Origin of the sequence: Halococcus saccharolyticus DSM 5350 (assembly GCF_000336915.1) — an archaeon.
Taxonomy (GTDB): domain Archaea; phylum Halobacteriota; class Halobacteria; order Halobacteriales; family Halococcaceae; genus Halococcus; species Halococcus saccharolyticus.
The window spans coordinates 286,436-342,778 of record NZ_AOMD01000021.1; the positions used below are offsets into that span (position 1 = coordinate 286,436).

At 65.1% G+C, this 56,343-nt stretch carries 60 protein-coding genes (2 of these 60 only partly in view); 31 read left to right on the forward strand and 29 right to left on the reverse strand.

What is annotated here, in order from left to right; translation table 11 throughout:
- Positions 1–109: the end of an Hsp20/alpha crystallin family protein gene (locus tag C449_RS09630; RefSeq protein ID WP_006077810.1), read on the forward strand. 380 nt of this gene lie to the left of the window's left edge; 109 of the gene's 489 nt are visible here — the last part of the coding sequence; its start codon lies beyond the left edge, outside the window; it ends in the stop codon at positions 107–109.
- 4 nt (positions 110–113) lie between these two features.
- On the opposite strand, the gene C449_RS09635 is transcribed toward C449_RS09630, so the two are convergent.
- A complete protein-coding gene (locus C449_RS09635; protein WP_006077811.1) occupies positions 114–776 on the reverse strand; it encodes an HAD family hydrolase in 663 nt (220 codons plus the stop codon).
- A 204-nt stretch (positions 777–980) separates the two neighbouring features.
- Positions 981–1,265 carry a translation initiation factor eIF-1A gene (eif1A, locus tag C449_RS09640; protein WP_080504918.1) on the reverse strand — a complete coding sequence of 95 codons (285 nt, stop codon included), beginning with the start codon at positions 1,263–1,265 and terminating at the stop codon, positions 981–983.
- A 106-nt stretch (positions 1,266–1,371) separates the two neighbouring features.
- On the opposite strand from eif1A, the gene C449_RS09645 reads away from it, so the two are divergent.
- Positions 1,372–1,992, forward strand: a complete 621-nt coding sequence (locus C449_RS09645) for a class I SAM-dependent methyltransferase (RefSeq protein WP_006077813.1) — start codon at positions 1,372–1,374, stop codon at positions 1,990–1,992.
- A gap of 18 nt (positions 1,993–2,010) precedes the next feature.
- Here the strand turns inward: C449_RS09645 and C449_RS09650 are convergent, their stop codons facing one another.
- The 4 genes from C449_RS09650 to C449_RS09665 form a co-directional block, all read right to left on the reverse strand.
- Entirely contained in the window at positions 2,011–2,433 is a 423-nt protein-coding gene (locus C449_RS09650; protein ID WP_006077814.1) for a hotdog fold thioesterase, read from the reverse strand.
- A 48-nt stretch (positions 2,434–2,481) separates the two neighbouring features.
- Positions 2,482–2,832, reverse strand: coding sequence for a DsrE family protein (locus C449_RS09655; protein WP_006077815.1), 351 nt, complete (start codon positions 2,830–2,832; stop codon positions 2,482–2,484).
- Positions 2,833–2,895: 63 nt separating this feature from the next.
- Positions 2,896–4,278, reverse strand: coding sequence for a dihydrolipoyl dehydrogenase family protein (locus C449_RS09660; RefSeq protein WP_006077816.1), 1,383 nt, complete (start codon positions 4,276–4,278; stop codon positions 2,896–2,898).
- 100 nt (positions 4,279–4,378) lie between these two features.
- The gene (locus C449_RS09665; protein WP_006077817.1) at positions 4,379–4,864 is read right to left on the reverse strand and encodes a GNAT family N-acetyltransferase; all 486 of its coding nucleotides are present in this window, start codon (positions 4,862–4,864) and stop codon (positions 4,379–4,381) included.
- Between the two features lie 182 nt (positions 4,865–5,046).
- Between C449_RS09665 and C449_RS09670 the strand changes: the two genes are divergently transcribed.
- From C449_RS09670 to C449_RS09690, 5 genes are all read left to right on the forward strand, one after another.
- Positions 5,047–5,832 carry a helix-turn-helix transcriptional regulator gene (locus tag C449_RS09670; RefSeq protein WP_049914049.1) on the forward strand — a complete coding sequence of 262 codons (786 nt, stop codon included), beginning with the start codon at positions 5,047–5,049 and terminating at the stop codon, positions 5,830–5,832.
- Positions 5,833–6,091: 259 nt separating this feature from the next.
- On the forward strand, positions 6,092–7,489 hold the full coding sequence (locus tag C449_RS09675) for an FAD-binding oxidoreductase (protein ID WP_006077819.1): 1,398 nt from the start codon (positions 6,092–6,094) through the stop codon (positions 7,487–7,489).
- A gap of 137 nt (positions 7,490–7,626) precedes the next feature.
- A complete protein-coding gene (locus tag C449_RS09680; protein WP_006077820.1) occupies positions 7,627–8,022 on the forward strand; it encodes a hypothetical protein in 396 nt (131 codons plus the stop codon).
- Positions 8,023–8,375: 353 nt separating this feature from the next.
- Positions 8,376–8,570, forward strand: coding sequence for a DUF4177 domain-containing protein (locus C449_RS09685; protein WP_006077821.1), 195 nt, complete (start codon positions 8,376–8,378; stop codon positions 8,568–8,570).
- Complete coding sequence (locus C449_RS09690) at positions 8,560–9,639, forward strand: hypothetical protein (protein WP_006077822.1); 1,080 nt, start codon at positions 8,560–8,562, stop codon at positions 9,637–9,639. The genes C449_RS09685 and C449_RS09690 overlap by 11 nt, the downstream gene beginning before the upstream one ends.
- 2 nt (positions 9,640–9,641) lie before the next feature.
- Here the strand turns inward: C449_RS09690 and C449_RS09695 are convergent, their stop codons facing one another.
- Complete coding sequence (locus tag C449_RS09695) at positions 9,642–10,046, reverse strand: hypothetical protein (protein ID WP_006077823.1); 405 nt, start codon at positions 10,044–10,046, stop codon at positions 9,642–9,644.
- A gap of 109 nt (positions 10,047–10,155) precedes the next feature.
- Between C449_RS09695 and C449_RS09700 the strand changes: the two genes are divergently transcribed.
- Positions 10,156–10,365 carry a hypothetical protein gene (locus C449_RS09700; RefSeq protein ID WP_006077824.1) on the forward strand — a complete coding sequence of 70 codons (210 nt, stop codon included), beginning with the start codon at positions 10,156–10,158 and terminating at the stop codon, positions 10,363–10,365.
- A 51-nt stretch (positions 10,366–10,416) separates the two neighbouring features.
- On the opposite strand, the gene C449_RS09705 is transcribed toward C449_RS09700, so the two are convergent.
- On the reverse strand, positions 10,417–11,319 hold the full coding sequence (locus tag C449_RS09705; RefSeq protein WP_006077825.1) for an amidohydrolase family protein: 903 nt from the start codon (positions 11,317–11,319) through the stop codon (positions 10,417–10,419).
- 37 nt (positions 11,320–11,356) lie between these two features.
- Positions 11,357–11,812, reverse strand: coding sequence for a PUA domain-containing protein (locus tag C449_RS09710; protein ID WP_193790587.1), 456 nt, complete (start codon positions 11,810–11,812; stop codon positions 11,357–11,359).
- A gap of 108 nt (positions 11,813–11,920) precedes the next feature.
- Between C449_RS09710 and C449_RS09715 the strand changes: the two genes are divergently transcribed.
- Complete coding sequence (locus C449_RS09715; RefSeq protein ID WP_006077827.1) at positions 11,921–12,106, forward strand: hypothetical protein; 186 nt, start codon at positions 11,921–11,923, stop codon at positions 12,104–12,106.
- Positions 12,107–12,119: 13 nt separating this feature from the next.
- On the opposite strand, the gene C449_RS09720 is transcribed toward C449_RS09715, so the two are convergent.
- Positions 12,120–12,617: a LabA-like NYN domain-containing protein gene (locus C449_RS09720; protein WP_006077828.1), complete on the reverse strand. Its 498-nt coding sequence runs from the start codon at positions 12,615–12,617 to the stop codon at positions 12,120–12,122.
- A gap of 617 nt (positions 12,618–13,234) precedes the next feature.
- Between C449_RS09720 and dapA the strand changes: the two genes are divergently transcribed.
- The 10 genes from dapA to C449_RS09770 all read left to right on the forward strand — a co-directional run bounded on the left by dapA (position 13,235) and on the right by C449_RS09770 (position 22,268).
- Positions 13,235–14,164, forward strand: a complete 930-nt coding sequence (gene dapA, locus C449_RS09725; RefSeq protein ID WP_006077829.1) for a 4-hydroxy-tetrahydrodipicolinate synthase — start codon at positions 13,235–13,237, stop codon at positions 14,162–14,164.
- Positions 14,161–14,979 carry a 4-hydroxy-tetrahydrodipicolinate reductase gene (gene dapB, locus C449_RS09730; protein WP_006077830.1) on the forward strand — a complete coding sequence of 273 codons (819 nt, stop codon included), beginning with the start codon at positions 14,161–14,163 and terminating at the stop codon, positions 14,977–14,979. The genes dapA and dapB overlap by 4 nt, the downstream gene beginning before the upstream one ends.
- Complete coding sequence (locus C449_RS09735) at positions 14,976–15,803, forward strand: 2,3,4,5-tetrahydropyridine-2,6-dicarboxylate N-succinyltransferase (RefSeq protein WP_006077831.1); 828 nt, start codon at positions 14,976–14,978, stop codon at positions 15,801–15,803. Before dapB ends, C449_RS09735 begins: the two co-directional genes overlap by 4 nt.
- Positions 15,800–17,074 carry a diaminopimelate decarboxylase gene (gene lysA, locus C449_RS09740; RefSeq protein ID WP_006077832.1) on the forward strand — a complete coding sequence of 425 codons (1,275 nt, stop codon included), beginning with the start codon at positions 15,800–15,802 and terminating at the stop codon, positions 17,072–17,074. The genes C449_RS09735 and lysA overlap by 4 nt, the downstream gene beginning before the upstream one ends.
- A complete protein-coding gene (dapF, locus tag C449_RS09745) occupies positions 17,071–17,967 on the forward strand; it encodes a diaminopimelate epimerase (RefSeq protein ID WP_006077833.1) in 897 nt (298 codons plus the stop codon). The genes lysA and dapF overlap by 4 nt, the downstream gene beginning before the upstream one ends.
- Before the next feature lie 3 nt (positions 17,968–17,970).
- The gene (locus C449_RS09750; protein WP_006077834.1) at positions 17,971–19,086 is read left to right on the forward strand and encodes a M20 family metallopeptidase; all 1,116 of its coding nucleotides are present in this window, start codon (positions 17,971–17,973) and stop codon (positions 19,084–19,086) included.
- 25 nt (positions 19,087–19,111) lie between these two features.
- The gene (locus C449_RS09755; protein ID WP_006077835.1) at positions 19,112–19,573 is read left to right on the forward strand and encodes a ferritin-like domain-containing protein; all 462 of its coding nucleotides are present in this window, start codon (positions 19,112–19,114) and stop codon (positions 19,571–19,573) included.
- 138 nt (positions 19,574–19,711) lie between these two features.
- A complete protein-coding gene (locus C449_RS09760) occupies positions 19,712–21,016 on the forward strand; it encodes an inorganic phosphate transporter (RefSeq protein ID WP_006077836.1) in 1,305 nt (434 codons plus the stop codon).
- Between the two features lie 87 nt (positions 21,017–21,103).
- Positions 21,104–21,562, forward strand: coding sequence for a universal stress protein (locus C449_RS09765; RefSeq protein ID WP_006077837.1), 459 nt, complete (start codon positions 21,104–21,106; stop codon positions 21,560–21,562).
- A gap of 55 nt (positions 21,563–21,617) precedes the next feature.
- Positions 21,618–22,268, forward strand: coding sequence for a bifunctional 4-hydroxy-2-oxoglutarate aldolase/2-dehydro-3-deoxy-phosphogluconate aldolase (locus tag C449_RS09770; protein ID WP_006077838.1), 651 nt, complete (start codon positions 21,618–21,620; stop codon positions 22,266–22,268).
- Positions 22,269–22,308: 40 nt separating this feature from the next.
- Here C449_RS09770 and purB read toward each other — a convergent pair whose 3' ends face one another.
- On the reverse strand, positions 22,309–23,694 hold the full coding sequence (purB, locus tag C449_RS09775; RefSeq protein WP_006077839.1) for an adenylosuccinate lyase: 1,386 nt from the start codon (positions 23,692–23,694) through the stop codon (positions 22,309–22,311).
- A gap of 197 nt (positions 23,695–23,891) precedes the next feature.
- On the opposite strand from purB, the gene C449_RS09780 reads away from it, so the two are divergent.
- The 3 genes from C449_RS09780 to C449_RS09790 all read left to right on the forward strand — a co-directional run bounded on the left by C449_RS09780 (position 23,892) and on the right by C449_RS09790 (position 28,895).
- Positions 23,892–24,827: a phosphatase PAP2 family protein gene (locus C449_RS09780; RefSeq protein WP_006077840.1), complete on the forward strand. Its 936-nt coding sequence runs from the start codon at positions 23,892–23,894 to the stop codon at positions 24,825–24,827.
- A gap of 39 nt (positions 24,828–24,866) precedes the next feature.
- A complete protein-coding gene (gene purH, locus C449_RS09785) occupies positions 24,867–26,510 on the forward strand; it encodes a bifunctional phosphoribosylaminoimidazolecarboxamide formyltransferase/IMP cyclohydrolase (RefSeq protein WP_006077841.1) in 1,644 nt (547 codons plus the stop codon).
- Between the two features lie 186 nt (positions 26,511–26,696).
- Entirely contained in the window at positions 26,697–28,895 is a 2,199-nt protein-coding gene (locus C449_RS09790) for a PQQ-dependent sugar dehydrogenase (protein ID WP_006077842.1), read from the forward strand.
- A gap of 26 nt (positions 28,896–28,921) precedes the next feature.
- Here C449_RS09790 and C449_RS09795 read toward each other — a convergent pair whose 3' ends face one another.
- Positions 28,922–29,824 carry a dihydrodipicolinate synthase family protein gene (locus C449_RS09795; protein ID WP_006077843.1) on the reverse strand — a complete coding sequence of 301 codons (903 nt, stop codon included), beginning with the start codon at positions 29,822–29,824 and terminating at the stop codon, positions 28,922–28,924.
- Positions 29,825–30,016: 192 nt separating this feature from the next.
- Between C449_RS09795 and C449_RS09800 the strand changes: the two genes are divergently transcribed.
- Positions 30,017–30,973 (forward strand): sugar kinase, encoded by a 957-nt coding sequence (locus C449_RS09800; protein ID WP_006077844.1) that lies wholly within the window; start codon positions 30,017–30,019, stop codon positions 30,971–30,973.
- Positions 30,974–31,229: 256 nt separating this feature from the next.
- Here the strand turns inward: C449_RS09800 and C449_RS09805 are convergent, their stop codons facing one another.
- Positions 31,230–32,204 (reverse strand): aldo/keto reductase, encoded by a 975-nt coding sequence (locus C449_RS09805; RefSeq protein ID WP_049914051.1) that lies wholly within the window; start codon positions 32,202–32,204, stop codon positions 31,230–31,232.
- Between the two features lie 188 nt (positions 32,205–32,392).
- On the opposite strand from C449_RS09805, the gene C449_RS09810 reads away from it, so the two are divergent.
- A complete protein-coding gene (locus tag C449_RS09810; protein ID WP_006077847.1) occupies positions 32,393–32,728 on the forward strand; it encodes a UDP-3-O-(3-hydroxymyristoyl)glucosamine N-acyltransferase in 336 nt (111 codons plus the stop codon).
- 54 nt (positions 32,729–32,782) lie between these two features.
- Here C449_RS09810 and C449_RS09815 read toward each other — a convergent pair whose 3' ends face one another.
- From C449_RS09815 to C449_RS09880, 14 genes are all read right to left on the reverse strand, one after another.
- Positions 32,783–33,748: a carbohydrate kinase family protein gene (locus C449_RS09815; RefSeq protein ID WP_006077848.1), complete on the reverse strand. Its 966-nt coding sequence runs from the start codon at positions 33,746–33,748 to the stop codon at positions 32,783–32,785.
- 45 nt (positions 33,749–33,793) lie between these two features.
- Positions 33,794–34,795: a Gfo/Idh/MocA family protein gene (locus tag C449_RS09820; protein WP_006077849.1), complete on the reverse strand. Its 1,002-nt coding sequence runs from the start codon at positions 34,793–34,795 to the stop codon at positions 33,794–33,796.
- Positions 34,792–35,913 carry a Gfo/Idh/MocA family protein gene (locus tag C449_RS09825; RefSeq protein ID WP_006077850.1) on the reverse strand — a complete coding sequence of 374 codons (1,122 nt, stop codon included), beginning with the start codon at positions 35,911–35,913 and terminating at the stop codon, positions 34,792–34,794. Before C449_RS09825 ends, C449_RS09820 begins: the two co-directional genes overlap by 4 nt.
- Positions 35,914–36,001: 88 nt before the next feature.
- A complete protein-coding gene (locus tag C449_RS09830; RefSeq protein WP_006077851.1) occupies positions 36,002–36,964 on the reverse strand; it encodes a sugar phosphate isomerase/epimerase family protein in 963 nt (320 codons plus the stop codon).
- 90 nt (positions 36,965–37,054) lie between these two features.
- On the reverse strand, positions 37,055–38,149 hold the full coding sequence (locus C449_RS09835; RefSeq protein WP_006077852.1) for a CNNM domain-containing protein: 1,095 nt from the start codon (positions 38,147–38,149) through the stop codon (positions 37,055–37,057).
- A gap of 97 nt (positions 38,150–38,246) precedes the next feature.
- The gene (locus tag C449_RS09840) at positions 38,247–39,362 is read right to left on the reverse strand and encodes a CNNM domain-containing protein (protein WP_006077853.1); all 1,116 of its coding nucleotides are present in this window, start codon (positions 39,360–39,362) and stop codon (positions 38,247–38,249) included.
- Positions 39,363–39,440: 78 nt separating this feature from the next.
- Positions 39,441–40,538, reverse strand: coding sequence for a Gfo/Idh/MocA family protein (locus tag C449_RS09845; protein WP_006077854.1), 1,098 nt, complete (start codon positions 40,536–40,538; stop codon positions 39,441–39,443).
- Between the two features lie 63 nt (positions 40,539–40,601).
- Complete coding sequence (locus C449_RS09850) at positions 40,602–40,805, reverse strand: hypothetical protein (RefSeq protein WP_006077855.1); 204 nt, start codon at positions 40,803–40,805, stop codon at positions 40,602–40,604.
- Between the two features lie 2 nt (positions 40,806–40,807).
- The gene (locus C449_RS09855; protein WP_006077856.1) at positions 40,808–41,989 is read right to left on the reverse strand and encodes an ABC transporter ATP-binding protein; all 1,182 of its coding nucleotides are present in this window, start codon (positions 41,987–41,989) and stop codon (positions 40,808–40,810) included.
- Between the two features lie 6 nt (positions 41,990–41,995).
- A complete protein-coding gene (locus C449_RS09860; RefSeq protein WP_006077857.1) occupies positions 41,996–42,934 on the reverse strand; it encodes a carbohydrate ABC transporter permease in 939 nt (312 codons plus the stop codon).
- Between the two features lies 1 nt (position 42,935).
- On the reverse strand, positions 42,936–43,922 hold the full coding sequence (locus C449_RS09865) for a carbohydrate ABC transporter permease (protein WP_006077858.1): 987 nt from the start codon (positions 43,920–43,922) through the stop codon (positions 42,936–42,938).
- Positions 43,923–43,925: 3 nt separating this feature from the next.
- Positions 43,926–45,377, reverse strand: coding sequence for an extracellular solute-binding protein (locus tag C449_RS09870; RefSeq protein WP_049914007.1), 1,452 nt, complete (start codon positions 45,375–45,377; stop codon positions 43,926–43,928).
- 24 nt (positions 45,378–45,401) lie between these two features.
- Complete coding sequence (locus tag C449_RS09875; RefSeq protein WP_049914053.1) at positions 45,402–46,544, reverse strand: TrmB family transcriptional regulator; 1,143 nt, start codon at positions 46,542–46,544, stop codon at positions 45,402–45,404.
- A gap of 37 nt (positions 46,545–46,581) precedes the next feature.
- Entirely contained in the window at positions 46,582–47,040 is a 459-nt protein-coding gene (locus C449_RS09880; RefSeq protein WP_006077861.1) for a universal stress protein, read from the reverse strand.
- 195 nt (positions 47,041–47,235) lie between these two features.
- Here C449_RS09880 and C449_RS09885 point away from each other — a divergent pair, with 195 nt between their 5' ends.
- The 3 genes from C449_RS09885 to C449_RS09895 all read left to right on the forward strand — a co-directional run bounded on the left by C449_RS09885 (position 47,236) and on the right by C449_RS09895 (position 50,687).
- Entirely contained in the window at positions 47,236–47,934 is a 699-nt protein-coding gene (locus tag C449_RS09885; protein ID WP_006077862.1) for a helix-turn-helix domain-containing protein, read from the forward strand.
- An 88-nt stretch (positions 47,935–48,022) separates the two neighbouring features.
- A complete protein-coding gene (locus C449_RS09890) occupies positions 48,023–49,441 on the forward strand; it encodes an APC family permease (RefSeq protein WP_006077863.1) in 1,419 nt (472 codons plus the stop codon).
- Positions 49,434–50,687 (forward strand): M20 family metallopeptidase, encoded by a 1,254-nt coding sequence (locus tag C449_RS09895; RefSeq protein WP_006077864.1) that lies wholly within the window; start codon positions 49,434–49,436, stop codon positions 50,685–50,687. The genes C449_RS09890 and C449_RS09895 overlap by 8 nt, the downstream gene beginning before the upstream one ends.
- 9 nt (positions 50,688–50,696) lie before the next feature.
- On the opposite strand, the gene C449_RS09900 is transcribed toward C449_RS09895, so the two are convergent.
- Both C449_RS09900 and C449_RS09905 read right to left on the reverse strand, forming a co-directional pair.
- Positions 50,697–51,740, reverse strand: coding sequence for a dipeptide epimerase (locus C449_RS09900; RefSeq protein WP_006077865.1), 1,044 nt, complete (start codon positions 51,738–51,740; stop codon positions 50,697–50,699).
- The gene (locus C449_RS09905; RefSeq protein WP_006077866.1) at positions 51,737–52,750 is read right to left on the reverse strand and encodes a DUF1611 domain-containing protein; all 1,014 of its coding nucleotides are present in this window, start codon (positions 52,748–52,750) and stop codon (positions 51,737–51,739) included. The genes C449_RS09900 and C449_RS09905 overlap by 4 nt, the downstream gene beginning before the upstream one ends.
- 126 nt (positions 52,751–52,876) lie before the next feature.
- On the opposite strand from C449_RS09905, the gene C449_RS09910 reads away from it, so the two are divergent.
- The 4 genes from C449_RS09910 to C449_RS09925 form a co-directional block, all read left to right on the forward strand.
- A complete protein-coding gene (locus C449_RS09910; RefSeq protein ID WP_006077867.1) occupies positions 52,877–53,146 on the forward strand; it encodes a hypothetical protein in 270 nt (89 codons plus the stop codon).
- A gap of 61 nt (positions 53,147–53,207) precedes the next feature.
- Positions 53,208–54,398 carry an amidohydrolase family protein gene (locus C449_RS09915; protein WP_006077868.1) on the forward strand — a complete coding sequence of 397 codons (1,191 nt, stop codon included), beginning with the start codon at positions 53,208–53,210 and terminating at the stop codon, positions 54,396–54,398.
- A 143-nt stretch (positions 54,399–54,541) separates the two neighbouring features.
- A complete protein-coding gene (locus C449_RS09920; RefSeq protein ID WP_006077869.1) occupies positions 54,542–56,230 on the forward strand; it encodes an ABC transporter substrate-binding protein in 1,689 nt (562 codons plus the stop codon).
- 91 nt (positions 56,231–56,321) lie between these two features.
- Positions 56,322–56,343, forward strand: the 5' portion of a protein-coding gene (locus C449_RS09925) for an ABC transporter permease (protein WP_193790588.1). It continues 977 nt past the right edge of the window; only the first 22 of its 999 coding nucleotides appear in the window; its start codon is at positions 56,322–56,324; the stop codon falls past the right edge of the window.

Consider the following 56,343-nt stretch of genomic DNA (forward strand, 5'->3'; position numbering starts at 1 on the left):
GGACGACCCAGTCCGAATCTCGACGGCCGACGAGACCGACGCCGCTGAGAGCGCAATCGAGGAGATCGACGGCGGCGACGACGCGGGCTCCACGAGCGAGTCGAGCTGACGAATTACCCGTCGACGATCCCCACGATCTCGTGGAGGTCGTCCGCCTCGTAGGTCGGTGTCGCCGTGAGATCTACATCACGGCAGTGCGGTCGGCGGACGAACACCGAATCGATGCCCGCCCGACGGGCTGCGATCACATCGCTCTCGCTGTCGCCGACGTAGAGCGCCGATTCGGCGTCGAGATCGGCCAGCGCTCGGTTGAGGTACTGCGGGTCCGGCTTCTTGCGCCGGAGACTGTCGACGGTTTTCTCGCGGCCGTAGTGGGTGTCGAACAGCGGTCGCAGATCGAAGAAATCCAGCACGAACGTCACGGTGGAGTGGTGGTTGTTGCTCACGACACCGCGACTCTGTGGGAGGTCCGTGATGGCTGCAACGTCGTCGTATCGATCCCGTGTGCCCGCCCTGAACGCCTTGAACTGGGAGCGTTCGTCGTGGCGCTCGCGCGCTTCCCAGAACACGTCAGGGTCGAGATCGTGGGCGACGCAGATCTCCTGCAGGCGTTCGACGGTGACGCCATCGACGATATCCGCGATGTGCTGGCGGTCGGTCGTCTCGACGCCCACCTCGCGGAACGCGGCGCGCGTCGCTTCGCTTTGGGTGTCGTGTGCCGGCGGCTCGATCAGGATACCGTCGTTGTCGAACAGTACTGCATCGTACTCAGTCACTTCCAGGACGTACTCAGACCAGATAATTGTCTTTTTCGACACGAACGCGCGCTGGCAGTCTGTGACGAAATCGTATGGCGAACGGTATCAACAGACGAGGAATGCGAAAACTGTCCCCGATCAGAGACAGTGCGGCGAACTGCTGTAGCGGTCGTGGCCCAGCGCCCTCACCAGGAGCGCTCCAGCCATTCGAACGTGACGAGGTTATTCGATGTGGCCTTCGCGCCGGAGCTGATCGGCGTCCTGGCTCTTGTAGCGCCACTCGATGTTGGCTTTTTCGTCCTGCCAGTCCCACGGCTCGACGAGGACGACGTCGCCCTCTTCGATCCATGTCCGGTACTTCATCCGGCCGGGAATACGCCCCATCCGGTTCTCGCCGTCCTCACACCGGACACGAACGTGGTTGCCCCCGTTGTGTTCGGTCACGACCGCGAACAGCTCGTCGTCGTCGGGCATACGAAGGTTTCGACGCCCGTTTTGTTCACTCACATCGGTTTTACGGTGCGGACACGGTTAAGTCATGGGCATCATCCGGTAGCATGGCACATGGGCCGAGAGCCGGAGCGATTTTACGCACCGGCGTGCTCAGAGGGATGTGGATTCTACCGAGGTCAGACGACGGTGGGCCGAACGCTCGGGAGCGTACTCGCCGGAGTACTACGCTCACCACGGGCCGAACGCGACGAGCGAGGCGATTCGCGAACGGCTCGCGCCGGTCGGTCGTGACGCGACGATCCTCGAACTCGGCTGTAGTTCGGGTCGCCACCTCGCGCACCTCCATCATAACGGCTACGGAAACCTCAACGGGATCGAAATCAACCCCGAAGCGCTCGATGTGATGGCCGAGACCTATCCCGAACTCGCTGCCCAGGGAACCTTTCACGTCGACGCCATTCAGGACGCCGTCACGGAGTTCGACGACGGTCGGTTCGACGTCGTGTTCTCGGTCGAGACGCTTCAGCACGTTCACCCCGACGACGACTGGGTGTTCGACGAACTCTGCCGCATCACCGGCGATCGCCTCATCACGTCCGAAAACGAGGGCGAAGCGGCGGATCGTCGGGGCACGGCTACGGACGCGATGAACGAGGTTGATGGCGTCCCGCTGTACTACCGCAACTGGAAGGACGTGTTCACCGACCGTGGCTTCACCGAGATCGGATCGGAGCCGGTCAAACGAGGCACGCTTCGAGTGTTCCGGTCCACGCGGGACTGAGCCACCCCGGACCAGCCGTCAGGGTCGATAGACTCGGCCGCGAAACGTTGCGATCCGCGCCACATCGTTCCCGTCTCCTCTGTCGTCGGTGACGACGACCTCGTACTCGGCGGTTCGTCCGCTCACGTGTGTCTCCTCGGCGGTCGCGACGAGCGTCGTCCCTACGTCGACGCTATCGAGATACGAGATGTTGGTTTCGAGCGCCAGCGCGGTTTTTCCACGCGAGTTCGACGCCGCCGCGAACGCCGCGTCCGCGAGCGAGTACACCGCCCCGCCGTGGGGCGTCCCGTGGAAGTTCAGTAGTTCCTCTGTAACCGTGAGTGCGGTGCGTGCGGTGCCTGCTCCGAGATCGACGAGGTCGATTCCCAGCGTGTCGCAGTAGGGGTCGCTCGCGATCCGTTCGCGCACGTCCGTCTCGACGGCCGGTTCGTCGGTTGTCATGGGTCGTCCATCGAGTCGACGGCTCAAGTCGGTGCGGATCGTGTCCGGCTACGGTCGGATATATGCGTAGCCGTCGTTCTGGAGCCGCGTGAGTTCACCGACACCGGATGAAACGGTTTCGACGCCAGCGACGAGGTCCGCGTTGTCGATGTCGAACATGTCGAGCGTGTTGGAACACGCCTTGATCGAAATGCCGTCGTCGACGAGCGACTCTACGCGGTCACTGTGCTCCCCGTCGGTCGTCACCGGATCGATGCCCTCGGCCTGTGCGAGGACGGCGATCTCGTCCATGTCGATGGACTCGTCGTTTGCGAGGTTTTCCGCGAGCGTGAGCGCGAGATCCTGTTCGTCCGAGTCGCCCTCGATCAGGTGGAAGACGGTTTTGTTGTCGTCGAGCATACGCCCGAATACAGGCTCGTTGGACGGTAATGCTTACTGCCTGCGAACGCAGCGCTATCGGTTTCACTCGTCCCGTGGGACGTCCTTGCAGGCGTTCAGCACGACCTTGCTCATCGAGGGATGGGCGTGGATGAGGGTGTTCGCGAGGTCGTCGACCGTCGCGCCGTACCGGATCGTCGGCGTGACTTCGTGGATCAGCATCGAGGCCTCGTGGCCGATGATGTGACAGCCGAGGATTTCTCGACTACTGGGGTCGGCGAGCACCTTGGCGAACCCGTGATCGAGTTTCAACGCCCGGCTCATCGCGGTGTCGGTGAATGCGGCCCGGCCGATGACGTACTCCCGGTCCGCGTCTTCGAGCGTCGACTCGGTCTCCCCCACCGCGCCGATCTGGGGCTCGGTAAAGACCGCGTGCGGGAGCGCGGTGAAATTCGCTTCCCGTTCCTTCCCGCGCGCCACGTTGTCGATCATCACCTCGCCCTCGTAGTCGCCGGAGTGTTTGAACATTCCGTTGTCGGCGATGTCGCCCATCGCCCAGACGTTCTCGACGTTCGTTCGCAGCCGATCGTCGGTCGCGATGAATCCGGCGTCGGTGGTCTCGACGTTCGTCGCGTCGAGATCGATTCCGTCGGTGTTCGGCCGGCGACCCAGCGCAACGAGGAGTTCGTCGCCCGCTATCTCGACCTCACCGCCATCCTTGGATTCGGCAGTGACGGTGACCTCATCGTTCGACTCGGTGACCGACGACGCCCGGTAGCCGGTGTACACGTCGTGGCGGTCGCCCGCGATGTCGGTGAACGCCTCGGCCACTTCGGCGTCCTCGCGGGGAACCAGGCTCTCTTCCATCTCGATCAGCGCCACATCGGTGCCAAAGGACTCGAAGTAGTAGCCGAGCTCCGCCGCGATGTAGCCGCCGCCGAGGACGACGAGCCGCTCTGGGGGCGCTTCGAGCCGGATGGCGTCGTCGCTGGTGAGATAATCGGCATCCGCAAGGCCGTCGATCGCGTCCGGTACTACCGGCTGGCTCCCGGCGGCGACGACCACTTTTTCGGCGGTGTGAGTCTCGCCGCTCTCGACGATCTCGATCGTGCGGTCATCGACGAACCGTGCCTCCTGCTGGAGCAGCGTGAGGTTTTCCTCGTCTCGTTTGTTCGCCTCCTTGCTGCTGGCGGCGTTGTCGAGTTCGTCGTTCACCTCCCGAACGAACTCGCCGAAGCGGACGTCCTCGACGGTCGCGTCGATGCCGAACCGATCGGCGTTCCGGACCTGGTTGACGACGTTCGCGTGCTGAATCAGCATTTTCGAGGGGTTGCAGCCACGGTTGAGACACAGCCCGCCGAGCGGTCCCTTCTCGACGAGCGCGGTCTCCAGCCCCTCGGCGGCCGCTGCCGATGCGACCGTGTTGCCGGTGCCGCCGCCGAACACGATGAGATCGAACCCTGTCATTGCAATCTCCCTGACGGCAGGAACGAATAAAGTGGTTCGCCGTCCGCAGCGAGTCACGCACTACCGGTTGTAGCTGCTGGCTGCCGGCGGTGAGACGTGGTCACCGCTCGGACACGTAGACGTTCTCTCGGTAAGACGTGGCGGCGATGACGGTCTCGCTCTCTTCGACCAGTTCGAACCCGTGGCGGCGATAGAACTCGTTGCCGGGCTCGTTCTCCGCGAGCACCATCGCCCGGATCTGCTCTGCACCGCGCTCCGCGAGCACTTCGCGGGTGTGATCGAGCAGGTCGCCGCCGACGCCTTCGCGGCGGTGTTCGGGGGCGACGTAGAGTCGGAGAATCGTTCCGCCGGCCTCGTCCTCAACCGCGTGGACGAACCCGACGACCCCGTCCCCGCCGTCGGCGACCGGCACCAGCGCGTCGTCGCTCTCGATTTCGGCGGCGAGCCGATCGGCGTCGTACCACTCCTCGACGCCCTCGCGGGCGGTTTCACGACTGAGGATCGCCGGATAATCGGTCTCCCACGACGCTCGCGCCACCGCCTCGATAGCGTCGATGTCGTCGACCATCGCTTCACGAACGATCATGCAATTCGTACCGCAGCGGAGCGGATAGCCGTTTCGACGCAGGCGGCATTCGGCGGCGAACGTCGAGGTCGATCGAGTCGCGCCGGCCGTCGAGGAGGATAAATCTGCTGTCGTCGTGCCAGTAACATTTAGATACTGATACGACAATCGCCGAGCAATCTATGATCGTCGCGGTGAATCGCATGAATCAACCACTCGACGAGATCGAGTTCCTCGCGCGCTCTGAGCACCGCGTGGAAGTGCTCAGCGCGTTGGCCGAGGGGCCGCATAACCGGGCCGATCTCCGAGTGATGACCGGAGCATCGTCGTCCACCATCAGACGGACGCTGAACGAGTTCGAGGATCGGTGCTGGATCGAGCGGATCGAGCACCGGTATGAGGCGACGCCGCTGGGTATGTTCGTCGCGGAAGGGCTGATGGCCTTGCTTGGACGAATGGAAACCGAGCGGACGCTACGCGATGTTTGGCGATGGCTCCCGATAGCGGAGATCGAATTCGACATCGAGTTGTTCGCCGATGCGGTCGTCACGGTTCCGGAGTTCGGCTCCCCCGACCGGATCGTGAGCCGGTTCGCCGAACTGGTCGAGAAGACGGAGACTCTACGCGGGTTCACTCCGACAACCGTCAATTCGGACATGGATGTACTCTTTCGAAACGCCATCGACGGGATGGAGACCGAGCTGGTGTGGCCCCCAGGCCTCATCGAGACAGTTTTGACTTCGCACCCAGAGCAGGCCTCGGCGGCTATCGCGAGCGGGCACCTGACCGTGCTGCTAAACGACGACATCCCGTGCTCCTGCGCCATCTTCGACGATCGCGTCGGGGTTGCCGGCTACGATCACGAGACCGGACATATGCGAGTCGCAATCGACACCGACGCCCCCGAAGCCAGACGGTGGGCGGAAAACCTCTATCAACACTATAGACGCGATGCCCGACCTCTCGATCCGGACGCTCTCGTTGTGTGAGCGGGGGAGACTCCTTCCTCGTGATCCGCCGTGGGTCAGCTGTGGATCGGATCACCCTCGATCGCCACGTTACCGACTGTGACACTCGTTGTAGGCGACAGCTCGGTTGGTCAGGTGGCGTGTGGTTTGCAGTTCGGTTATTTGCAACTGATGCCGTTTTTTACCCCTTGAAAAGGAGTCACAGGCTGCTCGAACCGTACTAGGTGCCCACATTATCTCCCGCATTGTACCGCCTCGCGCGGGAAGGGGAGACGAAACCATGGCAGTAAAACGAGAGACACTGGACGAAACGGCAGTGAACGAGTTCGGCGAGGGGTTTCGGGGCGAAGTCATCAACCCGGCGGAGGTGGGCTACGACGACGCCCGCGAGATCTGGAACGCGATGATCGACCGCGAACCCGCGCTCATCGCGCGGTGTGCCGGGACAGCGGACGTCATCGCAGCAGTGGACTTCGCCCGCGAGAACGACCTGCTCGTTTCCGTGAAGGGCACGGGCCACAACATCGCCGGCAACGCGGTCTGTGACGACGGCTTGATGATCGACTTATCACTACTAAAATCGGTCCACGTCGACCCTGCGGCGCAGACCGCACGGGTCGAGCCCGGCGTCGTCCTCAACGAGCTCGACCACGAGACCCAAGCGTTCGGTCTCGCCACGCCGGTGGGCTACAACTCGACGACGGGCATCGCCGGACTTACCCTCGGCGGCGGGTTCGGCTGGCTCTCGCGCAAGTACGGCATGACGGTCGACAACCTCCGTTCGGCGGATATCGTCACCGCCGACGGCAAACTCTGTCACGCCAACGAGGACGAGCACGCGGACCTCTTTTGGGGCATCCGCGGTGGCGGTGGCAACTTCGGTATCGTGACTTCCTTCGAGTTCGATCTCCACGAGGTCGGTCCCGAAGTGTTGTCGGGACTGGTGGCCCACCCACTCGAAGATGCGCCCGACGTCTTGCGAGCGTACCGCGAGGCTGCCGCCGCTGCATCGGACGACGTGGCGGTATGGTTCGTGCTCCGGCACGCTCCGCCGCTCCCGGTCCTCCCGGAAGAATGGCACGGAGAGAAGGTACTCGTCCTCGCGGCGTTTTACGCCGGGGGGATGGCGGCGGGCGAGGAGGAACTCGCGCCGTTCCGCGAGATCGGCGACCCCATCGTGGACGTCGTCTCGCCGCACCAGTACGCCGGATGGCAGCAGGCGTTCGACGCGCTGCTCCCCGAGGGCTCGCGCAACTACTGGAAGTCGCACAACTTCGTGGAGATCACTGACGGAATGATCGAGACCTTCGTCGAGTACACCGAATCGATGCCGACGGCGCTGGGCGAAATCGCCGTCGCCCACCTCGGTGGGGCCATCAACGACGTTCCGGTGGAGGCGACCGCCTACCCCCACCGCGACGCCGAGTTCCTGATGAACCTTCACACCCGGTGGGAGGACCCGGAGATGGACGAAGAGTGCATCGCGTGGGCGCACGAGTGCCACGACGCGATGGCACCGCACGCCACCGGTGGCGTCTACGTCAACTTCGTCCCCGAGGACGTGGGTGAAGAACGTGCGGCTTATCGCGAGAACTACGACCGACTGGCCGAACTCAAAAACGAGTACGACCCCGAGAACCTGTTCAGCATGAACCAGAACATCGAACCGACTGTTTGAATGAATGGGTAGCTAGAGTCCGTTTGCAGCTAGTGACGACCTGTCACCGTCTGCAAAACGATCGTGGGCCGCACGAATCACACTAGATAGCTACACCATCTCCCGCCCGGTATCGTTTCTCGCCGGGAGGCACAACGATGCAGAAAGCGAAAGACGAACTGCCAGTTGCGATGGAGACACCGAACGCGAAAGTGCGACAGCAGCCGGGTTTCGGTGCGGCGACCGACTACGGTGAGTTGGCCGCAGAGCGCATCCGGTTCGCCGCCGGAACCGACCTCACGCCGCTCCTAGAAGGCTTGGAGGACGATATGTGTCAGTGTCCCCACTGGGGCTACGTGCTGGACGGTGCGATCAACCTTCGCTACAGCGACGGGACCGAAGAAGTAAGCGAGGCAGGAGACCAACTCTACTGGCCGCCGGGACACACCCTCTGGGTCGACGACGACACGGAGTTCGTCCTTTTCAGCCCACAGAACGACCACATCGAGGTCTTCGAGCACATGGCCAACAGGATGGAAGAGTTATCAGAGTAGAAGGAAACAAGTAGCCACAACCGGAATGCTGACGCCGCGTTCCGGCAGGCGCTTTCAGGGGCACAGCGGGTTGTCTCGAAGACCCAAAATCGAGTGAAGGTAATGTTCCACACCCGGATCGTGGGCAGACAGCGATCACACCGGTTACCGATGCGGGGACGGAGAGAGCGGTGACGCGTAGTTCGGCACTATTCGGCGATTGCGGGAACGTATGCTGTCCAGAGGATTCGTGTCGATCGAATGTATCTTTGTAGTGCCCCGCTCTCTGCACGTATCTCGGGGGACGGTACGGCTCCTGAAAGCACAGTCGTTTAGCTTCCGGGACGTAATGAGACTGCTGTGAACAGTGGATCATGACCCAGTGGGAGTACGAAACGCTCCGCCCGCCGCGGGGTTCGACGAAGAAGGAGGCGACCGATCCGAAGACCCAGTTGAACGAGCTCGGTGGCAAGGGCTGGGAACTCGTCTCGACCGTCGAGTACGTCGGCGGCGGCACGAAATACTTCGTGTTCAAGCGGCCCATTGACGGAGACACTCATGAGCAGTAGCGAAGTCGACATCGAGGCCGATCCGGACAGCGATACCGAGATCGACGCCAATCCTGACGAGGACATCAACATCGGGACGGCCAACACGATGCGCGAGCGCTCCGACGAGAGCCGGCTCAAGCTCTGGGCCGTGCTTGGGGCGAACCGTCTGGCCGTAACTGCGCTGCTGGCGATCGCGGTGTTCGTCGCGTTCGTGGTCGCCGGATCCCTCGTCTACCCGCCGTTCGCGTCGGTGGTCACCTCGGCGGACACCATCGAGACGATGTTCTCGACGATGCTCGGAGCGATCATCACCGGCACCACGCTCGTGGTCACGATCAGCCAACTCGTCATCTCCCAGGAGAACGGCCCGCTCGGCGAACAACACATGCGAATGAGCGACACGATGGACTTCCGGGAGTACACCCAGGAGCTGATCGGCCAGCCCACACCCGCCGATCCGTCGGCGTTTCTCCGGGCGATCGTCAATGCGACCGAGCGTCGGGCGAAGGCGCTCCGTGGTTCGATCGCCGACAGTGATAACGACCAGCTCCGCGCGGAGGTCGACGAGTTCACCGACAGCGTGACCGGCAACTCCGAGGAGGTCAGAAACGAACTCGATGGCGCGAAATTCGGTTCGTTCGACGTGCTGTTTGCCGCCTTGAACTACAACTACGGCTGGAAGATCTTCCAAGTCGAGCGGATGGCCGACGACCACGCCGACAGCCTCACCGACGAGGACGGCGCGCTGTTCGAGGAGCTGAAAACCACGCTGTCGATGTTCGGACCGGCGCGCGAGCACATCAAGACGCTGTACTTCGAGTGGGCGCTCATCAACCTCTCACAGCTCATCCTCTACGTCTCGGTGCCGGCGTTGGTCGTCGCCGGCAGCACGCTCGCGTTCGTCGGTGGCGACTCGTTCACTGGCTCGCTGTTCGGACTGCCGAACATCCTGCTGGTCGTCGCCGGCGCGTTCACCGTCTCTTTGCTCCCCTTTCTCCTCTTGCTCACGTACATCATCCGGATCGCGACGGTCGCAAAGCGGACGCTCGCCATCGGTCCGCTGATCCTCCGGGACTCACAGCGATAGGCTCAGAACAGCTTGTTGCCACTGGTGGTGACCGGCTGCGTCCCGACGACCGTTCCGTTGACCGTGTTGACGGCGGTGACCGTTGCGTTCCCGTTCGCCGGGAAATAGAGGGAGATACCGCTGGTCTGGCCGGTTTCGACCGTCGTGGTATCGAAGCTGGAGCCGCTTTCGGTGACTACCACGAGCTTGGTGACGCCCTGGTCGGTCGTCGCGTCCTGTGTGAGGTTCACCGACGCCTTCACCCGGCCACTGGCCCACGGCTCGTCGGACGATACCTGCTCGAAGACGGCCGAATTACCGGTATCGGCCGTGACGGTGGGGCCGAGCGTGAGACAGCCACCGAACCCAAGCGCGACGACGAGCGCCACGCTTGCGAAGACCTGTCGGCGAGGAATCCGTCGACTCATATACCGTGGTGGTTGGTCGGGGGTTCCCTTGAGCGTTGCACTTGCTCGGGCCCGCGAGCGAGGCGTGCAAGCACAGCGCTTTTGCGTTCACCGGTGTACGTTCTGCCGTATGTTCGCGATCAGTGCGGTCAAGAAAGCGGCCACGTACGGGTACAAGAAATACGGCATTCCCGGAGCGATCGTCACTGGCCTCGGCACGCTGCTCGGCGTTCGGTTCATCAAACGGAAGCTGTTCTCGGGATCGAGCAGCGACGGCGACGACGGGATGGACGTCGACGTGGGTGGGGAGTCCGACGACGGATCGAGCACCGCCGACTGATCGGACGCCCGCTCCGAGATTCCGGCGAACGGCCGACGTGCTGTCCGTCGATCAGAGACCGAGGAACGCCTCGGCGTTCTCCCAGAGCAGTTTTCGTTCGACTTCTTCCGGGTAGTCGGTGTGCTCGGCGAACGATTCGAGCCACGTTTGGGGTCGGATCATCGGGTAATCAGTCCCGAACATCACCTTGTCTTTGAGGACGGTGCCGGCGTAGTGGAGCACCTGGTCGTCGATGTACTTCGGGAGCCAGCCCGAGAGATCCATGTAGACGTTCCCCTTCTGCTGGCAGATCGCGAGCTGTTCTTTCTCCCACGGGAAGGCGGGATGGGCGAGGAGGATCTGGAGGTCGGGAAAGCGTGCGGCCACGTCGTCGATCAGCATCGGGTTGCCGTGTTCGATTCGGAGGCCGCGTCCGCCGGGGCTGCCCGCCCCAAGGGTGGAGTTCCCGCCGTGAAACACCACCGGAACGCCGAGATCCTCGATGGTGTTCCAGAGCGGGTCGTGTTCGGGTGCGCTCGGATCGAACCCCTGGGCGATCTGCTGGAACTTGAACCCCGAGAGATCGAGGTCCTCGATCGCGCGTTCGGCCGACTCCACGCAGTCGTCCTTCAGAGGATCGATGCCCGCGAACCCGGTGAAGAAGTCGGGGTACTCGTCTCGCACCTCGGCGACGTACTCGCTCGTGACCGGCGGGTTGCCGGTGTTGGTCTCGGCGTCCCAACCGAGCAGGACCGCGTGACGGATCCCGGCCTCGTGGTACTCTTCGACCATCTCGTCGAACCCCCAGGTTTCGAGATCGGTGCCGAATTTGCCCGCGGCGTCGCCCATCATCTCGCCGCCGGCGTCCTCCAGAAACTCGCTCGTCGGCTGGTGGGCGTGGGTATCGATGAAACGTGGCTCGTCGGACGGGAAGTCGATGTCGAGCATCATCGACTCCTCGGGGACCAGCCACATATACTGTCGGGCGCTGGCTGCCGAACGCCGATCGGTTTCAGTCGGCTCCCTCGCGGGTCTTGACCGCCATCCCGGTCTCGAAGTCGGCCATCGCGTCGGCAGCGAGCTCTGCCCGCCCCACGCCGAACAGGTCATCGTCGGGGCCGACGATGCAGATTTCATCGCCGGGACGGACGGCGGGATCGGCTGTTTGAACGAACTTCGCGAACGCGTTCTTGCCCTCGCGGACGAACGGCGCGCTCTCCTCGCCGACGACGACGCGGGCTCTCGGCGCTTCGAACGCTTCGCGGAGTCGTTCACCACCGGCGAGACCGAGTGTGAACCGGCCGTCGACGCCGTAGGTCACGAGGCGCTCACCGCCGGCGAGTACCTGTTCCGGGCGACCGGTCGCAGTGTGGCGAACCTCAGGATCGCCGGTGAACAGCGCGTCGCCGGCGCTACGGCCGAACTGGTAGTCCGCGATGGTTCGCAGTCGCGCGAGTTCTTCGGCCATTGGCTCCGATTCGCTGCCGGCGCGCAAAAGCGCGTCCATCGAGTAGTCCGGTGGAACGACACGACGCTTTCGAAGCGATTTAGACCGATCGGAGCCGACCCTCGTTCCATGGACGAACGCACCAAGGTTCTCGCGGGGGCAGCACTCATCGTGATCGGCGCAGCGACCATCCTCCTGTTCGCCCTCCCGACGTCGCTCGTGTCGGTCTCGATTCCCGTCCCGTTGGCCGCGATCGCCGCGCTCGTGCTGGCTGCAGGCACGCTGCTCGTCGGCACTTCCGAAGGAACGGTCTGAAGCGACGGCCGGGCTACAGCAGGAACGTCTCCGGACGCTCCGAGAGGTCGGTAAAGCCGTCGACGGCGTCGAGAAGCTCCTCCGATGTCGATTCTTCGAACGCCATCGCCTCGACACGGACGCCCTCGTGGCGGAGATGCGAACAGAGCCGCGAGAAGTCGCCGTCGCCGGTACAGATAACCACAGTGTCGAGATGCGGCGCGAGCGTGACCGCATCGAGGATCATCCCGACGTCCCAGTCCGCCGTTTTGGACCCGTCGGCGTGGGTCTTGATGTCCTTGATCTTGGTCTCGAAGCCGATGTTGACGAGTGCCTCGAAGAAGCTCTCCTCCTCGGGCGAGTCGGCCCGGATGACGTACGCGATCGCCCGGGTGAGTTCGCGCCCGGCGACGCCCGCGTCAAGGAGTTCCTCGTAGTCGATGTTGCGGGAGTAGACGCTCTGAGCGGTGTGGTAGAGGTTCTGCGCGTCGACCAGCACCGCGACGCGCTGGGCCGGATGGACGTTCGACATGTCGGTAATCGACAGACTGCCTGCTAAAGCGTTTCGCCACGGACGGGTGCAGTTCCGTACCGTCCATCAGAACACGTTTGTTTCTAGTCGCGGTGGCGCGTGGGAGGGCGTCTTTGACGCCCGACTCGTGTGAGGTCTGCGCGAGCGAAGCGAGCGCAGGCTCGTCAGAGATTCGCTCTGACGGTGGATGACCGAACGAGCGAAGCGAGTGAGGGAATCGGCTGGGGAGGGTGTGGCCTACGGCCTCTCGTTTGCATCGGGATTTGCCGGAGGCGAATCGGCTCGCCCCACCGGACCTGGTGTCTTCGCCCGATACATTGTGAAACGGTTCTCGGAAAGCCGCGCTGTGGTTGCGTTGCGATCGGCCCGGTACTGCGTGACTCGACGTTCGGCAGGTATCGCACGCGACGCAACGCATAAGTTCGGCGGGCGCAGTGTAGCGGGTATGCGACGGTTTACACCCCGGTTCGGCCGGCCGCCGAGCCGTGGGTGTGGTGTCCAGCGCGCGGGCACAAAACGCACCTGAGGCTGGTTCGCGGCGGGGTGGCATCCCGTCGCGCGCCGTTTTCGAGCGTCTCACCGCCGAGTCTCAACACCACCACCCACCACGACACCGAATGACACCATCCATCGACCTCGACGGCGTGTTCCCCGCGATGGCCACGCCGTTCGAATCCGACGACAGCATCGATTTCGACCGACTCCAGAGCGAAGCCCACCGCCTCGAACGCGCGGGCGTCGACGGGCTGGTTCCGGTCGGCACCACCGGCGAGAGCGCGACGCTGACCCACGACGAACACGTTGCAGTCGTTGAGACGGTCGCCGAAACCGTTTCGATCCCCGTGATCGCTGGCGCTGGCTCGAACGCGACCCGGGAGGCGCTCGATCTTGCCGAGCGCTCGCGGGCAGCGGGCGCGGACGCGCTTCTCCTGATCTCGCCGTACTACAACCGGCCCGAACCTGCGGGAATGGAGGCCCACTTCCGGGCGATCGCCGACGCGGTCGATCTGCCACAGATCGTCTACAACGTGCCTGGCCGCACGGGCCGCTCCATCGAAATCGACACCGCAGCGGCACTCGCCGACCACGAGAACGTCGCGGGCTACAAGTCGGCGAGCGGCGATGTCGGTCGGGCGAGCGAACTCGTCGAGCGCACTCGCGGCGAGGACTTTTCCGTTCTTTCGGGCGAGGACGCGCTCACGCTGCCGCTGCTCGCAGCGGGCGCTCGTGGGACGATCAGCGTCGCCGCGAACGTCGAACCCGAACGAGTGGCCGAAATGGTCCACGCAGGGCTCGACGGCGAGTTCGATCGGGCTCGCGAGCGCCACCACGAACTCGGGCCGTTGTTCCGGGCGCTGTTCTGGGAGACCAACCCGACCCCGCTGAAGGAAGCGCTGGCGATCCGTGGCCACGTCGCTGGCAACCTCCGCGCGCCGCTCTCGCAGCTCGGGACCGACCACCGCGCTTCGCTCGAAACCGTGCTCGCCGATCTCGACGACGCGAGCACCGACGACCGCGAACCACCCGTACCGGAGGCCGAACGGTGACGGTCGTCGGGGTCACGGGAGCGACGGGCGCGATGGGACGTGCAGTGCTCGAAACGGCCGCCGACCGCGACGACGTGGCGGTGGCGTTCGCGGTCAACCGTGATCCGGACGACGGTGAGCACGTCGCCGGTCACGCGGTCCACGATGCGGCCGCCCTCCCCGATCTCCTCGCCGAGCATCAGCCCGAGGTCGTGGTCGATTTCACCGGCCCCGAGTCGACGATCGAGTACGCCGGGGCCTGCGCCGAGGCCGAAGTCGGATTCGTTACCGGCACGACGGGACTCGACGACGCAGAGCGGTCGACGCTCCGCGAGGCCGCTGAAGCGATTCCCGTGCTCTGGGCGACGAACTTCTCGCGTGGCGTCAGTGCCCTTCGATCAGCGCTTACCGAGGCTGTCGCGGCGCTACCGGAGTACGACATCGAACTGACCGAAACCCACCACAACCGCAAGCACGACGCGCCGAGCGGGACGGCGACGACGCTGCTTGACGACATCGACGCGGCGCGGGGCGACGACAACACCGCACGGAACGACATGAGGGAGGACAACGCAGCCGCCGGACAGCGAACATACGGCCGTGAGGGCGAACAACCACGGACTGACGGCGAGGTCGGTGTCCATGTCCGGCGCGCCGGTGGAGTGCGGGGCGAACACGAGATACTTCTCGCGGACAACGACGAGGTGCTCACGCTCGCCCACCGCGCCGAGAGCCGTGAGGTCTTTGCGGCGGGCGCGCTCGACGCGGCGGGATGGCTCGCCGGCCACGAGGCCGGCTGGTATGCGTTCGACGACGTTATCGAGGGATCATCATGAGTCTGGAATCCGATATCGACACGCTATGGCAACGTACCGACGACGGACTGACCGCAGGCGACGCCGGCAGCGAGGAACGCGACCTGCTCGACAGGTTCCTCGACGCGCTCGAAACCGGCGAGGTCCGGGCAGCCGAGAAACGCGACGGTGACTGGCAGGCCAACGAGTGGGTCAAGCGCGGCGTTCTCCTCAACTTCAGCCTCCGCGAGACACAGAGACGGGAGTACGGCGGCGTCGACTACCACGACGTCCTCCCGCTACGGCGGACCGACGACCTCGGTGAGCGCGGCACCCGAAACACACCCGACGGCACCGTGATCCGGCGGGGCGCACACGTCGGCAGCGACGCGATCCTGATGAGTCCGAGCTTCGTCAACGCGGGCGCGCACGTGGGCGACGGCACCCTCGTCGACTCGTGTGACACGGTCGGTTCGTGCGCCCAGGTCGGTGCGGATGTCAAGCTCGGCGCGAACACGCTCATTGGAGGAGTGCTCGAACCGGTCGAGGACGCCCCCGTAGTGATCGAAGACGGTGTCTCGCTCGGCGCGGGCTGTCGTGTCACTTCGGGCTTTGTGGTCGGTCACGATTCTGTCGTCGGCGAGAACACGCTCCTAACGCCGCGGATTCCGGTGTACGATCTCGTTGAGGAAGAGATTATCTACGGTCGCCTGCCACCGGAACGCCGGGCGTTCACCCGGTTCGTCGAGTCGTCGATCGGCGATCACGACCTGTTCGACGGCGGGGCGTACAAGCCCGCCGTGGTGGCGACCGACGTCGAGGATCGAACGCTGGAAGCGACCGAACGCGAGGAAGCGCTCAGATGACCACCGAGGTTGCCAGCGCTCCGTCGGTGACGGCCGCGAACCCGCCTGTCAGACGGCTCGCCGACTGGCCGGCGGCCGATCTGCGCGATCTCGCCGCCGAGCACGGGACGCCGCTGTACGTGCTCGATCACGACCGCATCCGCGAGAACGGTGCTCGCCTTCGGCAAGCGTTCTCCGACGCCGAGATCAGCTACGCGGTCAAGGCGAACGCCATCGGGAGCGTGCTGGAAACGATCGCCGACACGGGTTTGGGAGCCGAATGCGCCTCCGCGGGCGAGGTCGTCCGTGCGCTCGATGCGGGGTTCGACCGCGTGCGCTACACCGCCGTCAACCCCCCCGGGCGTGATCTCGATCGCGTGGTCGGCCTCGCCGCGGATCACGACATCGCCATTACGGTCGGTGCGAGCGACACCCTCGATCGACTCGCCGAGCGTGGGTGGGCGGGAGAGCTGTTCGTCCGGGTGAACCCCGGCGTCGGTGCGGGCCACCACGAGAAGGTACGGACGGGTACCGACCCGAAGTTCGGGGTTCCGGGCGAACGAGTCGCGGCAGTCGTGAGCAAGGCCACGGAACGCGGGTTCGACGTTCGTGGCCTCCACGCCCACGCCGGCAGCGGGATTCTCGACACCGACGACCTCGACGCCCACCGTGCGCTGGTCGCCCGCGTCGTCGAACTGGTGGACGAAGTCGCCGGGACGGACGTCGCTCTCGATGCGGTGAACGTCGGTGGCGGGTTCGGGGTTCCCTACCGTGAGACCGAATCGCCACTCGATCTCGCGACGCTCGCCGCGGCCATCCACGAGGCACTCGGCGACCGCGACCCCGCACTCGGGATTGAACCGGGGCGGTATCTCGTCGCCGACGCCGGGGTGCTGGTGACGCGGGTCAACACCGTGAAGCCGACGCCCGAGACCACCGTCGTCGGGGTCGACGCCGGGATGACCGATCTCCTCCGGCCCGCGCTGTATGACGCCCACCACGCGATCCGATCGCTCGTCTCGGACGCCGACGAGCGCGAGACGGTGTCGACGACGGTCGTGGGGCCGGTCTGTGAGTCCGCGGACGCGCTCGCGCGGGATCGTGAACTTCCCGCACCAGCACGTGACGACCTCCTCGCGGTCGGGAACGCTGGCGCGTACGGCTACGAGATGGCGAGCACGTACAACTCCCGGCCACGTCCAGCAGTGATCGCGCTCGACGACGGCGAGTCTCGAGTCTCCGCGCGTCGCGAGACGATCGACGATCTCACGCGTTTGGAGGCCGACCGATGATCCCGATCGAGAAGTACCACGGTACCGGCAACGACTTCTTCGTGGTGGATGCAGTCGAACCCGTTGCCGACCGACGAGAGCTTGCGATCAGGCTCTGTGACCGCGAGGACGGTCTCGCGGTCGGCGGGTCGGTCGGCGCGGACGGCGTACTCTTTCTCGCACTCGAAGACGGCTACGCCTCACCCCGGGTCGTGATGACGCTGGTCCAGCCGGACGGCTCGACCGCTCCGATGTGTGGCAACGGCGCGCGGTGTGCTGCGGCGTGGGCCGCGCGACGGCTTCGTCGTCGCGGTGAGCATGAGTCCCCGGATGACGCGGACGACGAGACGACCGTGATGGTCGACACCCAGGCGGGCACGCGCCGCGCAACGGTCGATGACGATCGGAACGTAACTCTCGAAATGGGTGTCCCAAGCTTTGCGCCCGCGGCCGTCCCGGTGGCGCGCGACGAACCGCTCGTCGAGGAGCCGATCGGAGAGCTCACCGCGACGGCGGTGAGTACCGGTGTTCCTCACGCGGTCGCGTTCGTCGACGACGTCTCATCTGTGGACCTCGCTGCTGTCGCGCCGACGGTGCGCCACGCCGAAACCTTCCCTCGCGGCGCGAACGTCACGGTCGCTAGCCCCCACGACGAAGGATTCGAGCAGCGCACCTACGAGCGCGGCATCGAGGGCGAGACGCGCTCGTGTGGCACCGGCGCTGTGGCGGTCGCAGCGGTTGCGCGCGAACTCGGTCACACCGACGCGGCGTCGATCGCGGTGCGGCCGCCCGGCGGTCGCCTCGACATCCGGCTCGATGAGCGCGGCGCGACGCTCGCCGGACCGACCGAACGCGAGGGCACAGCCGAAATTCATATCGACAACCCACAGAGCGCCGAGGCCGCCGGCGACTGATCGATGATCGATCCGCTCGAATTCCTCGAACGCGCAGTCCGAACGCCATCCCACGACGATGTCGGCCCGATGCGTGACCTTCTCTGTGAAACGCTCCGCGAGGCCGGGGTCGAACCGACCGTCGACGATGCGGACAACGTGGTGGCGACGCACGAGGCCAGCGGGGACGCCGCTGACGGTCCCCACGTCGTGTTGAACACCCACCTCGACACCGTTTCGCCACACGTCCCCGCCGAACGCGACGGGGACCTCCTTCACGGTCGCGGGGCCTGCGACGCCAAGGGACCGCTGGCCGCAATGGTCGCCGTGTTTTCGAGTATCGAGCCCGACCGGGGACGGATTACTCTTGCCGTGACGCCCGACGAGGAAACCCGTTCGATCGGTGCGGCCGCGCTCGTGCCGTCGCTCGACCTCGATCCCGACCGCGGGGACGCGGTGATCGTCGGCGAACCCACAGGACTCAACGTCTGCAACGCCGCGAAAGGACGTTTCGAAGGGCGCGTCACGATCACTGGCGAGCGCGCCCACGCCGCCGAGCCACACACGGGGCGGAACGCGATCGCGATGGCCGCGCCGGTGATCGACGCGCTCGCGACGTTCGACGATCGGGCCGAGGGTCTCGACACTTACCCCGACCTCGGCGCACCGACACTCACGCCGACGCTCGTCACAGGCGGCGAGGCGACGAACCAAGTGCCCGCCGACTGTGAGATCGTTCTCGATCGCCGAAGCGTCCTGCCCGAGACCGCGGTGGGCTTCGAAACCGCGCTGAACGAGTATCTCGGTGAGCGGGTTCCGTCCCCCGACGCGGTTTCGTTCGCGTTGACCGACCGCGAAACACCGTTTCTCGAAGCGTTCGAGACGCCCGACGACGCTCGCGTGGTCAGCGTGCTCCAAGAGGCGTCGGGTGGTGCGGTGCGGCCGTTCACCGCCGCAACTGAGGCGTCGTACTTCGCACGCGAGGCCCCCACAGTCGTGTTCGGTCCGGGCGATCTCGCTGACGAGGACGGACCGGTCGCTCACGCGGATCGGGAGTATGTTCGGCTCTCGGCGGTCGAGCGCGCCACAACGATCCTCGGGGACGCACTCGCCGAATTTCTCCGAGAGACGGACGTTTAAGGACACGGCGTTCGATGGTAGGCCCATGAGTGTCGAAGGCGACGACCGCGTGCTCGAACTGCTCGAAGACGCTCGCAACGACGAGTTCGAGACTGTCATCAACTACCAGACCAACGCCGCCGCGCTCGCAGGGGTTGCGGCCGAGGAGATCGCCGACAGTCTCAGTGCCGACGTTCAGGAGGAGCTCGGCCACGCCGAGGAGATCGGTGAACGCATCACCCAGCTGGGCGGCCAGCCGAAGGGATCGTTTGACCTCGAGATGGGCCAAGAGGAGCTCCAGCCACCGGAGGACCCCACGGACGTGCTCTCGGTCATCGACGGCGTGATCGCCGCCGAGGAGGGTGCGGTCGAGACGTACCGCGAACTCATCGAGGTCGCCGAGGAGGCCGGCGATCCCGTGACCGAGGATTTCGCGACGGAACTCCTCGCCGACGAGGAAGAACACCTCGCGGAGTTCGAGGGCTACCGGAAGGAGTACGAGGACTGAACCCTCGGATCGTTCGTCGCTGCCACCATCGATCGGCGGCACGGCGCTGTAACTGCCGACGGCGGGGGGATCGACTGCCTGAAAGCGTAACCGACATGTGAGACGGTAGCGATGCGGAGACAGAAGGAATACTAAATAATGGTCGAAGCGTTGCTCGTCGTCGGGGGGCTGGTAGCGGTGTTCGTCGGGTACAACATCGGTGGCTCCTCGACGGGGGTCGCGTTCGGCCCCGCAGTGGGGAGTCGAATCACGGGCAAGACGCTCGCAGCGGTGCTGTTTACCGCCTTTGCGCTGCTCGGTGGCTGGACGGTCGGGCAGAACGTCATCACCACGATGGGCTCGGAGATCGTGGCCGAGGAGTTCACGCTCGCGGCGAGCGTGGTGTTGCTCTTCTTTACAGGAATTTCACTGCTGATTTCGAACCTGTTCGGCGTGCCGGCGTCGACCTCGATGACCGCGGTCGGCGCGATCGCCGGGCTCGGTGTGGCGAACGGCACGCTCAACGAGGACGTGATGTTCGGGATCGTCTCGGCGTGGATCGTCGCTCCCCTCGTGGCGTTCTGGATCGGCGTGCTGCTGGGCCGGTACATCTATCCACACCTCGACGCCCGGGTCTCGTTCGGGCGGATCGAGGACGGCCTGTTCGACATCGATCGGTCGGGAACGCTTCCGCGACCCCGACTCCGAGAGGGCGCGACAGCCCGCGATATCGTGGGTGCGGCGATCGTTCTGGTCGTCGCGTGCTACAACGCGTTCTCGGCCGGTGCGTCGAACACCGCAAACGCGGTCGCGCCGCTGGTCGGCAGCGGCGCAGTCGGGGTCGAGGCGGGCACGCTGCTCGCGGTCGGCGCGATGGGGATCGGCGCGTTCACGATCGCTCGGCGCACCCTCGATACGGTCGGCGATGGGATCACCGACCTCCCGATCCTCGCCGCGATCCTCGTCTCGCTGATCGGCGCGTCGATCATCACCGTGCTCTCGAACTTGGGGATCCCGGCGAGTCTCGCAGTCAGCATGACGTCCTGTATCATCGGGCTCGGATGGGGGCGAGCCTCTCGTACGGTCACGCTGGTCGACGCCGCCGGGACCGCGATCGAGGGCGAGGGCCGTCCGGACGTCTCCGTGGGCGCGCTCGTCCCTGCGCGGGTGAGCGAGGCGCGAGCTGAACCGGGGGCCATCGATGCGACCAAAGGACCCGCACAGGGCCCGACGATCGGCGAGGTTGCCGACGCCCAGACGCCCCCCGACGCTCGGCAATCCGGTACGCCTGTGGACGATGCTCCTGCCGAGCCCGTCCCGAAGATCGGCGAGGAAGACCCCGAGGCGCTCGCGGCGGGGGACCTGTTCGATCGGGCGGCCACCGGACGGATCGTCTCGATGTGGCTACTCACGCCGACGATCTCCGCGATCGGCTCGTACCTCGTGTTCGCGTTCGTGCTGTGACGGCGACGGCGACGATCCGAGTCGCGACCACCCAGCCCGCGCGATCGAACGGAAATCGCTTTCCTCACCCGAACGTAACGACACCGCATGAGCGAGTCCACGACACAAGTCCTCGTCCCGATCGACGGGTCGCCGCGCTCGGAGCGCGCGCTCGATCACGCCCTCGATATGTCGGACGTCACCATCACCGTTCTCACCGTGATCGATCCGTTCGACGTCGATCCGCTCTCGCCGGGCCTCCAGTCGCCGACCGGGGTGCCCGGGATGCCCGGCTACTCCGAGGAGTGGTACGAGAGCGCGAAAGCCGACGCCGAGGAACTCCACGCCGACGCCCGCGAGCGCGCCACCGAAGACGACTTGGAGGTGGTGAGCGAGATCGTCTTCGGTCGGCCCGCGCGCCGGATCGTCACCTACGCCGAGGACAACGACATCGATCACATCGTTATCGGGAACCACGGACGCGAGGAGTTCCCTCACGTCCTGCTCGGCAACACCGCCGAGTCGGTGGTCCGCCGGTCGCCAGTGAACGTGACCGTCGTTCGGTGAGCTGCCGGCTGTCGAGTAGCACGCCTTTTTGTCCTCGGCCGTCGGAGACCGCCGCATGGCACGAAAACAGGCAGTCCGCGAGCGGATCGTCGACAGCGGCGTGACGGCCGTCCTCCGGGGAATCGACGAGGAGGACATGGTTCCGGTCGCTGAAGCGATCCACGCAGGCGGCGTGACCGCGATCGAAGTGACCGCCGACGCGAAGCGGTGTACCGAGATGATCGCCGCGGTCGATCGGGCGCTCGCGGACACCGACGCCGTCGTGGGGGCCGGGACAGTGATGGATGCGCCGGCAGCGCGTAACGTGATCGAGGCCGGCGCGGAGTTCGTGCTCGCTCCGAACCTCAACGAGGACGTCGTGACGGTCTGCAACCGCGAGAACGTGGTCTGCATCCCCGGCGTGATGACACCGACCGAAGCGGATCGCGCGATGGCAGCCGGGGCGGACATCCTGAAACTGTTCCCCGCATCGACGGTCGGTCCTGACCACATCGGCGCGCTCCGAGGCCCACTCGGCGACGTGCCGGTGATGCCCACGGGCGGTGTTTCGGCCGACAACGTCGGCGAGTACTTCGACGCCGGTGCGGTCGCGGTGGGAGCAGGGTCGGCGCTGGTGGATTACGACGCCATCGAACGCGAGGACTGGGACGCGGTACGCGACTCCGCCGCAGAATTTGTCTCGGCCGTCGAGGACGCGCGGTCCTGAGGACGGCCGGGCCAGACACGATGCGCGCACCGACTGACGCTCACTCCACGTCGCCGGCCAGATCGCTCGCCACACCGGTGTAGCCAGCGGGCGTGAGCTCGTGGAGCTCCTCGCGGGTCGTCTCGCTCACGTCGAGATTGTCGAAGAGGTCATAGAAGTCTTCGAGACTCGTGCGGCGGCCCCTGGTGAGCTCTTTGACTCGTTCGTAGGCGTCGGTGTGGCCCTCGCGACGAAGGATCGTCTGGACCGCCTCACCGATGACTTCTGGGTTCGCGTCGAGGTCATCGGCCATTACCTGCTCGTTCGGGACGACCTTCGCCAATCCGGCCTCGGTCTTCCGGTAGCCGATGCAACAGTGTGCGAGCGCCGCACCGATATTTCGCTTCACCGTCGAATCCGAGAGGTCGCGCTGGAGCCGCGAGGTGGTGATGTACTCCCCGAGGAAATCGAGATCCGAATTCGCCTTCGAGAGGTTGCCCTCGCTGTTCTCGAAGTCGATCGGGTTCACCTTGTGGGGCATCGTCGACGAGCCGGTTTCGTCCGCATCGGTACGCTGGCCGAGGTAGCGCTGGCTGACGTAGTGCCACGCGTCGCGATCGAGGTCGAGAAGGACGGCGTTCGCTCCCCGCAACGCGTCGAACAGCGCCGCGAGGTCGTCACACGGGTTGATCTGGGTGACGGGCTCGACGAACTCGAGGTCCAGAGATTCGACGAACTCGCGGGCGAACGACCGCCAGTCGACTTCCGGGTAGGCGGCGTGGTGGGCGGCGTAGGTCCCGCTCGCGCCCGCGAGTTTGCCCGCCAGCCCGCCGGCCGCGGTCTCGATGCGATCGATCGCACGGTCGAGTCGTCCCATGAAGACCGCCATCTCCTTGCCGAACGTCGTCGGTGTGGCGGGCTGGCCGTGGGTGCGTGCGAGCATCGGCACGTCCCGATTTTCACTGGCGAGATCCGCCAGCGCGCCCCTGATATCGTGGAGCGCAGGGACCAGCACCTCATCGATGGCAGGGCCGACAAGCAGCCGGTGAGCGAGGTTGTTGACGTCCTCGCTCGTGAGTCCGAAGTGGATCCACTGGTCGGCGTCGAGACTTGCGGGAAGTGCGTCGCGTACGAAGTATTCGACGGCCTTCACGTCGTGGTTGGTCGCCGGATACTTCTCGGTTCCCTCAGTTTCGATCCGTTTGATCCGCGCCGCGTCATCCTTGTCGAACTCCTCGTAGGCCGCCCGGAGTGTCGTGCGGTCGTCGCCGTCGATCGCGAGCGGTGTCGCATCGAGATCGGCGAGCGCGAGGAGGTATTCGATTTCGACGCGGACGCGAGCGCGCAACAGTGCGCCCTCGCTGACGTAGGGGACGAGCGGTTCGGTGTAGCGTGCGTACCGGCCATCGAGGGGCGAGACCGCCGAAAGCGGGCCGCGATCGGTCATGGGCGCGGATGGGACGAGCGCTCGAAAAAGCGTGCCGGTTGGTCCGATCCACGAGGTAAAATCACGCTATCGAAACGACATACCACAGCACCGAAGGTCGTGGCCCGCTTCTCGGCGATTGGTATCGATGACCCGACAGCGCTCCGTTCGGATGGTCGTCGACGGAACCGCCCTACTGGGGCGGGGAGGTCGGTAGCGTGGCGCAGCCTGGTCGCGGACTCGGAGTTCCCGACGCGCTCGACGGGGTGTTCGGCGAGGTCGGCGTCGTCGTGCTCGCGGCGCTGACCCAGCTCGGTGACGTCTGGTTCATGTCCGTTCTCGCCGGCAGCATCTATCTCGCGTCGACGCGGCCCGGCAATCCGCTCGCCCGGCGGCGCGGGGCGTTCGTCCTCGCGCTGCCGATCGTGTACGTCGTGACAGTCGGGGCGCTCAAGGGCGTCTTCACGCTTCCACGACCGCCGGGTGCCGGCGTCGCGGTCACGATCCCGTGGCTCCCACCGCTGCTCGTTCCCGTCTTCGAGAACGCCGCCACCGCCGATGGGTACGGGTTCCCGAGCGGCCACGCGCTCGGGACGACGCTGGTCTGGGGCGGCGCGGCGCTCGCCACGGACTATCGAACCCGACGTGTTCGCCTGGCCGTCGCGGGTACAGCCATCGTGCTGATGTCGTTTTCTCGACTCGCACTCGGAGTCCACTATCTGATCGACGTGGTTGCAGGGGTGGCGATCGGTGCGGTGCTCCTCTACGTGGTGTACCGGCTCGCCGACCGCGGCACCGATCCCGGTCGGGCGCTCCTCGTCGCAGTCGCGATCGGCCTCGTCGGCGTGCTCAACCAGCTCAGCTTCGACAGCGTCGCGGCGTTCGGCGTCGCGGTTGGGGCGTGGTTCGCGTGGTATGCGCTGGTCGACCGCGAGCCGGCGACACCCCGAACCACGGGGATGGCCGTTGTCAGCGTGGCGACGCTAGTGCTCGCCGGTGTACTCTTTCTCGCGCTATATCTTTCGGTGCCGCCGACACCGGTGACGGCGATCGGCAGTGCGGTCGCCGCCGCCGCGATCGTCGCCGCACCGGATCTCGGCGAGCGCGTCGTCTCGGCCGTCGGTGCGGAACGAGGGCGAACACGACCGGGATGAATCCGAACGCCTTTGCGCGCGGCGCGCACGCCTCCGATCATGACACGGATCGCCGGTGTAGCGGGCAATCGCGGACGGAACCTTTGCCGAATCGCCGACCGGAACCCCGGCGGTGCGACCCTCGCAGTGATGCTCGCAGCCGACCCCGCTGCCCCCGCACTCGACGCTGCGGCCGAGCGCGGGATTCCGACCGAAATCGTCGAGCGTGGCGACGACGAGTCCGACGCAGCCCACGAGCGGCGACTCCTCAACCGGCTCAACGAGTACGATATCGACCTGGTCTGTCTCGACGGCTACATGCGCGTGCTCACGAACGAGTTCATCGACGGCGCGCCGCTCACGTTCAACATCCACCCATCGTTGCTCCCTGCATTTCCAGGGGTAGACGCCCACAAGCAGGTGCTCGACGCGGGCGTGAGCGTGACCGGCTGCACGGTTCACGTCGTCACCGAAACGGTCGACGACGGCCCGATCGTGACCCAGGAAGCCGTCCCGGTCTACGACGATGACGACCCCGACTCGCTCAAGCAGCGCGTGCTCACCGAGGCGGAGTTCGCGGCCTATCCACGTGCTATCCGGTGGTTTGCCGAGGGACGACTCACAATCGAGGACGAGGGCGACGACCACCGAGTTCGCGTCGAGGGCGACACCAGCGGTGGTAGCGGTGGCGATGACGCTGCTGGCGATGGTAACGGAAGCGACACGGACGCTGCATTCCCGGCGCGGCGCGTGACGAGCACCGAGCGCGCCGCCGAACTCCGGTACGGCGAGAACCCACACCAGGCGGCGGCGGTGTACGCCGACCCGACCACCGATGCAGCGAGTGTCGTCGACGCCGAACAGGTGAACGCTGGCGCGAAGGGGCTGTCGTACAACAACTACAACGACACCGACGCCGCGCTCGGCCTCGTCCGGGAGTTCGACGAGCCGGCGGCCGCAGTGATCAAACACACCAACCCGGCGGGGTGTGCGACCGCCGACGACCTCGCGACCGCCTACGACCGCGCGCTCGCCACCGATCCGATGAGCGCATTTGGCGGGATCGTCGCACTGAACCGGGAGTGCGATGCAGCGACCGCCGAGCTGATCGTCGAATCGTTCAAAGAAGTCGTCATCGCACCGGGCTACACCGACGATGCGCTCGCGGTGCTCACGGACGAGGACAACCTCCGAGTGCTCGATACCGACGGGTTCGGCCCCGAAGCAGGACGGTTCGTCGAGAAACCCATCACCGGAGGGCGGCTCGTTCAAGAGCGCGACAAACAGGTGCTCGCGCCGGACGGACTAGAGGTCGTGACCGAGCTTGAGCCGACTGCCGAACAGATGGAGGCGATGTGCTTCGCGTGGCAGGTCATCAAACACGTGAAGTCGAACGCCATCGTCTTCGCCGACGGGACCCAAACTACTGGAGTCGGGATGGGTCAGGTCTCTAGAGTCGACGCGGTGCGGCTCGCGGCGATGAAGGCCGACGAGCACGCCGAGGGGACCGAGGCGGCAGGGTCGGTGATGGCTTCCGACGCCTTCTTCCCGTTCCCCGACGGGGTCGAGGCGGCAGCGGAGGCGGGCGTGGAGGCGGTCGTCCAGCCCGGTGGTTCGGTGAACGACGACGACGTGATCGCCGCCGCCGACGATCTCGGGCTCTCGATGGCGTTTACCGGCCAGCGCGCGTTCCGCCACGACTGACTGCGGCCGTCCTGCTTCGCTCACAGCGTCTCCAGTCGCTCGGCAGTCAGACCGGCCAGCTCTCCGGTCAGCTACCGTTCGTGTTTTCCTTCGGGTATCACAATCGCTAAAGGGACGCCGACCGATCTGTGTAATACACTCACTCCGAACCGTCGCTCGATCGCTCGGGGTGTACAAACTGCTAGTATGAACGGAACGAACCACGTCGACGCCACCGATCGGTCTCCTACTTCCTCACGTCGTCGGTTTCTCTCGGTCGCCGCAGCCGGTACGCTCGCGAGCATCGGCGGGCTCGGCAGCGTTGCAGCCCAGTCCGAACCCGAGATCATCCGACTCGGCGGCGAAATCGCCGGCTGGCAGGGCCGTGCGCCCGACACGATCGCCGACGAGACGAACCCCACCCTCCAGCTCGAAGCCGGCACCACCTATCGGGTAGTCTGGGAGAATTTGGATGGAATGGGTCACAACGTCGCGCTGCTCGACGGCGACGGCAACGTACTCGAACGCACCGAAGTGATGAGCGAGGAGGGCGCGACCCAGTCCATCGAGTTCACCGCGCGCGAGGCGATGGCCGAGTACGTCTGCGAGCCACACATCACCTCGATGCAGGGGACGATCTCCTTCGGCGACGGGTCGGGCGGCGGAACGACCACTCCGACACCAACCGAGGGCGGTGAGTCCGAACCGTATATTTCATCGGGCGCGTCGGTCCGGCTCGAAACGATCGTCGATGGCGGCCTCGTGGCCCCGGTCGATTTCGAGGTGCCACCGGGCACGTCGAGCCGACGGTTCATCGCGGACCGACTCGGGCAGGTGTATCTCCACACCGACGATGGGCTGCGTGAGGAGCCGTACGTCGACGTGAGCGATCGGATGGCCGAAGTCGGCGGCGAAAAAGGACTGCTGGGGATGGCGTTCCATCCCGAGTTTCAGTCGAACGGCCGATTTTTCCTGCGCTACAGCGCGCCGTTGACCGAGAGTGCACCCGATTCGTACTCCCATACCGAAGTGCTCGCGGAGTTTCGGGCGAGCGATGGGTCAGCGACCAGCGCGAGCTTCGAACGCCGACTACTCGAAATTCCTCAGCCTCAGGACACCCATAACGCCGGCTCGGTCACGTTCGGTCCCGACGGCTACTGCTATATCGGCGTGGGCGACGGCGGCGGCGCACACGACAACAACCCCGGCCACGTCGAGGACTGGTACGAGGACAACGAGGGCGGCAACGGCCAGGACGTCACCGAGAACCTTCTGGGGAGTGTCCTCCGAATCGACGTCGACGGCGAGAGCGAGGACAAGCCATACGCGATCCCCGAGGACAACCCACTCGTGGGCGATGCCGGATTGAACGAGCAGTTCGCGTGGGGCTTTCGCAACCCATGGCGGATGGGCTTTTCCGACGGGCGGCTGTTCGTCGCCGACGTCGGCCAGAACGGGTTCGAGGAGGTCAGTATCGTCGAGAGGGACAAAAACTACGGCTGGAACGTCCGCGAGGGCACCCACTGTTTCAAACCGGGGCCCGAAGGGAGTCGCAACCCGCCCGAAGAGTGCCCGAGCCAGCTCCCACCGGACGTTCGCGGCGGCGAGCGACTCATCGATCCCGTCATCGAGTACCCACACAGCTACCAGGGCCAAGGCGTCGGCTCGGCGGTCATCGGTGGCTACGTTTACGATAACGACGCGATCGGGTCCTTGGGAGGAAAGTACGTTTTCGGCGATTTCCGGAAGACCGCCGAGACCGAGACCCCGACCGGCTCGCTGTTCGCCGCCACTCCGACCGACGAGGGACTCTGGGAGCTCGAAGAGCTCACGATCGAGAACACCGAGAGCGGTACGGTGGGCGCGTACGTCCTCGCCATTGGGCGGGACAACGACGGTGGCTTCTACGTACTGACGAGCGCCGAAACCTCGGAGGGACGAACCGGCGCGGTCCACCGCATCCGTCCGCCGCAGAGCGCGGCACAGCGCACGACCGCGACGCCCAACAACGGCTCCGCTGGCAACGCGACGACGGCCAACGCCACGGCCGCCAACGCGACACCGATGGCTGGATCGACGACGAACGCGACCGTCAACGGGACTCCGACAACGAGCGCAACGACCGCCAACGCAACCACGACGGCGAACGCCACGCCAGCAAACGCCACTACGTCGGCGATCCCGGCCGCGACTACCGTGACTGAAGCGGACGGCACCGCAGCGACCACGACCGGAACGACCGCCACCGAACGCGTCGGCAACGAAACGACGGCCGCCGGCGGGAACGAGAGTACCGGCGACGCCGCGGGATCGAGCGGTTCCGGTCCGGGCTTTGGCGTACTTGCGGCGCTTTCGGGACTCACGATCGGTGCGGCGCGGCTGCTGTCCGGACGCGACAGCGAGTAACGCGACGAAGTGAGACAACGCCGCGGTCAGAGAACGCCGAGGCCCTGGAGGTCGCGTTCGAGTTCGTTTTTCTGCTCGTCGGTCAGCCGTCGGAGGGGGCTGCGAAGCGGACCGGCGTCGAACCCCTGGAGCGAGAGTGCTCCCTTCACGCCCGCCATGTACGGCCCCTTATCGAACGCTGCACGGATTCGATAGAGTGTTTCCTGAAGATCGCGAGCGCGGTCGCGATCACCAGCGTCGTAGGCGTCGTGGAGGTCGACCACGATCTCGGGAAAGGCGTTCGCGATCGCGCTCACACCGCCGACGCCGCCGAGCACGCGACCTACGAACTGGAGGGAGTCCGCGCCAGGGAGGACAGTGAGATCGGGGTTAGTGGCGATGGTCTGGCCGAGCCACGGGACGTCCTTGCTCGAATCCTTGATTCCAGCGATCGCGTCGATCTCGGCCAGTTCGGCGAGAGTCCCCCGCGAGAGTTCGTTGCCCGTCCGACCGGGGATGTGGTAGACGTAGATCGGAAGATCGATCGCGTCGGCGACCCGTTGGTAGTGTTCGATCGCACCCTCGTCGTCGAGCGGGTAGTAGTACGGCGTGACGATCATGACACCGTCGGCCCCTGCGTCGGCGGCGCGCTCGGCGTTGCGAACAGTATGGTAGGTACTCACCGCACCGACGCCGGCGATCACCGGAACCTCGCCGCCGACTTCGTCGACGACCGCCTCGATCACACCGACGGATTCCTCGGCGTCGAGCAATGCGAACTCTCCGTTGGTTCCGAGCGGGAACACGCCGTCGACGCCGCGATCGACCACGAACCGCGCGTGGGCGGCAGTGGTCCCGTAGTCGACGGACTCGTCGCCGTGGAAGGCAGTGACCGTCGGCGGGATCACACCACCGGATGAGAGCGGATCGGGGTTGCTGTCTGATTGCATGACACACCCCACTCGACGGACCGGCATAATATTCGCGAATTTACTATGATAGATGGCGTCGTCTGCGGCACCGGAAACGGCTCGGAACGAATCGGGTGGCTCCCGACGGACAATCCCACATTACATCGAGGGGCCGGCTCTCCGAGAGTCGATTCCGGAACGGTTAGGGCCGCGGGCGGGACACGAACGAGCATGTCACCGCGTGTCGTCACGCTCGGGGAGACGATGGTGTTGATCAACCCCGCAGAGTCGGGGCCGATGAAGTACACCACCGAGTTCAAGAAGAGCCTCGGCGGCGCGGAGAGCAACGTCGCGATCGGCCTCGCACGGCTCGGTCACGATGTCGGCTGGATCAGCAAACTCGGCGCGGACCCCCACGGCGAGTATCTCCGCTCGTTCGTCCGTGGCGAGGGTGTCGATACGAGCCACGTAACGACCACCCAAGACGCACCGACCGGGATCATGTTCAAGGAGCGCCGCGCGCTCGGCGAGAGTTCGGTGTACTACTACCGACACGGCTCGGCCGCGTCCACCATGACGCCCGCCGATCTCCCCGAAGCGTTCCTCGCCGACGCCGAGTACCTCCACCTCACCGGGATCACGCCAGCCCTCAGTGACTCGTGTCGCGAGACCGTCTTCGCCGCTGTCGAACGCGCCCGCGAGGCGGACGTGACGATCTCGTTCGATCCAAATCTCCGGGAGAAACTCTGGGACAGCACGGACGAAATGCGATCGACGCTGCTCGATCTGGTGGCGGCGGCCGACATCGTGCTGCCCGGCATCGAGGAAGGCCGAGCGCTGTTCGACGCCAAGGAACCCGAGGCCATCGCGGCGGCGTGTCTCGATCGTGGAGCCGACCTCGCCGCGGTCAAACTCGGTGCGGCGGGCGCGCTCGTCGCCGACGACTCGACGACCGAACACGTCGCAGGTTACGACGTCGAGCGGGTGGTCGACCCGGTCGGGGCGGGCGACGGGTTCGCGGCGGGCTTTCTCGCAGGCCGTCTGCGGGGTCTCGACCCGGTCGAAGCGACGGAACGCGCCAACGCGGTCGGCGCGTTCGCCACGACCGTCGCTGGCGACATCGAGGGCCTGCCTACCAGCGAGGAGCTCGAAGTCTTCCGTGGCGAGCGCGATGCAGTGTACCGATAGCGAGACTGCTCGGTAGGAACTCGGCTTCCGGAATCCCCTCTCCACGACACGCATCGTTCCCGAACGTTCCCGACAGAATAGTCAACGAAGCAAAGTATTCAAGGGCGAGTAAACACTTCGTTCGAGTATGGAATGGCAACACCGCAGAAACCGAACGAAAGCCGAGAAAAAGAACGACGAACCGCGATCGGGAACCGACTGGTCGTTCGTCGCGGCCGCGATCGCCGTCGCCTGAGAGGATTACGGAGCCAGACCCTCAGACGTCGCCGATTTCTCGCGACCACACCGGCGTCTTTGGGGCTTCGAGACGTTCGATCTCGTCGTCCGACAGCGAGACCGATAGCGCCGCCACCTGCTCGTCGAGGTGCTCGACGGTTCGCGGTCCGACGATCGGTGCGTCGACGACGTCCTTCGCGAGCAGCCACGCGAGGCTGATCCCGACCGGCGTGGTCTCCTTCTCGTCGGCGAGCGCGCGGACTTCGTCGAGCACCGCCCAGTTGTCCTCGGTGAACCGGTTCCGAGTGTGTTCGTCGTCGGCCGCTCGGCCCTCGGTGGGATCCTCCCCGCGCTCGTACTTGCCGGTGAGGAAACCACCCGCGAGCGGCGACCACGGAACGACCCCCACGTTCTGATCTCGGCAGACCGGCAGGACGTTCGCCTCCTCGTGACGGTCGACGAGGTTGTACTCGGCCTGCATCGAGACGAATCTTTCAAAATTGTTCACGTCGGCCTCGTAGAGCGCCTTTGTGAACTGCCACCCGGACATCGTGCTCGCGCCGACGTAGCGGACCTTCCCGTGATCGACGAGGGTGTCGAGCGCCGAGAGCGTCTCGGTGATCGGCGTCTCGTCGTCCCAGCGGTGGATCTGGTAGAGATCGATGTAGTCGGTTCCCAGCCTGTCGAGGCTGGCGTCGGCCTGTTCGAGGACGTGTCGCCGCGAGAGCCCTTGGCCGTTCGGCCGATTCGCCATCCGTCCGTGGACTTTGGTGGCGATCACGTGCTCGTCGCGGCGACCGTCGAGGGCGTCTCCGAGGATCTCCTCGGACTCCCCGCGCGAGTAGACGTTCGCCGTATCGAAGAAGTTGATCCCGTGTTCGATGGCGCGCTCGATGACCGCCTCGCTCTGCTCTCGATCGTCGATCATCCACGGCGCGTCGCTGCCGAAGTTCATACAGCCGAGGCAGAGCCGGGAAACCTCCAATCCCGTGTCGCCGAGTCGGGTGTACTCCATGTCGGTGTCGACCATACCGAAACATCGTTCGGTCCAAACAAAAACCTCGTACCTGCGCGTGACGGCCGACCGCCCATATAGCCGGACCGCGCTCTCGATTCGGCCTTCCCGACCGAACGGTGGCTGGTCGATTCGCCACGCAAACCCGGACAACAATTATGTGAATCGAGTGCCTTCTTCCTCGAGAGATGAATATCGGAAAGAAGGCTCGGGTTGCGGGGAGTGCACACGTCGACGACGGTGCCGAGATCGGCAAACACGCTACGATTCACGACAGCGCACACATCGGTGCCGACGCTCGCATCGGTAAACACGTCGAGATCCACGAGAACGCGCAGATCGAGGCGGGCACGCGGATCGACAAGCACGCCCACGTCCACGCGGATGCGTCAGTCGGGAAGAACGCGAGTGTGGGAAAGCACGTCCACGTTCACGAAAACGCTCGGGTCGACGAGGGTGCGCGGGTCGGCAAGCACGCACACGTTCACGATCACGAGATCGGCGGCGGTCGCCGGACACGGTAGTCACCACCAGCGTTCGTGGGTCTCGTTTCGTCGCACGGTCCGCCACCGGATTGATCACTCCGGACAGGCGTCTCGAAGCGCCGTCACGGCCTCGTGATCGGGCAGTGCGTCGATCGCCCCCGTCTCGGTCGTGGTGAGTGCGGCAACCGCATTGGCGAACGCGAGGGTCTCGTCGAGCGATTCGCCGCCGGCGAGTTCGTGAAGTACGCCCGCAAGGAAGGCGTCGCCCGCACCGGTCGCGTCGACGGGATCAACGTCGTAGCCTGGGTGTGAGACGTCGACGGCTCCCCACGGCGCGCGGTCGGCGGCGATCGCGCGCGACCCGTCGGCTCCCCGCGTCAGGAATACGGTGTGTGGCCCGGCAGCGAACAGGTTCGCGGCGAGATCGGTGGGATCGTCGTCCGCGAACGACGTTCCACCGAGATCCTCGACAGAGGTCTTGACCACGTCCGTTCGAGCGAACACGGCGTCGAGCGTTTCGTGGAGGGTCACATCGTCAGGCCAGAGCTCGCGTCTCGTGTTTGGGTCGAACGCCACCCGACAGTCGTGGTCGCGGGCGCGCTCGCAGAGATCGAGGAGTGCGGAGCGGGCGGGTTCGGCTGCGAGCGCCACCGGCGCGTCGACGCAGATCCACTCGATGTGATCGAGCACGCTATCCGGAACCACGTCCGCATCGAGATGGCTGTCGGCGCTGTCGGCTCCATAGAACGTGAAACTCCGGTCGGCGTCGGCGTCGTGGGCGACGAAGGCGAGTGTAGTCGGATGAGCCGAGCGCGTCACGAACCGACCGGGAAGCCCGTTCTCGTCAAGGATCGCTGCGAGAAAGTCGCCGAACCCGTCGGTCGAAACGTTCGTCAGAAACCACGGCGATGCGTCGAACCGGGAGAGCGCGATCGCGACGTTCGCCGCTGCACCACCCGCTCGCCGTGAGAACGATTCGACCTCGGAAAGTGGTCCCGGCTGTGCGGGCAAGAAATCGATCAGCGTCTCACCGGCGACGAGGATCGCTGGGTCGTCCATACCGACCGCTCGCGGCCCGCCGGGAAAGGTGTTGGAGGCTGGCACTCACTCCAGATCGACGTCGATCCACTCGTCCGAGCGTGCTGCCTCGTAGGCCGCTTCGGTCACGGCGGTCACCCGGAGCGCGTCACGAGCCGTGGCCGGTGGCGCGCGCCCTTCGTCGATCGCCGTGATGAACGCCTCGGCCTTGTTCACCTGGTCGCTTCGGTCGATGTACGGGACGTGTTCGGTACTCTCGGCGTCGATCTCCGTGACCGTCCGCGGCTCCCACTCCCGGCCGTCGAGATACACTGCGCCGTCGTCGTCCCAGAGGTGGATGTGCTCGCGAACGCAGGGTGAATCGCCCGAGACCGAGACGTTCGCGGTCGCGCCGTTGGCGAACTCGATCAGTACCGTGGCCTCGGCGTCGACTCGCTGCTCGTCGTCCGCAAAGCGCATCCGCGAGGACACTGCCGTCGGCTCCAGACCCGACGTCCAGAGCACCGCGTCGAGCAGGTGGCTGCCGGTGTCGTAGAGCATCCCGCCGCCCGAGAGATCGGGGTCAGTCCGCCACGTCTCCGTGAAGTTCGACAGCCAGTTCTGGGTGATCTCCGCGGTGATCCATCGCGGTTCGCTCTCCTGAAACCGTTCGCGCGCCGCCACGAACGCCGGGTTGAGGTGGCGCTGGTATCCCACCATCAGCGTCCGGTCGCTCGTCGCGGCGCGGTCGGTGATCTCCTGTGCGCGTTCGAGGTCCGTCGTCAGCGGTTTGTCACAGAACACGTGGAGGTCGTGATCGAACCCCGCCATCACCTGGTCGTAGTGGAGGGTGTGCGGCGTCCCGACGAGGATCGCGTCGAGCGGTTCATCCTCGATCATCGCTCGAAAGTCGTCGTACAGCGATTCCTCGCCGACACCGAACGTGGCCGCGGCTGCGGCGCGCGGTTCGGGGGCGATGTCGGTGATCGCGGTCACGGCCGATTTCGGATGTTGGTGGAACTGCCCGCCGACCGTCGTGCCGATGTAGCCGGTGCCGATGACGCCGACGCGAAGGGTGTCGGGAGTCATGCTTCGACCGCCGCCCACTCGCCGCGGTCGTCGCTGCGCTCGATGGCGTCGAGGACGCGCTGTACCGCAAGACCGTCGGCGAACGAGGGGTGGAACGCTTCTTCCTGATCGATTGCCGACAGGAACTCGTAGTCCTCGTGAACGAAGGTGTGCTCCCAGCCGAGGACGTGGCCCGGCGGCCACCAGTGATCGACGTAGGGGTCGTCGGCGTCGGTCACGAGCATCGTCTCGTAACCCCGGTTGCCGTCGCGGAGCAGTTCGAGTTCGTTGAGACGTTCGAGCGAGAACCGGAGGCTGCCCTCGGTGCCGTGAACCGCGATCGTGTGGTGGTTCTTGTGGCCGTCGGCGACCCGCGAGGCCTCGAAGGTGCCCATCGCGCCGTTCGCGAATTCGGCCTGGGCGGAGTAGGCGTCGTCGACGGTCACCGCGCGCGCGTCCTCGCTCTCCTCGCCTTCCACTGGTCGCTCGTCGACGAACGTCCGGAGGTGGCCGCTGATGCGCTCGATTTCGCCCGCGCGGTCACCGATGAGGAATCGTGCGAGGTCGATCGTGTGTGCGCCAAGGTCGCCGAGCGCACCGCTGCCGGCAAGGTCCTCGTCCATCCGCCAAGACCACGGCTCTTCGTGGTCGACGCCCCAATCCTGGAGATACTTCCCGCGGACCTGGCGGATCGCGCCGATCTCGCCGTCGTCGACCAGGTTTTTCGCGTACTGGATCGCAGGTACGAAGCGGTAGTTGAACGCACACCCGGCGATCGCGTCGCTCGCGTCGGCCGCCGCAGCCATCCGCTCGGCGTCATCGAGGGTCGGTGCGAGCGGTTTCTCGCAGAAGACGGGGACATCGGCTTCGAGTGCGGCGATCGAGGGTTCGGGATGGACGAAGTTCGGCCCGAGGTTGTAGAAGACGTCCACCTCGTCGATTACAGACTCCCAGTCGGTCGCGGTGTTGGAAAAGTCCAGCTGGTCCGCAGCGTCCGCGAGTGCGTCCTCGTCGCGGCCAATGAGGGTGTGACGCTCGATGTCGGGCGCGTCGGGGAAGAACATCGGGAGTCGCGTGAACGCGTTCGAATGAGCCTTGCCCATGAATCGATAGCCGAGAACGCCGATTCGCAATGCCATGTCGGCACCCACACCCGATGTCGCCTTAGTTCTCCGGGTTGGAGCGGGTGTGGCCGAGGGCTCCGCGTCGGAATCGCGTCGGGTTCGACTACTCCGCCCAGTAGGCGTCGCCAGGCGTCGTCTCGAACACCGCCCTGTCGAGCACGTCGACCGCCTTCTCCAGCCCCTCGCGCGAACTCGTGAGCGAGTCCTCGTGTTCGATCGAGAGCGCGCCGTCGTAGCCCACCATCCGCAGGGTGGAGACGACCTCTTTCCAGTGGGATTCGCCGTGACCGTAGCCGACGGTTCGGAAGAGCCACGAGCGGTCTTCCTCCTCGGTGTACGGCGTCGTGTCGAGGTGACCCTTGACCCGCGCATTCGACTCGTAGAGACCGGTGTCCTTCGCGTGGGCGTGGTGGATCGCGTCGCCGAGGTACCGGATCGCCGCAGGAACGTCGATTCCCTGCCAGTAGAGATGCGAGGGATCGAAGTTCGCGCCGATCCGGTCGTTGGTGGCTTCGCGCAGCCGCTCCATTCCTGTCGGCTCGTACACCAACATGTTGGGGTGCATCTCGATCCCGACGTTCACGCCGTGGTCGTCGGCGAAGTCGGCGAGGTCGGTCCAGTACTCCTCGGCGACCCCCCACTGGTAGTCGTGAGCCTCCTTGTGCTCGGTGGGCCACGGCGCGGTGATCCAGTTCGGCACCTCGTCGTTCGGGCCGCCGCCGGGCAGTCCCGAGAACGTGGTGACGGTATCCACGCCGAGCTGAGCCGCCAGTTCGATCGCCTCCCGAAGTTCCTCGTCCGCCGTCTCGGCCTGATCGTCGTCGGGATGGATCGGGTTGTTGTGGGTCGCGAGCGCCGAAATTCGGAGGTCGTGCTCGTCGAGCAGATCGTGGAGGTCGGCCTGGGCGTCCTCGTCGTCGAGATACTCCTCGCGCGCGAGGTGGTCGTTGCCGGGACTCCCGCCACAGCCGAGTTCGACCGTGTCGACCCCGAGGCCAGCGAGGTACTCGCAGGTCTCGTCGAGCGGCTGGTCGCCGAACGGCACGGTAAGTACGCCGATGTCCATGTGAACGGTTGCTACGGGTGAACGAATAAAAGTTCAGGTCGAGGCGGCGACGCCCGCGTTCGTCCCCGACGATCCTGGCTCGGTCTCCGGTTAGTCTCCGGTCGGCGATCCTCGTCCGTGCCGACGTTCGCGTTGTGCTTCCTCGTCGAGAGGGTCTTCGAGCTCGCCCATGACTTCCTCGAAGGCGTCGGTCGCGGTGAGGAGGCCGACGATCTCGCCGTCGTCCTCCACGAGTGCGAGCTCCTGGCGCTCGGTTTGGAACCGGTCGACCGCGTCGCTGACCTCCTCGTCTGCCGGCAGCGTCATCGGCGGCGTGGCGAGCTCCTCGATGCCGATCTCGCCGTTCGTGAGGTCGTCGTACCGGCTCGTGATCGCCGTCAGGTAGACGATCCCCTGGAACTCGTCGAAGTCGTTCCCGAGCAACGGATACCGGGAGCGGGAGTGCTCTTCCATGATTTCGAGGTTCTCCGCGACGGTGTTCTCGGTCGAGAGTGCGGCGATCTCCTCGCGTGGCACCATGACGTTGCGGATCGGTACATCGCCGGCGACCAGCGCGTTCACCACTTCTTCCCGTCGCTCTCCGGAGATGTCGCTCTCGTCGAGCACCGACTTGAAGCGTTTGTGGAGGTCCGCACGGCTCTCGATGTCCTCGGCCCCGGATTCGAGCCACGCACCCGTCATCTCTACGCCGAACAGCCCGAGGGTCCACTTCGCCGCCCCATCTCCAAAGTGGATGATTGGCCAGGAGATCCGCGTAAACCAGTACAGCGGCGTCGCACCGTACCGACAGACCTGTTTCGAGCGCTCGACGCCGAGATAGGTGGGAGTCTGCTCGCCGTGGGTGAGATGCAACAGGTTGATGATGAGGAAGGCGAGAATCGCCCCCGCACCGACCGACGCGAGAACCGTCCCGCCGAACAGCGGCTCGAAGATGGCTGCGATCGCGGGCTCGGCCACGATACCGACCGCGATGCTCGAAGAGGTGATCCCGACCTGGCAGCTAGTCAGGTATATCTCCAAGTCCTCCGTCATCTCCCACGCACGTTCCAGTCCCGGCTCCATGAACTCGTCTCTGGTGTACTGCTGGGCACGCGTCAGCGCGAACTCGATCGCGACGAAGAACCCGTTCGCGAGGATCAGGGCGACACCCACGATGAGCCGCACGACGATCTCGGGAGTGTTCATCGGGCCACCTCCGGGGGCGATCGGGTCGACCCCTCGTGTGGGATGTCCGCTGGCGTCGTCCGGACGGTTCTCCCATCAGCGGACCGGAACCGATCGATCATGCCAGATCACCTTGTGAGTCGAGACGCCCAGACTCCTCCCGACGCTGGGCTCGCTCGTAGACGTCGATGGGGTCTTCGAGCTCGCCCATGACCTCCTCGAAGGCGTCGGTCGCGGTGAGCAGGCCGACGATCTCGCCGTCCTCGGTCACGAGCGCGAGTTCCTGATTTTCCGCCTGGAACCGGTCGATCGCGTCGCTGACCTCCTCGTCGGCCGGCAGCGTCATCGGCGACGCGGCGATCTCCTCGATGCCGACTTCGCCGTCCCGGAACGCCTCGATCCGGTTCGTGAGTTCCGCGAGGTAGACGATTCCCCGGAGGTCACCGTCGTCATCGCCGAACAACGGGAATCGAAGATGAGGATTGTCCTCGACGACCGCGAGGTTCTCGGCGGGCGAGTTCTCGGTCGAGAGCGCGGCGATCTCCTCACGCGGCACCATGATGTTCTGAACGGTCATCTCACCGACGGCCAGCGCGTTCATCACCTCCTCGTGGCGCTCCTCGGGGAGGTCGCCCTCAGCGAGCACCGATCCCAGCCGTCGATGGAGGTCCGCACGGCCCTCGATCACGTCGACTTCGGATTCGAGCCACGCGCCGGTCATCTCCACGCCGAACAGCCTGAGGGTCCATTTCGCCACTCTGTCCCCGAGATCGAGGATCGGTCGGATGGCGCGTGTGAACCAGTACAGCGGGGTCGCGCCGTAGCGGCAGACCTGTCGCGACCGCTCGACACCCAGATACGTCGGCGTCTGTTCGCCGTAGACCTTGTGTACCAGGCTCACGATGAGGAACGCCAAGAGCACGCCCGCGCCGATCGACCCGAGAACCGTCCCGCCGAACAGCGGCTCGAAGATCGCCGCGAGCGCCGGTTCGGCCACGATACCCAGCGAGACGCTGGCGGCGGTGATGCCGACCTGACACCCCGTGAGGTAGATCTCGAGCTCCTCGGTCATCGCCCACGCACGTTCGAGCCCGGTGTTGCCCGGCTCCACGAACTCGGATTCGGGGTACTGCCGGGCACGGGTCAGCGCGAACTCGATCGCGACGAAGAACCCGTTCGCGAGGATGAGTGCGGCCCCTGCGATGAGTCTACCGACGATTTCGAGCAGTTGCATTGGCTACTGCTTTCGGTATGTCGTCGGTGGAGCAAAAAGGCTGGGTCTTCCCGGCGACCTGCGACCGGAGCAGTCGATTCAGTCGAGTTCGACGGGGGCTTCCTGGCTCGCGTCGTCGAGTCGGATCGCGCGGCCGGCCTCGGAGGAACGGTAGATCGCGTCGATCACGCGCTGGACGGTGATCCCTTGCTCGATCGTGTTGCGTTCGGGCGGCTCGCCGCGCTCGATCGCATCGAGGAACGCGCGCTGTTCGGCCATCATGGCGTCGTTCGAGCGGGTCGTGATATCAGTATCGGCGAGGTGGTCGGCCCCCTCCTTGCTGCTCTCGTAGAGTCTCAGGCTATCTTCGTTCTGGTCGAAACACGCTCCCGCGTCGGTGCCACGCACGAGGAACTCCTGATTGGTGGGGCGATTGGTCGCCCACGCCGCTTCGAGGCTCACCGTCGAGCCGTCCGCACACCGGATGAACGCGCTCACCGAGTCGTCGACGTCGAACCCGTCCGGCCCGAGATCCTCGCCCCACATATCGATGTAGGCGTAGTCCTCGCGTGTGCCGAAGGCCGATCGCGTGGTCGCCGACACCTCGACGACCTCGGGGAAATCGAGGAAGAACAGCGAGAGATCGATCGCGTGAACCCCGATGTCGATCAGCGATCCACCGCCGGAGGTGGCACGACTCGTAAACCATGACCCACGGCCTGGAATCCCCCGCCGCCGGATATAGTTCGCCTCGACGTGGCGCGTGGTGCCGAACCGCCCCTGCTCCTGGAAGCGTTTCAGCACCTCGACCGGGTTGGTGAAGCGATTCTTGAACCCCGTCATGACGAACCCATCGCTTTCGGCGGCGGCGGCGGCGATCCCTTCGGCGCTCTCGATCGAGTGTGCGAGCGGTTTTTCGAGGAGAACGTCGACGTCGTGCTCGAGCGCACCGACGGCGTACTCCTCGTGAAAGCGATTCGGCGTCGCGATGATTACTGCATCGGCGACCGCGAACAGTTCGTCTGCCGTCTCGTAGGTGGTGGTCGCATACGCGTCCGCAAAGCGTGCGCGAACGTCGGGGTCGACGTCGACGCCACCGACGAGATCGACCCCGTGATCGACTAGCCGGTCGGCGTGGAATCGGCCGATGTTCCCGAGGCCGACGATCCCGACTTTTGGAGGGGAAGAAGAGGACACGAACGCCGTCTAGGGTGTCCCGGGTTGTAAGAATACCGTTCTGTGGTCGGTTCGAATCAGATTTCAATACAGTTGGCGCTCGCGCTCCTCGCGCTCGGCCTCGCGTTCTGCCTCTTCCTTCTGGCGTCGTCGCCCGCGGCGGTACTGGCGGACGAGGGGAATGAGCTTGTTCTTGACATCGAGGACGAACGAGACGAGCCCGTACGCCCAGAAGACGAACAGCAACGACATCCCACCGACGTAGAACAGACCGAACTCCGTAACCATGGTCAGTCGTCGCCCTCCGCTTCCGTCCCGGTCGCGCCCTCGGCGCGAGTCGGCTGAACGAGGCCATGCGCGATCGCCTTGCCCGATTCCGTCTCGAAGAGGTGGATCTTCTCACGGTCGAGCAGTACCCGCATCGTCTGATCCTCATCGATGTCCGAGGCGGGATCGACGCTCATCAGGAGCTGATCGCTTGACTCGGGGTCTTCGAGGTCGGTTTCGGCGTCCTCGGCAAGCAGGAGGTAGACGAAGATCTCGTCGCCCATCGGTTCGAGGACGTCGGTCGTGGTCTCGATCTCCGCGGTCGGGTTCGACACCGATCCCGCGGTGTCTGTGGGATAGACGTCCTCGGGTCGGACCCCGAGCGTAACCGCATCGCCCTCGGCGACGCCGATCGTGCCGGGATCGAACTCCACGTCGATGTGTTCGGACTCGAAGCCGTTCGCGCCGACCGTTCCTTCGACGAAGTTCATGCTCGGCGAGCCGATGAACCCCGCGACGAACAGGTTCTCCGGCTCGTTGTAGCAGGTCAGCGGCGGGGCGATCTGCTGGAGCTTCCCGCCGTCGATCACCGCGATCCGATCGGACATCGTCATCGCCTCCGCCTGGTCGTGGGTGACGTAGATCACCGTGGTCCCGAGTTCGCGGTGGATGCGCTGGAGTTCGGTCCGCATGTGGACTCGGAGCTTCGCATCGAGGTTCGCGAGCGGCTCGTCCATCAGGAACACGTCGGGTTCGCGCACCAGCGCCCGCGCGATCGCGACGCGCTGGCGCTGTCCCCCACTCATCTCGCTCGGCATCCGATCGAGCATCCCGCCCATCTGGACGGTCTCGGCCGCGTTGTCGACCCGACGGTCGGTCTCCTCCTGATCGAAGTCCCGGAGCCGGAGCCCGAAGGAGATGTTGTCGTAGACGTCCATGTGGGGAAACAGTGCGATGTTCTGGAACACCATCGCGACCCCGCGATCCTTCGGCGGGAGATTCGTCACCTCCCGATCCCCGATGTGGATGGTTCCCTCGGTGGGCGTGGTCAGCCCGGCGACGGTCTCCATCGTCGTCGACTTCCCACAGCCCGACGGGCCGACCAGCGTGACGAACTCGCCGTCCGGGATTTCGAGGTTCATGTCGTCGACCGCGACGACGTCGTCGTAGCGTTTCGAGACGTTTTCGAGTGTGACTTTTGCCATGATGTATCACTCCTTGAGTGCGCCGCTGGTGAGGCCGCTGACGATGCGTTCTTGGGCGATGACCACGAGGATCGCGACCGGCAACACGCCGACGATGCTCGCGGCCGCCATCAGGTTGTACGAAGCGGTGTACTGGGTCTGATACCCCAGAATCCCCCACACGATGGGGGCCCAGTTCTTCGCCTGTCCGTCCGTCATCAGGAAGGAAAAGAAGAACTCGTTGTACACGTTGATGAAGGTGAGTACGCCCGCGGTCGCCACGCCGGGTGCCGACAACGGGATGATGACCCGAAAGAGCGCCCCGAGCCTGGTGGTGCCCTCGACCCGGGCGGCGTCCTCCAGTCCGTCCGGAATCTGCCCGTAGAACGTGGTGAGGATGAATATCGACAGCGGCATGAACAGCGCGCTGAACGGCAGTATCATCGCTCCCGGCGTGTTGAACAACATCGGACTGCTCACGCCGAGTATCTCGATGTTCCCGGTGAACAACCGAAACAGCGGCAGGAGAAACGCCGCCGGTGGGAAATACGAGATGGCGAGCACGAGGATCATCAACACACCTCGGCCTGGGAAATCGAGTCGTCCGAAGACGTAGCCCGCGAGACTTGCCAACACGAGGACGATGATCGTCGTCGCCACCGCGAGCACGAAGCTGTTGAAGAGGTAGACATGGAACGGCAGGCGCTCGAAAATTTCGACGAATGCGCCGGGATTGAATCCCTTCGGGAGCAATCCCATGTCGACGATGGCGGCCTCGGGCGTGAGCGCGAGCACCAACAGCCAGTAGAAGGGGAACAGCGTCGTGATGAGGAAGAAAATCGTCACGATGTAGAACATCGCCCGGTAGGTTCGTTCGGGGTTGGATATCGAACTCTGCACCCAGCGGGTGAACGGACCGCCTTCGTCCTCGCTGGACTGCTGTTCGCTGGCTTGTGCGCCCGCCATCTCAGACACTCCCCTGTGAGCCGCGCCAGTATCTGACGATGTACACCGAGACCACGATGCCGATGATCGCCGCCGTCACGAACGCCACCGCCGAGGCCGTGCCGTACCGACGGGTGCTGAACGTCGTAACGACCAGACACGACAGCGACGGCACCGTCGTACAGCTTGAGGTCGTCTCGATCAACCCGTAAACCCGCATCGCCGCAATCGTCCGGAAGAGCATGGCAACCAGAACGGTGGGCAGTATCAGCGGGAAGGTTATCATCTTGAACTGCTGCCACTTTGTCGCGCCCGAAACCTTCGCCACGTCGTAGAGGCTCCTGTCGACGCTCTGGAGCCCGGCGAGAATCAACAGCGCCATGAATGCTGTTGTCTTCCAGACGTCAGCGAGAATGATGATGGGAAGCGCCTCGGCGCTGTTGACCAGCGGCGTTCCCGACATGCCGAGTGCCTGGACGACGTCGACGCCGAAACCGATACCGGGCTGAAAGAGCAGGAAGAAGATCATCCCCTGGATGACGATGGGCACCGCCCACGGGATGATGATGGCCACGCGGACCCAGCGCCGACCCCGGAAGTCCTGGTCGAGCACGAGCGCCTGCCCGAATCCGATCAGCGTCTCGAAGAGCACGCTGACGATGGTGAAGATGAACGTGACGACCAGCGCGCTCTGGAACGGCGCTGACGGGTCGAAGAACGGCTGTGGCAGCGCCACGGTATCGAGTTGCCCGGTCAGCAGGTTCACGTAGTTTTCGAAGCCGACGAACTCCCCGAGTTGGTCCGCGCCACGGATGCTGTCAGCGTGCAGCGACATCTCGAAGGTGCTCACGAGCGGCCAGATCGCGATCACCGCGAGTAACAGGAACGCCGGGGTGAGCAGTAAGTAGGCGAACGCCGCCTCGCTCAGGTTCTCCAGCCAGCGCACCGCGCTCGCGTATACTCCCGAGCGTCTCTGTGCTCCGCGTTCGGTGGGTTGTTCCGTTGCCATGGTTCAGTTGTTGTAGTCCTCGATCTGTTCGAGTTGACTCTGCAGCGTGCTCATCGCCTGCTTCGGTGGCGCGGACCCGTCCATGCCGGCGTGGACCTGCTGGGCGATTTTGCCCGATTCCTGCGGCCAGACCACGCTGGCAGGACGGGGAATCGAGTTCTTCCCGGCAACCTGGAGCGTATCGATGTACTTGCCGACGGTAGGGATTTGCTTCGCCTCTCGTGTGGCGAGGAGCTGTTGGTTCGGTGGTAGAAGACCGAGTATCTCGAACAGCTTGATCTGGAAGGACGGCTGTGTTAGTGCCCCGACTACCTCCATGGCCTGTTCTTTTTTAGAGGTGTTCGGGTTTACGCCGATGTGCCATCCACCGAGTGCCGCCATCGGGCCGCCGATGTTCTTGTACTTGGAGTTCTGCTCCGTGGTGGCGTAGGGCATCGGCATGACGCCGAGTTTGTCCCCGAGCGCGTCCTCTGCGCCGGCGGCGGCGATCGCGTACGGCCATTGACGCAACGCGACCATGTTGCCGGCGGTGAACGGACTCAGCGAGGAGTCCTCGATCCAACTGAGCACCGCGTTCGGGGAGATCTGCTCGTAACCATCGAGCGTGTTTGGAGCGTTCGACCCGAAGATGAACGTCTTGAGCATTTTGACCGCGTTAATGACGGGCTGTTCATTGACCGTCACGGGCCGATTGCCGACGGGGCCGAGCAGGGTGTCGCGGCCACCGAAGTACGCGCCACCCCAGCTGCTCATGAACTCATTGAAGTTACAACAGGAAAGCCCCTCGTAGATGTTTCCCTGCCAGCCAAAGCCGTAGTTGACGCCCGACTTCTCCTTCGTGTCGGCGACGATTTTCGAGAACCGCTTCCAGCGCATCGACTCGGTCGCCCAGTTCTCTTTTTCGGGGCTGTAGCCGGCGTTTTTCACCAGATCCTTGCGATAGAGCATACTCCCGAAATCCACGTACATCGGGACCGCATACAGGTTCCCGTTCGGGCTCTTCGCTGTGTTGACGCTGGCCTGGAAGTACTTGTTGTTGATCCGGTTGAGCAACTCTTCGGGCAGTTCGTTGCTGAGGTTGAGCAGTTGGCCGCGGTTAATGTAGTTCAGCGTCCATCCGCTGTCCATGTCGAGGAGGGCTGGTTCCTCGAGATCGGCCGAAAGCCACCGCGTGTACTGCGATTGGCGCTGGTCAGTACTGGCGGGACCGGCGACCATCTGCAGGTTGACGTCATTTGACATCCCCGCGTTGCGGAGTGCCTTTTTTATCGCGGTGCTCTCGCCGGCCATATCCGTGCTGGTTATCCACCTGATGGAGTTCGATCCCGCCTCGCTTCCGCCGACCGTACAACCGGCAAGCGCCGTCGCGGCCCCGGATGCACCCGCCGCTTTCACGAAATCGCGCCGGGTAACACCCCTGTCGGATGTTCCTGAACGTGTGTTACCACCATTCATCACCTTTGATCGAACAGGATAGACTCACTTATAACTACTGGACTTACAACACCCGTTGTAAATAAGGTGAATCGGTCTGTTGTCGGCGGATTCGATCGTGACGCGGGTCGCTTCGATGGGTTCGAGGATCGCGCCCCAGCCACCGACCCGGTGGGTCCGCTCGTCCGTTTCGAGTGTGAACATCGCCTGCCCGGCGAGTTCGGCGAGCGGGATCGGCTCCGCTCCCACTCCTCGATCGCCCGGGTAGGACACCTCGGTGATCTGGCCCATCAGATCGCGGCGATCGCCCGTCTCGGTGGCGTAGCCCTCGACTCGCGCCACGATCTGTCGTCCTTCCGCCAACAGAGGCTCGATCTCCCTGATACACTGCCTGATGTCGACGTACTCGGCCGGCAGCGAACCGATGGTCGGAGTGGCGTAAATGGGATCCCAGACCTCCCAGAGACAGGTCAGGAAGTACCAGTGAAAGACGTACGCGTGGGTTCGGTCGTCGACGAGCACGCCGTACTGGTTGACCGAGGCCGTGTGGGGGCCGAAGCAGGCCCGTGTGCGGTCGACGAGCACGATGAACGGTGCAGGGAGCGGACGGTGGCGTGCTTCGGTGCAGACGTCTGCGAGCGTCTCGGCGTCGAGAAGGTCGCCCGGGTCGTCTGCGCCATCGGGGCCGGTGTGAATCGACAACCGGACGTTCACCCCGCGTTCGTGGGCCCTTTCGAGCGTCGGGCGGAGATCGGCGAACTGCTCGGGCGAGAGCGAGAGTTGGGCCTGGAATTCGGCCTCTCGGAGGAACCCCCGGGCTCGATCGAGCACCGTCTCGAACCTGGTGACGATGCTCGCCTCGTTCGACGCCGGCGGGGTGCGCTCCCAGCGGCGTTCGATCTCGTCGGCGGCGTCCACGAGCCGAGTCGCGCGCGATCGGAGGTCGGAGAGCACGTCAGCCGGACTGTGGGCCCGGACGTGGAGCGAGCCCTGCTCGTAGGTCTCGACGTATCCCTCCTCGGCCAGACTCCGGACCACATCGTAGATCCGTGGGTCGGGGACTCCGCTTGCCTCGGCAACCGTGGTCGCCGACGCCGCGCCGAGGTCGAGCACGGTCACGTACGCTTCGGCCTGGTACGGCGACAGCCCGGCGTCTTCAAGCGTCGCCCGCAGTTCGTCGGCGTCCATCTCCTCGTCCGTCACGGGCCCGATCCGCTCCGCCGGCTCATTTCGTATCGGCGCGGACGAAAGTCACGGGACACGGCGCGGAGAGCATCACTTTCTGGGCTGTCGAGCCGAACACTGCCTTGCCGGCGGGCGAGCGCTGCCGGCCGCCGACGATCACGAGATCCGCGTCGGCCTCCTCGGCCAACCCTACGATGCTGTCGCCGTGGTCGCCGACCGCACCGCCGACGGCGTGGTCGACGCCGGCGTCGTCGAGCCGCTCGGCGAGTTCGCGAATGGTAGCGTGGCGGTCGGCGACGTCGTTCGGCGACACCTCGCTGGTCGTGGTGTCGAACCCGAGTCTGTCGAGGGATTCGGCGTACTCGTCGTCGGTGAAGACGTGACCCAGCACGACGGTCGCCGCCGATGGTCTGGCGATGTCGACGGTCTCCTCCGCGAGGCGATCGATGCGATCCGCGTCGCCTGGCCCGACCGCGAGCACGACGGTTTCGAGTGCCATATCACCCTCTTTCGGATAGCTCTACATAATACTACGGGCGGCCGGCCGTGTTCCGACACCCACTATCCACAGTCAAAGATGCGAACTTCCGCGACTCGACGATATTAACTGTAGTGCGAGAATCGTGACGAATGAACGCTGTTTGACGCACGGATCGGCGAACGGCTTTTCTCCCCATTGATGCTATTGGTAGCGATGGATTCGCCGCAACGGCCCGAGACGGGCCTGCGGGTGACACTCGACATCTGGCATCCCGACTGCTGGACGCTGTCGGTGACCGAAGAGCGTGACGGGGGACTGCTCGGCCACGGCGTCTACACCATCGACGGGGCGGCCACCGGTCGGTTTACCGTTTACGGCGAGACGACTGCCGCGATCGAAGAGCTGATCGACACGATCCGGGCCTCGCCCCTGACCGAGTCGGTCTGGGAGACTGACCGTCCGCACGCGACCGACACGGCGGTCCCCGGGAGCGCGAGTCGTGCGCTCGTCGTGCGCTACGAAATCGAGAACTCGATCAACGACGCGCTCGTCTCGCGCGGGTTCATCCCCGACGAGCCGGTCCGGATGCACGGTGGGAGAGAGTACTGGACGGTCATCGTCGACACGGATCGCGAGACGCTCGGCGAGCGCCTCGACGCCATTCGCGAGGCGAAAGCCGCCGAGATACGGGTCGAGGACATCGCGGTCGCGCAGGGCGGGCCAGGCGTCCTCCCGACCGACGACCTCTCCGAGCGCCAGCGCGAGGTCTTCGAGCTCGCGAGGCAACGGAACTACTACGCGTGGCCGCGGGAAGTGAACGCCGTCGAGCTGGCCGACGAGCTCGGCGTCTCGAAGGCGACCCTCCTCGAACACCTCCGAAAGGCCGAGGCGAAACTCCTCGGGCACGAGTAGGCCGTCCACGGTAGAGGGAAGGGGATGGAGAGAGCGAGCCGTTCATGAGAGGGAGGGGTGTTATTCCTCCGCTCTTGTGTGCGATGGCATGGCACGATCGACATCGAAAGACGATCGGAGTCTCGATCGCGACATCGGTCCGCTCGGGGCGATGAGTACCGTCGTCGCCGGCACGCTCGGGGCCGGACTGTTCGTCACGCTCGGGACCGCAAGCGCGACGACCGGGCCGAGCGTCATCCTCGTGGTGGCGGTGGCGGGAGCGCTCGCGACGGCGATCGCGATCAACTACTCGTGGATGGCGACCGTCTTTCCGGGTGCGGCCGGCTCGTACGCTTACGTCTCGCGGACGTTCAACAATCGCTTGCCCGGCTTCCTGGTCACGTGGTCGAAGTGGCTCGGCTACATGGCCGCCGACGCGGTGCTCGCCATCGGGTTCGGTAGTTATTTGCAGGTGTTCTTTCCCGACCTCATTGCCGGCCAGAGCGAGGTAGCGCTCGTCGGGTTCGGGCTCCTCACCGTGCTCTTTCTCGTGAATCTCGTCGGCTCGCGCGGGTACAGTCTCGTCCAGAACGTCATCTTCGGCCTGCTCGTGCTCTCAATCCTCGTCCTCATCCTCCCGGGAACGTTCGCCATCGAGACGGCGAACTACCAGCCCTTTTTCACCGGCGGTGCGGACGGGTTCCTCGCCGCCGCCGTCCCGCTGTTCTATGCGTACATCGGGATCGCGGTCGCGGGCCAGATGGGCGCAGAGGTGAAGAATCCCTCCCGTAACCTCCCGCTGTCGATGGTCGGCGGGACGTTGATTCTGACGGTACTGTACATGTGGACGGCGGCGGTCATCTACGGCGTCGTGGCGGATTACACCGTGCTCGCCGAGTCGGCCCGCCCGCTCGCGGACGCCGCCGAGACGTTCCTCGGTGCGGACGCCTCCGCCATCGTCGCGATCGGCGGCGTGCTCGCGACCGCTTCCAGCGTGAACGCGGTCATGGCGGCGGGGATCAAGATGCCATACTCGTGGTCGTGGGACGAGGTGTTCCCACAGTGGTTCTCGGCGGTCGGCGATCGGTTCGGGTCGCCCCACTGGTCGCTGCTCACGCTCTACGTGGTGTCCTCGGCGCTGACTTTCTACACTACGGGGCTCAATCAGGCGATCAAGATCGCCACGTTCAGCTACCTCATCGCCTATCTCGCCGTCTCGGTCACGCTGCTCTACGCCCGCTACGCCAGGCCGGAGGTGGTCGAACGGGCCGGATTCGATCTCGGCGGCGGACTTCTCGTCTCGGGCGTGGTCGGCACGCTCGGAGCCGGCCTGTTGCTCACGCAGGCCTATCAGGGCTCGCTCACGGTGTACGTCCCGTGGATCGTCGTCGGCCTCGTCGTGTTCGGCGTGTACTGGTATCGCGGTCGTCAGTCCGGCACCGACGTCGAGGCGATCCTCGACACCCTGCCGGGAGTTCCCTCGGCCGAGTACGACCCCGACGTCCGGGAGGCGTCGACCGATGACTGACGGCTCTGCCGATACGTCCAACAGCGAGAGGACCGATCCGGGCGCACTCGCGGAACGGATCGACCACGACGAAACCATCGAACTCCTCCAGGAGCTCGTCCGCATCCGCAGTCCGTACTTCGAGGAGGAGGCGATCACCGAGTTCGTCTACGACTGGCTCGACGCGCGCGGGCTCGACCCCGAGTATCACGCGGTGAGCGAGCCCGAGATCACTGGCTTCGAGGGGAACAACGTCCTCGCGCGACTCGAAGGCACGGACCCCGACGCCCCGACGCTGCTGTTGAACGCCCACATGGACACCGTCGAACTCGTCGAGGCGTGGGAGGAGGATCCGCTCTCGGGACGCATCGAGGACGGCAAGCTCTACGGTCAAGGTGCCTGTGACATGAAGGGCGGACTCGCGGGGATCATGGTCGCGTTCGAGGCCCTCGCCGCGGCCGACATCGATCTCGCGGGCGACGTCCTCTTTACCGCCGTTGTCGACGAGGAGGGTCCCTACGGGCTGGGCGCGAACCAGCTCATTCGTGACTCCGTCACCGACGACTGCGACGCCGCCATCGTCACCGAACCCGGGCCGATCCTCGCCCAGCGGGATCTCGAAAATCCGGCCCTCCTGCTCGGCGCGCGCGGACGATTTCTCTACGACATCACCGTGACCGGCGAGGCCGCCCACGGCTCCCAACCCGAGAAGGGAACGAACGCGGTGGTCGATGCGGGTCGCCTCGCCGCTGCGCTCACCGAGATCGACGTCGGCACCCACGAACTGCTCGGCGACGGATCGGTCTGTCCGCTGAAGATCGAGGGCGGCGGCGAGACCCTCTCGGTGCCCGAAGCCTGTCGCCTGCTCGTCGATCGGCACGTCGTCGTCGGCGAGACCGAGGACGTGGTTCGGGCCGACGCCGAAACCGTCGTCGCGGAACTCGGCCTCGATTCCGCCGTCGAGATCGACTTTCGGGAAGCGCCCGCGCCGGACGTTCGCTACGGCCCGTACGTCACCGATGCCGACGATCCGCTCGTGGATGCGCTGCGGACCGGCGTCGGGGCTGTCACCGGCGACGACCCGGCCATCGGGTACTTTTCGAGCGTCGGCGACTTCAACTACTTCGGCCATCGGGCCGGTCTTCCAACTGTGATTGTCGGCCCCGACGGCGAGAACATCCACGGGGCCGGGGAGTTCGTCTACACCGACGAGGTCGTCGACGTGGCGCGCATCGTCACCGCCGGCTGCGTCGCGCTGCTGGCCTGACGGTCGCGTTCATTCTGCCGCTCGTGCGCCCGTCCCGGGGCGGTCCGTCCCGGCGAGGTCGATCACGCCATCGGAGATCGGAACGCCGTCGTACGGATCGTCGGCGAGCAGCAGGGAGCCATCGAGGTCGGCGTAATCGAGCAACGGCGTGAGGTGACAGGCGGCCGCGATCGCGGCGTTCGACTCGATCATGCAGCCGAGCATGACCTCCAGCCCGTGCGCGCGGGCGGCGTGGATCATCCGTTTCACCTCACGGAGCCCGCCGCATTTCATGAGCTTGATGTTCGCGATGTCCGCGTGCCCGGCGATCCGGGGAACGTCCGCGAGCGTCACGCAGGACTCGTCGGCCGCGATCGGGAGCACGGAGCGTTCGTGGACGTATTCGAGACCAGCAGAGTTTTCGGCCGGAACGGGCTGTTCAACGAACTCGACACCGAGATCCGCGAGGGTCTCGATCATGTCAACGGCCTCGTGGGGCGTCCACGCCTCGTTCGCATCCACCCGGATTCGGGCGTCGGGGGCCGCGGTTCGCACTGTGTCGACGATCTCGTGGTCACGTTCGGTGCCGAGTTTGACCTTCAGGATCGAGTGGCCGGCGTCGACCGCCGCCGCGGTCTTCTCGCGCATCCGTTCGATATCGTCGAGCCCGATGGTGTACGACGTCGATACCGTTTCACTGGGGTCAAGCCCCCAGTAGCGATAGAGCGGGAGATCGAGGCGCTTGCCGACGAGATCGTGGAGTGCGATCGAGACCGCACACCGCGCGGCGGGGTTCGCTCGAACCGTCTCCCGCAACCGGTGCTCGATCCGACCTAAACTGTGGGGGTCGTCGACGTCCTCGACGACCGCGAGGAGATCAGGGAGCACCGCTTCGACGGTGGCCGCGGTCTCGCCGTAATGTGAGGAGGGTGCAGCCGCCCCGACCCCGGTCGTTCCGTCGTTGTCCGTGATACGCACCACGACGTTCTCGGCGACCGTCTGCGTCTCACGCGAGATGGTGAACGGGTCGTCGAGATCGAGCGCCATCCGTTCGAACTCGGTGTCGAGCGTCACAGGATTTCCTCCAACACATCGTCGATGTCGAACCGGACCGGGTCGGTCGCGGGTGCGTCGATCGCGTCGGCGTAGTCGGCGACCGCGGCGCGGGCTGCGTCGTCGGTCTCGACACTGCGGGTGTTGAGCGCGCCGGCGACCACGTTCGTCTCGTGAACCGGCTCTGCAAGGTTCTCGTAGAGATCGAGATAGCTCGAAAGCGGCGGGAGCGACACGTCCTCGTAGCCGTGAATCGCCTCGCGACCGGCCTCGTGGCAGAGCACCAGCTCGTCGGCCATCGCGCCGTGGAGGATGGCACACGTCACGCCCGAATAGGCAGGATGGACGATCGAGCCCTGGCCCTCGACGAAGAGATAGTCGTGATCGTCGCCTCGGTCGAGAATCATCTCCTCGACCGCGCCAGCGGCGAAGTCGCTTATCACGCGGTCGATCGGCAGTCCCCATCGCTCGATCATGATCCCTGTCTGGCCAGTGGGGATGAACCCACAGTCGACGCCGCGGTCGCGTGCGGCTTCGTAGAGTTCGCGCGTCGCGGTCATCTTGCCCACTGAGCAGTCGGTGCCGACAGTGAGAACGATCTCGGCGTCGACATCGGCGGCGATTCCGTCGCTCACCGTGAGATCGGCGGGTGGTTTGCGGACGTCCCAGAGCTCACAGTCGTGTTCGTCAGCGAGGCTGCGGAACTCCTCGTCGTCTTCGAGGAAGTAGTGGAGACCCGAAGTGACGTCACAGCCGCGTTCGAGGGCTGCTCGGACGTCGGGCCGCCACGAATCCTCGAACCCGCCACCGATGGGTGCGATCCCGACGATCAGTTCGTCACACGCCCCGACGTCGTCCATCCCGGCGACGATCGGAGCGTCCTGAACGTCCGGAAGGAAGTCATTGACGCGCTTGCCGGCGTTGTCACGGTCGAGGACGGCGGTGATCTCGGTATCGTCGTATCGGAGGATGCTCACCGCGGTCTTCGCTCGGTCGGGGAACTGCTCGTGGGCGAGTAAAACGACGCTCATGGCTACGGCGACGCGAACTGGTGGCTTAAAATCCTCGTTCGGTGCCAGCGGTCGGCCTCGGCGAATCCGCTATTCGAGGGTAATCGAGACCGAACGACTAACATCGGGGTTCCCGTTCGTGCGATCATGCCATCAGAAGACGACGTCCGCGTCTGGCTCGTCGAGCGCGGCTACAACAACCGCGACCTCATCGTCCTCAAGTACGCGACGGCCGAGGGCGACCGCGTCTTCCGGCGGGAACTCGCTGCACAGGCCATCGATATGGACGAGGTGACTGCTGGCAAAGACGTCTCACCGGACAACCTCGAAGCGGTGACGGAGACCGAGGTGCAGGAACGGTATGCGGCCGAAGCACACCGGATGGCCGACGAACACGATCCCGACGACACGATCTGATCGTCGGCGATTCGGGCGGGTGATCCGAGCGCTTTAGTGTGAATCTTGCCTGGTCCACGGCGTGTACGCACTCACCAATGCAGTCGTTCACACGGCGAGTTCACGCGGGACGGTCGAGGGCGGCGTGCTCGTCGAGGGAAGCGAGATCCGTGCGGTGGGCGATATCGACGTCCCCGATGAGGCGGACGTCCTCGACTGTGATGGCAACCACATCACACCGGGCCTGATCGACGCCCACAGCCACGCCGGGATGGCCGAGTGGGGTGAACCCGAGGACGGCGACATCAACGAGTTGACCGATCCGGTGACACCGCACGTCTCGGCGCTCGACGGCTTTCATCCCCACGACAAGGAGCTCGATCACGCCGTCAGAAGTGGCGTAACGACCGTGAGCGCCCGGATGGGGAGTGCGAACGTGATCGGTGGCGTGATCTGCTCGATGAAGACACATGGAAATCTCGCCGACGAGATGTTCCTCCGCGAGGACGGGATGAAGGCGGCGATGGGCGAGAACCCCAAACGGGTTCACGGCGAGGAGCACGACCGCGAGCCCGCGACCCGCTCGGGCGTCGCGGCTACCCTCCGGGAGGCCCTCATGCGCGCCGAGGACTACAAGGATCGCCGCGACCACGCCGGCGACAGCGGCGAGCCGTTCGAGCGCGATCTCGGGATGGAGAACCTCGCACGGGTGCTCGACGGCGAACTCCCACTCCGAGTCCACGCCCACCGTGCCGACGACATCATGACGGTGTTCCGGATCGCGGCAGAGTTCGACATCGAGGACCTCTCGATCGAGCACGCTACCGAGGGCCACCTGATCGCCGAGGAGTTCGCCGAACGTGACGTGCCTGCCGTCGTGGGTCCGAGCGCGTCGAGCGCGACCAAGTACGAACTCTCGAACATCACCTTCGAGACGCCCGGCCTACTCCACGAGGCGGGCGTGACGGTCGCCATCCAGACCGACGCGCCCGTCCTCCCCCAGCAACATCTCGACGTCTGTGTCGGGCTCGCGGTCCGGGAGGGACTCCCCGCCGAAGCCGCGCTCGACACCGTGACTCGGAACGCGGCCGCAATCCTCGGGATCGAGGATCGCGTCGGCACGCTCGAAGAAGGCACCGACGCTGATCTCGCGGTGTGGGACGACGAGTTCTATGCGTTCGACTCGACCGCTCAGCACGTGTTCGTCGACGGTGAGCACGTCTTCGATCACGAGCGCGACAAAACCGATCTCCGCGAGGAGTGGGAGCGGTAGGTCGTCGTACCAACGCCACACCGGCGTTCGCCAGTCCGATCGCCCCACACCCTCCGCCGTGGTAACACGTTTCGACCAATCCTGGCCATAAAATATTTACAATAGGTCGAGGAAGGACGCGTTACCGAGGAACAAACCAACCCATGACTGACGAAAAATCAACATACGACGTGACCAGACGCCGGCTCTTGCAGGGGACCGGCGCGATCGGCATCGCCGGGTTGGCCGGTTGCCAGAGCGCCACCGCTCCCGAGGGTGGAAACGGTAGCGGAAACGGCAGTGGCGGGGGCGGTGGGAACGGTAGCGCTGGCGAAAACGGTAGCGCCAACGAAAGCGGCGGTAGTGGCGGCGGTGGCGGCGGCCAACTCACGTTCGCCCAGGTCAAGAGTCCGATCGAGTTCGATCCGATCGTCCTGAACGACGTTCCCTCCGATCAGGTCGCCTCGCTGGTGTTCGATCCGTTGTACCGATGGAACGAAGCGGGCAAGGAGATCGTTCCACAGATCGCAGCGAAGCAGCCCGAAGTCGAGAACGGGGGCCAACGCTACGTCGTCCCGCTCAACGAGAACGCGACGTTCCACAACGGTGACCCGGTGACCGCGGAGGACGTGGCATACACCTTCACCGCCCCGGTCGAGGAGGAGACCGAGAACGCCGCCAACTTCAACATGATCGACACCGCCGAGGCCGTCGACGAGAAGACGGTCCAGTTCGATCTGAAGTACCCCTTCGGGGCGTTCAACAGCTACCTCGCGGCCAACGTCGTGCCGAAGTCGGTCCGTGAAGAGGACAAACAGGCGTTCAACACCAAAAACCCGGTCGGAGCCGGACCGTTCTCGTTCGAGGGGTGGCAGGAAGGCGACTTCGCACGCGTGAAGCGGTGGGACGACTACTGGGGCGACCCCATGCCGAATCTCGCGGGGATCGAGTTCGTTCCGGTCGAGGAGGGGACCACCCGGGTCACCACTCTCAAATCGGGCGAGAACGACGTCATCGAAGAGATCCCGCCGAAGTCGTGGAGCACCGTGGAGAACATGGGCAACGCGTCGATCGACGCCGTTCCGGGCGTCGGCTACTTCTACCTCGCGTTCAACTGTAAGAAGGGACCGACCGCGGACCCGAAGGTCCGCGAGGCGATCGACTACGTCGTCTCGATGGATCAGGCCGTCTCGAACTTCGTCGAACCGACTGGCCTCCGCCAGTACAGTCCGCTGCCGAAGGTCCTCGTCGACGACTGGGACATGCCGATCGAGGAGTGGAAGAAGATCCCCCACGACAAGGACGTCGACAAGGCGAAGTCGATGCTCGACGACAGCGACAACGTCCCGGACAACTGGAACGCGAAGATCATCGTCCCGCCGGACGACAAGCGCGAACAGATCGGCACCAGCGTCGCCAACGGGCTGAAGGAGGCGGGCTACGGCGCGACCGTCCAGCGACTCGACTGGGGGACGTTCCTCGAGAGATACGTCACGGGCGAACCCGACGACTACAACATGTACACGCTCGGGTGGTCGGGCACGCCCGACCCCGACTCGTTCATGTACTTCCTGTTCGCCCAGTCCCAGGCGGGCGTCGGTCAGGGACACTTCTACCAGAACGAAGAGGTCAACTCCGCGATCGTGGACGCCCGGGAGTCGACCGACAGAAACGAGCGGAAGGAGCTGTACCAGCAGGCCATCACGACACTCCTCGAGGATCGCGTGAACCTGCCGGCGTACAACCTCAAGAACAGTTTCGGCGTGAAGAACTACGTCGAGGACTTCACGTCACACCCGGTCGGCAGCTTCAGCATCGCCACCAGTTACAACAACGTCTCGGTCGAGAAGTAATCCCGACCGAAGCGTTTCGATTTCGTTTGCATGCCATCATGACTGATACGACGACCACACGATACCAACGTACCGCTACGGGAGGTGAGCCGTGGGGCTAGCTCGCTACACCA

Coding starts and splice junctions, on each gene's coding strand:
- C449_RS09650 (WP_006077814.1), bottom strand. CDS start 2,433: ATGACAACCGACGAACCGGCCGTCGAGACGGACGTGCGCGAACGGATC.
- C449_RS09655 (WP_006077815.1), bottom strand. CDS start 2,832: ATGCTCGACGACAACAAAACCGTCTTCCACCTGATCGAGGGCGACTCG.
- C449_RS09660 (WP_006077816.1), bottom strand. CDS start 4,278: ATGACAGGGTTCGATCTCATCGTGTTCGGCGGCGGCACCGGCAACACG.
- C449_RS09665 (WP_006077817.1), bottom strand. CDS start 4,864: ATGATCGTTCGTGAAGCGATGGTCGACGACATCGACGCTATCGAGGCG.
- C449_RS09670 (WP_049914049.1), top strand. CDS start 5,047: ATGAATCAACCACTCGACGAGATCGAGTTCCTCGCGCGCTCTGAGCAC.
- C449_RS09675 (WP_006077819.1), top strand. CDS start 6,092: ATGGCAGTAAAACGAGAGACACTGGACGAAACGGCAGTGAACGAGTTC.
- C449_RS09680 (WP_006077820.1), top strand. CDS start 7,627: ATGCAGAAAGCGAAAGACGAACTGCCAGTTGCGATGGAGACACCGAAC.
- C449_RS09685 (WP_006077821.1), top strand. CDS start 8,376: ATGACCCAGTGGGAGTACGAAACGCTCCGCCCGCCGCGGGGTTCGACG.
- C449_RS09690 (WP_006077822.1), top strand. CDS start 8,560: ATGAGCAGTAGCGAAGTCGACATCGAGGCCGATCCGGACAGCGATACC.
- C449_RS09695 (WP_006077823.1), bottom strand. CDS start 10,046: ATGAGTCGACGGATTCCTCGCCGACAGGTCTTCGCAAGCGTGGCGCTC.
- C449_RS09700 (WP_006077824.1), top strand. CDS start 10,156: ATGTTCGCGATCAGTGCGGTCAAGAAAGCGGCCACGTACGGGTACAAG.
- C449_RS09705 (WP_006077825.1), bottom strand. CDS start 11,319: ATGTGGCTGGTCCCCGAGGAGTCGATGATGCTCGACATCGACTTCCCG.
- C449_RS09710 (WP_193790587.1), bottom strand. CDS start 11,812: ATGGCCGAAGAACTCGCGCGACTGCGAACCATCGCGGACTACCAGTTC.
- C449_RS09715 (WP_006077827.1), top strand. CDS start 11,921: ATGGACGAACGCACCAAGGTTCTCGCGGGGGCAGCACTCATCGTGATC.
- C449_RS09720 (WP_006077828.1), bottom strand. CDS start 12,617: ATGTCGAACGTCCATCCGGCCCAGCGCGTCGCGGTGCTGGTCGACGCG.
- dapA (WP_006077829.1), top strand. CDS start 13,235: ATGACACCATCCATCGACCTCGACGGCGTGTTCCCCGCGATGGCCACG.
- C449_RS09735 (WP_006077831.1), top strand. CDS start 14,976: ATGAGTCTGGAATCCGATATCGACACGCTATGGCAACGTACCGACGAC.
- lysA (WP_006077832.1), top strand. CDS start 15,800: ATGACCACCGAGGTTGCCAGCGCTCCGTCGGTGACGGCCGCGAACCCG.
- dapF (WP_006077833.1), top strand. CDS start 17,071: ATGATCCCGATCGAGAAGTACCACGGTACCGGCAACGACTTCTTCGTG.
- C449_RS09750 (WP_006077834.1), top strand. CDS start 17,971: ATGATCGATCCGCTCGAATTCCTCGAACGCGCAGTCCGAACGCCATCC.
- C449_RS09755 (WP_006077835.1), top strand. CDS start 19,112: ATGAGTGTCGAAGGCGACGACCGCGTGCTCGAACTGCTCGAAGACGCT.
- C449_RS09760 (WP_006077836.1), top strand. CDS start 19,712: ATGGTCGAAGCGTTGCTCGTCGTCGGGGGGCTGGTAGCGGTGTTCGTC.
- C449_RS09765 (WP_006077837.1), top strand. CDS start 21,104: ATGAGCGAGTCCACGACACAAGTCCTCGTCCCGATCGACGGGTCGCCG.
- C449_RS09770 (WP_006077838.1), top strand. CDS start 21,618: ATGGCACGAAAACAGGCAGTCCGCGAGCGGATCGTCGACAGCGGCGTG.
- purB (WP_006077839.1), bottom strand. CDS start 23,694: ATGACCGATCGCGGCCCGCTTTCGGCGGTCTCGCCCCTCGATGGCCGG.
- purH (WP_006077841.1), top strand. CDS start 24,867: ATGACACGGATCGCCGGTGTAGCGGGCAATCGCGGACGGAACCTTTGC.
- C449_RS09790 (WP_006077842.1), top strand. CDS start 26,697: ATGAACGGAACGAACCACGTCGACGCCACCGATCGGTCTCCTACTTCC.
- C449_RS09795 (WP_006077843.1), bottom strand. CDS start 29,824: ATGCAATCAGACAGCAACCCCGATCCGCTCTCATCCGGTGGTGTGATC.
- C449_RS09800 (WP_006077844.1), top strand. CDS start 30,017: ATGTCACCGCGTGTCGTCACGCTCGGGGAGACGATGGTGTTGATCAAC.
- C449_RS09805 (WP_049914051.1), bottom strand. CDS start 32,204: ATGGAGTACACCCGACTCGGCGACACGGGATTGGAGGTTTCCCGGCTC.
- C449_RS09810 (WP_006077847.1), top strand. CDS start 32,393: ATGAATATCGGAAAGAAGGCTCGGGTTGCGGGGAGTGCACACGTCGAC.
- C449_RS09815 (WP_006077848.1), bottom strand. CDS start 33,748: ATGGACGACCCAGCGATCCTCGTCGCCGGTGAGACGCTGATCGATTTC.
- C449_RS09820 (WP_006077849.1), bottom strand. CDS start 34,795: ATGACTCCCGACACCCTTCGCGTCGGCGTCATCGGCACCGGCTACATC.
- C449_RS09825 (WP_006077850.1), bottom strand. CDS start 35,913: ATGGCATTGCGAATCGGCGTTCTCGGCTATCGATTCATGGGCAAGGCT.
- C449_RS09830 (WP_006077851.1), bottom strand. CDS start 36,964: ATGGACATCGGCGTACTTACCGTGCCGTTCGGCGACCAGCCGCTCGAC.
- C449_RS09835 (WP_006077852.1), bottom strand. CDS start 38,149: ATGAACACTCCCGAGATCGTCGTGCGGCTCATCGTGGGTGTCGCCCTG.
- C449_RS09840 (WP_006077853.1), bottom strand. CDS start 39,362: ATGCAACTGCTCGAAATCGTCGGTAGACTCATCGCAGGGGCCGCACTC.
- C449_RS09850 (WP_006077855.1), bottom strand. CDS start 40,805: ATGGTTACGGAGTTCGGTCTGTTCTACGTCGGTGGGATGTCGTTGCTG.
- C449_RS09855 (WP_006077856.1), bottom strand. CDS start 41,989: ATGGCAAAAGTCACACTCGAAAACGTCTCGAAACGCTACGACGACGTC.
- C449_RS09860 (WP_006077857.1), bottom strand. CDS start 42,934: ATGGCGGGCGCACAAGCCAGCGAACAGCAGTCCAGCGAGGACGAAGGC.
- C449_RS09865 (WP_006077858.1), bottom strand. CDS start 43,922: ATGGCAACGGAACAACCCACCGAACGCGGAGCACAGAGACGCTCGGGA.
- C449_RS09870 (WP_049914007.1), bottom strand. CDS start 45,377: ATGAATGGTGGTAACACACGTTCAGGAACATCCGACAGGGGTGTTACC.
- C449_RS09875 (WP_049914053.1), bottom strand. CDS start 46,544: ATGGACGCCGACGAACTGCGGGCGACGCTTGAAGACGCCGGGCTGTCG.
- C449_RS09880 (WP_006077861.1), bottom strand. CDS start 47,040: ATGGCACTCGAAACCGTCGTGCTCGCGGTCGGGCCAGGCGACGCGGAT.
- C449_RS09885 (WP_006077862.1), top strand. CDS start 47,236: ATGGATTCGCCGCAACGGCCCGAGACGGGCCTGCGGGTGACACTCGAC.
- C449_RS09890 (WP_006077863.1), top strand. CDS start 48,023: ATGGCACGATCGACATCGAAAGACGATCGGAGTCTCGATCGCGACATC.
- C449_RS09895 (WP_006077864.1), top strand. CDS start 49,434: ATGACTGACGGCTCTGCCGATACGTCCAACAGCGAGAGGACCGATCCG.
- C449_RS09905 (WP_006077866.1), bottom strand. CDS start 52,750: ATGAGCGTCGTTTTACTCGCCCACGAGCAGTTCCCCGACCGAGCGAAG.
- C449_RS09910 (WP_006077867.1), top strand. CDS start 52,877: ATGCCATCAGAAGACGACGTCCGCGTCTGGCTCGTCGAGCGCGGCTAC.
- C449_RS09920 (WP_006077869.1), top strand. CDS start 54,542: ATGACTGACGAAAAATCAACATACGACGTGACCAGACGCCGGCTCTTG.